The organism is Inquilinus sp. NPDC058860, assembly GCF_042743185.1.
Taxonomy (GTDB): domain Bacteria; phylum Pseudomonadota; class Alphaproteobacteria; order DSM-16000; family Inquilinaceae; genus Inquilinus.
Window position 1 is genome coordinate 1 of record NZ_JBHYMS010000047.1, and the last position, 54940, is coordinate 54940.

Below are 54940 nucleotides of genomic sequence, written 5' to 3' on the forward strand. Positions count from 1 at the left end.
ACCCCCTCCCCCTGGCCCCCTCCCGCGAGGGGAGGGGGGACTGATTGGGTCGGTTGTCCGAAAGAAGCGCCGTCACTTCTTCGGCAGCAGCTTGAGGCCCGGCGCCGGGGTCTCGTAGTCGTCGGAATCCTTGCCCTCGGCCGGGATCTCGATCCAGCGGTCGGCCCCGACCTCGCAGTCCTGCACCACCGGGAAGTACAGATGCTGGCCCGGCGTCAGCCCGGCGGTCAGGTAGCCGCGGAAGACGAACTCGTCATAGAACTCGTCCGGCAGCCGGCCGCCGCTCCACACCACCTCCTTCACGCCCTCGCTGGTGGGCGTGCCGTAATAGTCGTAGGAGGCGGCGTATTTGCCCTTCACCGTCTCCAGGGTCCAGCCGGGCTTCGGCATCGGCTTGACCGCGATCACCCCCTCCGGGATCTGGACGCGGATCCTGACGGTGGGCGAGCCCTCGCAGCCGTGCGGCACGCGCAGCACCGCCTTGTAGGTGGCGCCGACCGGCGCCTCCTGCGTCTCCAGCGTGACATGGGCGAAAGCCGGGGCGGACGCGGCCAGAAGGGCCACGGCGGGCAGGAAAGATTTCAGCATGGTCTATCTCCAGGTCGCCGGCTGGGCCGGCAATGGTTGAACGGGAAAAGGACTAGGTGCCGCTGATCAGGCGGCGTAATGCGGCCAGCCGCTCCGGCTCGGGCGTGCCGTAGGCGATGGTGTCGGTGAACCGGCCCTCGGCATCCATCAGATAGACCATGGCCGAATGGTCCATGGTGTAGTCGCCGTCGCCGGTCGGGACCTTGCGCCAATAGACCCGGTAGGATTTGGCCACGGCCGCGATCTCGTCCGGGCTGCCGGTCAGGCCGGTGATCCGGCGGTCGAAGGACTGCAGGTACTCCCGCAGCATCTCCGGCCGGTCGCGCTCCGGATCGACGGTCACGAACAGCAGGCGCAGCCGGCCGGCGTCGGGGCCCAGGGCCTCGAGCGCCTGCGACATCTCCCACAGCGTGGTCGGGCAGATCTCCGGGCAGTGGGTGAAGCCGAAGAACACGGCGAAGGGCCGGCCCTTCAGGTCGGCGTCGCTCAGCGTCGCCCCGGTCTGGTCGGTCAGCCGGAACGGGCCGCCCGGCAGCGCGCCGGACACCACCGGCCGGGTTGTTGGGTCCTTGGAATAGACCAGCAGGAAGCCGGCGCCTCCCACCAGGATGGCGGCGACGGCCAGCAGCACCGGCACCAGGATGCGGGGGCGCATCTCAATGCCCCGCCCCGGTCGAGCCGATGGCCTGGACGTCGAAGGTGACGGCGATCGTGCCGGCCTTCTCGAAGGTCATGGTGCCGGCGAAGCTCTCGCCCGCCTTCAGCGGCCGCTTCAGCTCCAGCAGCATCAGGTGGTAGCCGCCGGGCGCCAGGGCGGCGGTGCCGTTGGCTGGCACGGGCACGCCGCCCTCCACCGGCCGCATGGTCATGACGCCGTCCTTGACGCCCATCTCGTGGATCTCGACGCGGCCGGCGACCTCGGCCGTGACCGAGACCAGCCGGTCCGGCTCCGACCCGTCGTTGCGGATCTCGGCATAGCCGCCGCCGACCTTCGCGGCCGGCGGCGTGGCCCGGGCCCAGGGGTGGACCACCTCGATCGGGCCGGACTTGAACTCGTGCGCGGCGGCCGGGCCGAAAGCCAGCAGGGCCAGGGCGGCGGTGAGGGCGGCGCGGCGCAAACGCGCCATCGCGGACAGGGACATGGGATCTGCTCCAGGCTGGCCGGGCGGCGCATCCTTGGCGCCGGGCTCCGGCCGTGAACCGACTTGGGCCCGCCGGCGGCGGGCCCGGCTGGATCAGGCCTGGGCGGGGGGCGCTCGTGGATTGGCCGGCGACCGCTGCGGCGCGGCCGCGACCGGGGCCGGGGGCAGGGGCGCGGGCTCGGTCCGGCTGGCCAGATGCGGCACCAGCAGCACCGCGACGAAGGCCGGCACCGGCGCGCCGCTGAACATGCTGCAGCCGGTGGTGCAGCAGTCGGGCAGATGCGGATGGCCGGCCGGCAGGTCCGGACGGACGGGCCCGGAGCCGTCATCCGTGCGGCAGAGGGCGGAGAGCGGGTCGAACGCCGCCGGCGCGGCGCTGGCGCCGATGGCGAGGCCGCCGAGGATGGCCTGGACGAACAGCAGATAGGCCGCGCCGAGCGCGACCCATGATGCCCGTCTCCGTGCCGACCTCATGCGCACGTGCCAGTGCTCCCCCTTCATCCCGGCCGGGATATCACGGCCGCGGCCGGGCGCAAACCCGGCCGGTCTGCGACATGGTGCCCGCGATCAGCCCCTGAAGCCACGGGCCAGCGCGTCGGCGTTGCGGGCCAGGAGGCCGAGATCGGTGCCGACCGCGACGAAGCGGTAGCCCCAGTCGAGATAGCGCCGGGCCTCGGCCTCGACCGAGGTGAGGATGCCGGCCGGCTTGCCGATCGCGGTCAGGCGCCGCACCGCGTCCTCGATGGCGGCCTGGACCTCCGGGTGCTGGGAATTGCCGATATGGCCCAGCGAGGCCGACAGGTCGGACGGACCGATGAACACGCCGTCGACGCCGTCGACCGAGGCGATCTCCTCGATCCGCGCCAGCGCCTCGCCGGTCTCGACCTGCACCAGCACGCAGATCTCGGCATCGGCCGTCCTCAGGTAGTCCGTCACCCGGCCGTAATGGCTGCCGCGGCCACTGGTGGTGATGCCGCGGATGCCGGCCGGCGGGTAGCGGCAAGCGGCCACGGCGCGGCGCGCCTCCTCGGCCGTCTGGACGAAGGGGATCAGCAGCGCCTGGGCGCCGATGTCGAGGATGCGCTTGATCAGCACCGGGTCGTTCCAGGCCGGCCGCACGATGCCCGTGGCCGTGCCGCGTGAAGCGGCCTGGAGCTGGCCCAGCAGGCCCGGCAGGTCGTTCGGCGAATGCTCGGTGTCGAACAGGATCCAGTCGAAGCCGCTGTCGGCGACGATCTCGGCGACGATGTTGCTGCACAGGCTGCTCCACAGCCCGATCTGGGTCTGCCCCGCGGCCAGCGCCGCCTTGAACCGGTTGCGGTCGAGTTCCATCCGTCGTCCTTCCGTCTTCTTCTCTCAGTCCGGCCGCCGCGCCTCGCAGCGGCGAATGGCCGAGATGTCGCCCCGGATCTCCGCCCGGCCCTGCGCCGCCAGCTGGCGCAGCCGCCAGAAGCAGAAGGCGTCGGTGGCGAAGAAACCGGTGATCGTGCCCATCGGCTGGCCGGTCACGCGCGCCGCCGGCCGCCAGTCGGGGCCGAGCGCCGCCAGGATCTCCTGGTCATGCGCATCGATCGGGTGGGTGGTGATGGCGCCGTCCCGGTGGTGGCGCAGGCCGCCGCTGTCGGCGCGCAGCCGCTCCCACTCCGCGGCCAGCCGGGTCCGCCGCTCGGGCGCGACCGGCCGGGCCGTGGCGGCGGCGCGCGGGATGTCCTGGGGCGGCAGCATCGCCACCGCCGTCATGTCGCGGCGCCCGGCCCCGGGCAGCAGCTCGGGGCCGACCGCCACCTCCTCGACCGGCGTCGCGGCGTCGCGCAGCGCCCACAGCGCCCGGCGCAGCATCAGCTGCTCGGCGGCGCCGGTGCCGTGCCAGATCACGATCCTCTCCGCCGCGTCCGGCAGGTGCCGCAGCGCCGCCGCCTCGGCTGCCAGCTGCTCGACCAGCGCCCCGCCGGTCTCGATCGCCGTGCGGTCCTTCTCGGCCAGCAGCGCGTGCCAGAAGGCGGCGCGGGCGTCCGGCCGGTCCTCGTCGACATCGCCGAGCGGCCCGACCGCAAGGTCGTCGCGCAGGATCAGCACCGCCGAATCGGGCAGGCCTTCGCGGATCACTCCGGCGGCGCTGTCGCCGCAGCACAGATGAAGCAGGGGAACAGTCATCGCGACTCCCTCCGGGTCGGGACTATAGCAACCCGATCGCGGCGGGACAGCGCGATGCTACGACGTGACGCTTTCTGCCTCGCCCGCCGGCTCCGCGGCCGTGGGCGGCGTGCGCAGCAGCGTCGCGCCCAGCAGGGCCGCCAGGGCGGCGAAGCAGGCCCCGGCCAGGAAGGCGGCCTGATAGCCGCCGACCAGTGCGGCCGGCGCCTCGGCGCCGCCGGCCAGCAGCCCGCCGGTGCGCGACGCCGCCAGGCTGGCCAGGATCGCCAGGCCCAGCGCCCCGCCCATCATGAAGGCGGTGTTGACCATGCCGGAGGCGAGGCCGGAGTCGGTCGGCGCCACCTCGCTCATCGCCGCCAGCAGCACCGGGTTCAGCGCCATGCCGCAGCCGAGGCCGAGCAGCAGCATGCCCGGCAGCACATGCAGGGCGAAGCGGCCCTCCACCGGGGCCCAGGCGAACAGCGCCAGCCCGGCGGCCGCCAGCAGCAGCCCGATCACGATCGGCAGGCGGATGCCGAAGCGCATCACCAGCTTCGCCGACAGGCCGAGCGAGAAGGCCGCCATGATCAGGTTGGCCGGCAGGAAGGCCAGGCCGACCTCCATCGGGCCGTAGCCCAGCACCTGCTGCATGTAGAGGGCGGACAGGAAGAACCAGGCGAACATGGCGGCGGCCCACAGGACGCCGACGACATTGGCCACGGCCAGGCTGCGCAGCCGGAACAGGCCGAGCGGCATCAAGGGCGCCGCCACCCGGCTCTCGATCGCCAGGAACGCCGCCAGCAGCGCCACGGCGCCGCCGAGCAGGCCGAGCGTGCGGGCCGAGGTCCAGCCGGTCTCGTTGCCGTTGACGATGGCGTAGACCGCCAGCATCAGCGCCGCGGTCACGGTGACCGCGCCGGCGATATCGAGCCGCCCGTCCGCCGCCTCGTTGCGGGTCGCCGACAACAGCACCAGCGACAGGGCGAAGACGGCGATGCCGATCGGCAGGTTGATCAGGAAGATCCAGTGCCAGCTCAGCGCCCCGGTCAGGAGGCCGCCCAGCAGCACGCCGACGCTGCCGCCGCCGGCGGCGACGAAGCCGTAGACGCCCATCGCCTTGGCCCGGTCGCCCGGCTCGGTGAACAGGTCCATGATCAGCGACAGGGCGACGGCGGAGACGACGGCGCCGCCCAGCCCCTGCACCGCCCGGGCGGCGACCAGGAAGGCCTGGCCCGTCGCCAGGCCGCAGGCCAGCGACGCCAGGGTGAACACGGCCAGGCCGACCAGGAACAGCCGGCGGTGGCCGAACAGGTCGCCCAGCCGGCCGCCCAGCAGCAGGAAGCCGCCGAAGGTCAGCATGTAGCCGTTCACCACCCAGGCCAGGGTCGAATCGTTGAAGCCGAGATCCGCCTTGATCGAGGGCAGCGCCACGTTCACGACGGTCGAATCCAGCACGATCATCAGCACGCCCAGGCACAGCACGCCCAGCGCCAGCCAGCGCCCGTTCCGGGGCGCCACCGCGCGGGAATCGGCAGGGTGGTCCGTCATGGCGTTCTCCCCTGATGCTGTGCCGTGCGGTCGGCCGGCCTCGACGGGCGCAACCGCCACGGCCGGGCCCCGGATCGGCGGCCACGTTTCTTAACTCATGGGTTGAGTATCATGCTGGGGTCGGCCGAGGCAAGCCCCGGCCCAGAGCCATTCGGCGTCAGCTCAGGCCCTCGTGCCGCAGCGCCAGCTGCACCGCAGGCCTCGCCTCCACCCGGTCGAAATAGGCCGGCAGCGGGTCCGGCAGCGGCAGGTTCAGCGCCTTGGCCCAGCGCAGCATGACGTAGAGATAGGCGTCGGCGACGCTCATCTCCCGGCCGAACAGATAGTCGCCGTCCAGCCGCTCGGCGAGATAGGCGAAGCGCTGCGCCGCCACCTCGTCGACGATCTGCTTCTCCTGGTCGCCGGTCGGGAAGATCGACCGGATCAGCAGCTTGTGCAGCTCGGCGCCGATGAAGCTCAGCATCTCGGCCAGCCGGACCCGTCCCAGCTCGCCGCCCGGCGCCAGCTGCGGGGCGCGCTCGGCCACCCAGGTCAGGATGGCGGCGTTCTCGGTCAGCACCGTGCCGTCGTCCAGCACCAGCGCCGGGATGTAGCCTTTGGGATTGACCTTGGTGAAGTCGTCGCCCGATTCGGTCCGGCGGGTCGGGATGTCGACGCGGATCCGCTCGAACTCCAGCCCGGCCTCGTGCAGGGCGATGTGGTCGGCCAGGCTGCAGGCGCCGGGGGCGAGGTACAGTTTCATCGCAGATCCTCCTCAATGGGCCGCCCGGCGCCGCAGCAGGGCATCGAGCTTCTCCAGCAGGGAGCGCCAGCCGCCCTCGCGGATCTCCGGCTGGTCGCCGCCGTCCAGGAAAGCCGCCTGCTCGGTGAAGATCAGCCGGGTGCCGGCGCCGTCCGGCAGCAGCTCGACCGTGCTCAGCGAGGCCGAGATCCGGGTGTCGCCGCGGTCGATCGTGTAGCTGAACACGATGCGGCGGTCCGGCACGATGTCGGCGTAGCGGGTCTCGTTGCGATAGAGCGGGTCGCCGGCCGGGCCGAAGCGGCTGGTCTCGATGCCGCCGATGCGGAAGTCGAATCGCGGCTCGGCCAGCTCCCAGCCCTCGCCGGGCGCGCCCCAGGCCAGGCGGGCGGCAGGGTCGGCCCAGGCCGCGAACACCCGGGCCGGCGGCGCGTCGTAGCGGCGATCGATGGTGAAGCCGCCGTGCTGCACGGATCGTTCGCTCATGGCGTTTCCTCCCGGCCCAGCCTTATGACTCAGCCTTGTTGCTTAAGCGATGGCTTCAGTATCATGGCGGAGGCGGGCGAGGCAAGGCGACTGCCGGCGGTTTTGACCTGGACGGCAGCGGCGCGGTAGAAGCAGCCCCTTCCGGTTCCCCATCACAACACCTCCGGTCGTTCGATGATCTCCATCAGCCAGCGCATCGCCGACGAGCTCTCCGTGCGCGAGGCCCAGGTCGCGGCCACGGTCGAGCTGCTCGACGGCGGCGCGACCGTCCCCTTCGTCGCCCGCTACCGCAAGGAGGCGACAGGCGGGCTGGACGACGCCCAGCTGCGCACGCTGGACGAGCGGCTGCGCTATCTGCGCGAGCTGGAGGAGCGGCGAAAGACGATCCTCGACAGCATCGCCGAGCAGGGCAAGCTGGACGACGCGCTGCGCGCCCAGATCGAGGCGGCCGAGACCAAGGCCCGGCTCGAGGACATCTACCTGCCCTACAAGCCGAAGCGCCGGACCAAGGCGATGATCGCCCGCGAGGCCGGGCTGGAGCCGCTGGCCGATGCGCTGCTGTCCGATCCCGGCCGCGACCCGCAGGAGGCGGCCGCCGCCTTCGTCGACGCCGAGAAGGGCGTGGCCGACGCGGCCGCGGCGCTGGACGGCGCCCGGTCGATCCTGGTCGAGCGCTTCGGCGAGGATGCCGACCTGATCGGCGCCCTGCGCGAGGAGGCGTGGACCCGCGGCCGGCTGCTGTCCAAGGTGCGCGAGGGCAAGGAGCAGGCGGGCGCCAAGTTCTCCGACTATTTCGACTATGCCGAGAAGCTGACCAGGCTGCCCTCGCACCGCATCCTGGCCCTGTTCCGGGGCGAGAAGGAGGAGGTGCTGTCGCTGACGCTCGAGCCGGAGGAGGTGCCCGACTCGGCGGACCGCAAGGCCCCGGGCCTGTACGAGCAGCGCATCGCCCGCCGCTTCGGCATCGCCGACCAGGGCCGGCCGGGCGATGCCTGGCTGGTCGAGACGGTGCGCTGGGCCTGGCGCACCAAGATCCTGGTCCATCTCGACATCGACCTCCGGCTGCGCCTGTGGCAGGCGGCGGAGGAGGAGGCGGTGAAGGTCTTCGCCGGCAACCTGCGCGACCTGCTGCTGGCGGCGCCGGCCGGCACCCGCGCCACCATGGGCCTCGACCCCGGCTTCCGAACCGGGGTGAAGGTCGCGGTGGTCGACGCCACCGGCAAGGTCGTCGCCACCACTGCGATCTTCCCGCACGAGCCGCAGAAGCGCTGGGACGACTCGATCGCCACCCTGGCCGAGCTCGCCAAGGCCCATGCGGTGGACCTGGTCGCCATCGGCAACGGCACGGCGTCGCGCGAGACCGACAAGCTGGCCGCCGAGCTGATGAAGCGGCATCCGGAGCTGACGCTGACCAAGGCGGTGGTGTCGGAGGCCGGGGCCTCGGTCTACTCCGCCTCCGCCTTCGCCTCGCAGGAGCTGCCGGAGCTCGACGTGTCGCTGCGCGGCGCGGTGTCGATCGCCCGCCGGCTGCAGGACCCGCTGGCCGAGCTGGTGAAGATCGACCCGAAGTCGATCGGCGTCGGCCAGTACCAGCACGACCTCAGCGAGACCAAGCTGTCGCGCTCGCTCGACGCCGTGGTCGAGGATTGCGTGAACGCGGTCGGGGTCGACCTCAACACCGCCTCGGCGCCGCTCCTGGCCCGGGTTTCCGGCGTCGGCGAGGGGCTGGCCCAGAACATCGTGCAGCACCGCGACGCCAACGGCCCGTTCCGGGTCCGCGCAGCCTTGAAGGACGTGCCGCGGCTCGGGCCCAAGGCGTTCGAGCAATGCGCCGGCTTCCTGCGCATCCCGAACGGCGACGACCCGCTCGACGCCTCGGGCGTGCACCCCGAGGCCTATCCGGTGGTGCGCCGGATCATCGAGGCCACGGGCGGCGAGATCAAGGCGCTGATCGGCGACAGCGCCACCCTGCGCGGGCTGGAGCCGGAGCGCTTCACCGACGACAGCTTCGGCGTGCCGACGGTGACCGACATCCTGCGCGAGCTGGAGAAGCCGGGCCGCGACCCGCGCCCGGCCTTCAAGACCGCCAGCTTCAAGGACGGCGTCGAGAAGCTGACCGACCTGCAGCCCGGCATGGTGCTGGAGGGCGTGGTCACCAACGTCGCGGCCTTCGGCGCCTTCGTCGACATCGGCGTGCACCAGGACGGGCTGGTGCACATCTCGGCGATGTCGAAGACCTTCGTGAAGGACCCGCGCACGGTGGCCAAGCCGGGCGACGTGGTGAAGGTCAAGGTGCTGGAGGTCGACGTGCAGCGCAAGCGCATCGGCCTGACCATGCGGCTCGACGACGACGGCCAGTCCCGCCCGCCGCGCCGCGAGAACGGCGCCCCGGGCGGGCGGCACGACGGGCGGCCGCGGCAGGATCGGCCCGGACAGCCGGAGCAGGGCCGTGGCGGCCAGGGGCGCGGAGGGCCGGGCCGCGACGGTCAGGGCCAGCCGCGCCGCGGCCGTCCGGACCAGGATTCCGGATCGCAGCGCCCGGCCCAGCCGAAGCCGCAGCAGCCGCAGAAGCCCCGCGCGCCGGCGCCGGAGCCGGACGGCGCCATGGCCGAGGCCCTGCGCCGCGCCGGCCTGGTGACCAGCAAGCGCAGCTAGCCCGTTCGGCGGATCCTGCTGATCATCGGCGGAATATTCGCCGTATTCTCCTGAGGCCCCAGGATATCCGGGGCGTTTCGCCGCGGCACGGGCCTTGCTCGTCCCCCGTCACACGGCCTTCGCCGTGAAGGGGGACGACCATGAGATCCATTGCCGCAATGCTGGCCGCCGCCGCTGTCGCGCTGGTCGCAACCGATGCCGGCGCCGCCGGCCTGACGCTGATCGACATACCGGCCCGCGGCGACATGCCGGCCCTGACGGGCGGGGTCTGGTATCCCTGCGCCGCCGCCCCGGCGGAGATCGGCTTCGGCCCGCTCAGCGTGACGGCGGTGCGGGACTGCCCCGTCACCGGCAGCGGCCACCCGCTCGTGGTGATGTCGCACGGCGTCGGCGGCTGGTTCGGGGGCCATCACGACACCGCCGAGGCGCTGGCCGATGCCGGCTTCATCGTCGCCGCGATCAACCACCCGCTGGACAGCGGCCAGTCGAAGATCCGGCGCCCGGGAGACATCGTCGCCATGATCGAGCGGCCGCAGGACATCAGGCGGCTCGTCGACCACATGCTCACCGACTGGCCAGAGTCGGGGCGCATCGATCCGGAGCGGATCGGCGCCTTCGGCTTCTCCAGGGGCGGCTATACGGTGCTGGCGGCCATCGGCGGGACCCCGGATTTCCGGATGGTCCTCTCGAACTGCCCGACCTATCCCGGCAATCGCTGGTGCGAGCAGATCCGCGACGGCTCCGCCCTGGCCGAACCGCCCGCCCGCGACGCCCGGATCAAGGCCGCCGTGATCGCCGACCCGGCGCTCGGCTTCACCTTCACCCCGGCCGGTCTGGCGGATGTGGCGGTCCCGGTCCAGCTCTGGGCGTCCGAGCATGGCGGCGACGGCGTGCTGCCCCGCGATGCCGCGGCGGTCGACCGGGGCCTGCCGACGAAGCCGGACTACCGGGTGGTTCCCGGGTCCGGCCATTTCGCCTTCCTCGCGCCGTGCGGCACAGCACTCGCCAAGGCGGTCGCCGACTTCGGCGAGCCGGAGGTCTGCGCCGATGCGGACGGCTTCGACCGCGTGGCGTTCCACCGGCAGTTCAACGCGGCCGTTCTCGCGTTCTTCGACCGCCGGCTTCTGCGGACGAAGACGCCCTGACCCGCCGATGGGCGGGCGCCTGCGGCACCCGGCCCGGCGTCAGCAGGCCTCCCGCAGCCGCAGCCGCGGGGCGACCCGCGGCGAAGGCAGCCCGCACCCGTCCTCCGGCGGCCCGGCCGCGGCGGGCTTCGCCGTCGCGGCCTCCTGCTCCGCGGCGAACGCCTCCAACTCCGCCGCCACCGACGGCGACAGATGGCGGAACCGCCCGCCCAGCCTGATCTGCATCAGATGGCCGACCAGCGGGAACCCGGTCATGAGGGACATGACGGCCTCCTTTGAATCGATTTTTTGAATCGATTCATAATCGCGCCAGCAGCCGCCGGCGTCAAGGAGTTTTTGAATCGGTTCAAAATCGGGGCTAGGGTGGCGGCATGCCCGAGGACGCGCCGCCACTCAAGCCCAAGGCCCGCCTGCGCGACATCGCCGCCGCGGCGGGCGTGGCGCAGGGCACCGTCTCCAATGTCTTCAACCATCCCGAGCGGGTCAGCGACGCGATCCGCGACAAGGTGATGACGGCGGCCGGGGCGCTCGGCTACCAGGGGCCGGACCCGCTGGCCCGGATGCTGCGCACCGGCCACATCGGCACCGTCGCCGTGATGATCCCGGAAGGCCTCGGCTACGCCTTCGGCGATCCGGCGGCGCTGGCCCTGATCCAGGGCGTCGCCGCGGTGTGCGACGAGACCGGGCGCGGCATCTCGGTCTATGCCGCCTCGGATGTGGAGGCGGCGCGCCGGGCCCTGGCCTCGGCCGCGGTCGACGGCTTCATCATGTACTGCATGGAGGAGGAGCCGGGCGTCCTCGACATCATCAAGAGCCGCGGTCTGCCGGTGGTGACGGTCGACCAGCCGCTGGTCGAGGGCTGCCGCACCGTCACCGTCGCCGACCGGACCGGCGCGGAAGCGTCGGCCCGGCACCTGCTCGAACTCGGCCACCGCCGGGTCGGCGTGCTGTCGATGGAGCTGATGCCGGATTCGCGGGAGGGCGCGGTGTCGCTGCGCCGCATCCGCGACTCGATCTACGACGCCTGCCAGCAGCGGCTCTACGGCTATCTCGACGTGCTGGCCGGGGCCGGCGTCCCGGCCGGGCAGGTGGCGATCGAGGAATGCCTGTTCGAGGCCGAGTCGATCGAGCGCAGCATGCCGCGGCTGATGCGGCGCCAGCCGGGGCTGACCGCGATCCTCGCCACCTGCGACCGGCTGGCGCTGTGGGCCATGGACTGGCTGGCGCGGCAGGGGCTGTCGGTGCCGGGCGACGTCTCGGTGATCGGCTTCGACGACATCGCCGCGGCCGCCAACTCCCGGCCGCCGCTGACCACCATCCGCCAGCCGCTGGTCGAGAAGGGGCGGGCGGCGGCGGAGCTGCTGATCGACCCGCGCGGCCGCCAGGAGATCCATTTCGGCACCGAGCTGGTGCTGCGCGCCTCGACCGGGCCGGCGAAGGGCTGATCCGCAGGTTTCGGCGCTGTGCTATGCCCCGACCAGGGCCGGCAGCGCCGCCAGCGTGTCGACCTCGCGGTCCGGCGCGCCGGGCAGGCGCTCCCGCGGCTGCCGGCTGCGGTTGCACCAGACCACCTGCATGCCGAAGGCCGAGGCGCCGTAAGCGTCCCAGCCGTTCGACGACTGGAAGGCGATCGCCCGCGCCGGCAGGCCGAAGGCGTCGAGCGCCAGCTGATAGACGCTCGCATGCGGCTTGTAGGCGCCGGCCTGCTCCACCGACAGCAGCGCGTCGAACTGCCCTTGCAGCCCGGCCCCGGCGACCAAGGCGTCGAGCATCCGCGGCGTGCCGTTGGACAGGATCGCGGTCTTCAGCCCGGCGGCGCGCAGCCTTCGCAATACCTCCGGCACCTCCGGATAGGGATCCAGAGTCAGGTACAGCTGCATCAGCCGGTCCCGCAGACCGGGCCGGCCGATCGCCAGCGCCTCCAGCGCGAAGTCCAGCGCGTCGCCGGTCACCTGCCAGAAATCGGCGTGGCGGCCCTGCACCGCCCGCAGCCAGGTGTAGGCCAGCTGCTTCTCGCGCCACAACGCCGCCAGCGGGCCGGCCTTGTCGCCCAAAAGGTCGGCGCTGCGCCGGGCGGCGGAGGCGGTGTCGAACAGCGTGCCATAGGCGTCGAAGACGCAGGCCTTCACCCCGGTCAGCGGTGTCATGGCTCGTCCCCCTTTGTCGGCAACGGACGGGCCATCATAGCGCTACACCGCGTTCGGCAGCGGCCGGCCGGCGAAGAAGTTGTCCAGGCTCTCGATCGTCATCCGGCACATCTCGCGATGCGCGGCCTCGGTCAGGCTGGCGATGTGCGGCGTCAGCACCACGCTCTCCAGCCGCTTCAGCGCCTCCGGCACCTCGGGCTCGTGCTCGAACCCGTCGAGGCCGGCGCCGGCGATGGTCCCGGCCTCCAGCGCCGCGATCAGCGCCGGTTCGTCCAGCACCTCGCCGCGGGCGATGTTGATCACATGGCCCCGCGGCCCCAGCGCCTCCAGCACCGGCTGGTTGACGATGCCGCGGGTGCTCTCGTCCGAGCGGCAGGAGACGACCAGGATGTCCGCCCACTCGGCCAGCGACGCCAGGCTGTCATGCCAGGCCCAGGGCACGCCCGGCTTCGGCCGGCGGTTGTGGTAGGCCACCTCCATGTCGAAGGCGGCGGCGCGGCGCGCCACCTTCTCGCCGATCGCGCCGAGGCCGAGGATGCCGACCCGGCGGCCGCCCAGGCCGGTTGAGATCAGCTCCGCCGGCGCGGCGGCGCGGGTCCAGCGCCCGGCGCGGAGATAGCGGTCGCCCTCGCCCAGCCGGCGCACGCTGGCCAGCAGCAGGGCCAGCGCCATGTCGGCGACGCAGGCGGCGTTGGCGCCGGTGTTGCTGGTGACGGCGACGCCCCGTTCCCGCGCGGCCGCCACGTCGATCCGCTCATAGCCCGAGCCGTAGCAGGCGATGATGCCGAGGTTCGGCAGCCGCTCGATCAGCGCCCGGTCGATGCCGATCACGCCGATGGTGACCACGCCGCGGATGCGGTCGGCCTGGGGCAGCGGGCCGGCGGCGGCGCTCGCCCGCGAATGCTCGACCAGGTCGAAGCGCTCGCGCATCGGGCGAAGCGACGCCTCTGGCATGCCGGGGTGGAGATGCAGGACGGTTTCGGACACGGGCGGGATTCCATCGCCGGGGGATCGGCCCCGTCCTAGCACGGGAGTCCGCGGCGGGCATCAGGGTCTTGCGCCCGGCGGCGCCGCGGGGCAGCGTGGGACATCCCGTCGGAGGCTTGTCGATGCTGGCCCGACTGCTTGCCCTGGTGCTGATCATGATCGCGACCCCCGCCGCGGCCCGGCCGCTCGACTGGTCCGCCGTGCCGCTGCCGAAGCTGGAAGGCGGCGCCTTCGCCCCGGACGCCTTCGCCGGCAAGGTGGTGCTGGTGGTCAACACCGCCTCCTTCTGCGGCTACACCAGGCAGTATGCCGGCCTGCAGGAGCTGTGGGCCCGGCACCGCGACGGCGGCTTCGTGCTGCTCGGCGTGCCGTCGAACGATTTCGGCGCGCAGGAGCCGGGCTCGGAAGGCCAGATCAAGGAGTTCTGCGAGACCACCTTCGGCATCGATTTCCCGATGCTGGCCAAGCAGCCGGTGGTCGGCGCCGACGCCCATCCGCTGTACCGCTGGGCGGCGCAGCAGGATGCTGCCGCGGCGGTGCCGAAATGGAACTTCCACAAGCTCCTGATCGGCCGCGACGGCACCCTGCTGGCCGCCTTCCCCAGCGCCGCCGAGCCGACCGGGCCGGAGGTGACGAAGGCGGTCGACGCGGCGCTGGCCCGCTAACCCTCCGTCCCCAGCCGTTCCAGCAGCGTCGCCAGCGACGGGCGCAGGCGGCGCAGCTCGGCGCGGTGGATGGCGGACAGGCCGGCCAGCACCGCCTCGGCCCGGTCGGTCAGCGCGACCAGGGCGCGGCGTCGGTCCGCCGGGTCCGCCTCGCGCCGCACCAGCCCCAGCGCCTCCAGCCGGTCGACCAGCCCGACCGTGCTGTGATGTCGCTGCACCAGCTGCTCCGCCAGCTCGCCGATCGTCACCCGGTCGCGACCCACAAAACCCTTGATCGCCAGCAGCGCCTGGTGCTGCTGCGGCGTCAGCCCGGCCGACTTCGCCGCCTCGCCGCTGAAGTCCAGGAAGCGCCGCAGCGCATGGCGGAATGCCGCCAGCGCCTCGTAATCCGCCTTGCTCAAGGCCTGGGTCATCGCGCCGCGCATCCTCGCTCTTGAAAATATATCGTACTGCGATATTTATCCGGCGTCCGGGCTCGAAGACCGGATGTCCCTTGATCCTCCGGAACCCGGCCCGATGTCGAGACCCGCAGACCCGGCGGCGCCTGCGCCCGCTGCCCTTCCCACCCGCTCCGCCAGGCTCGGCGACTTCACCTTCGACCGCGGCGCCCTCAGGCTGATCGCCATGGCGCCGGTGGTCGGCACGGCGGGAACCGCCGCCGCCTGGGCGCTGCTGCAGCTGATCGCGCTGGTCACCAACCTCGCCTATTTCGGCCGGCTGTCGACCGCCGCGGTCGATCTCGGCCGGTCGCCCTGGGGCCTCGCCGCGGCGCTGGTGCCGCCGGTCGGCTGCCTGATCATCGGCCTGATGGCGCGCTACGGGTCGGAGAAGATCCGCGGCCACGGCATTCCGGAGGCGATCGAGGCGATCCTGATCGGCAGCAGCCGGATCCAGCCCAAGGTGGCGGTGCTGAAGCCGTTGTCCTCCGCCGTCTCGATCGGCACCGGCGGCCCGTTCGGCGCCGAAGGCCCGATCATCATGACCGGGGGCGCGCTGGGGTCGCTGTTCGCCCAGCTGTTCCACCTGACGGCGGCGGAGCGGAAGACCCTGCTGGTCGCCGGCGCCGCCGCCGGCATGACCGCGATCTTCGGCACGCCCGTGGCCGCGGTGCTGCTGGCGGTCGAGCTGCTGCTGTTCGAATGGAAGCCGCGCAGCCTGATCCCGGTCGCCACCGCCGCCATCGTCGCCGCGGCCTGGCGCCCGCTGGCGTTCGAGGCCGGGCCGCTCTTCGCCTTCAGCGGCATGGTCGACCTCTCCGGCCCGGCGCTCCTCGCGGTGATCGGGGTCGGCATCGCCGCCGGCTTCGGCTCCGGCCTCCTCACCGCGCTGGTCTACGGCTTCGAGGATCTGTTCGAGCGGCTGCCGATCCACTGGATGTGGTGGCCGGTGTTGGGCGGCGTCGCCATCGGCCTCGGCGGGCTGATCGAGCCCGCGGCGCTCGGCGTCGGCTACGACTCGATCCGCGCCCTGCTGGCCGGCCACCTGCCGCCGGGCGACGTGCTGCGCCTGCTGGTGGTGAAGGCGCTGATCTGGTCGGTCGCGCTCGGCTCCGGCACCTCGGGCGGCGTGCTGGCGCCGCTGCTGATCATGGGCGGGGCGCTCGGCGCGCTCGAGGGCACGGTGCTGCCCGGCGGCAGCGGCGTCTGGGCCCTGCTCGGCATGGCGGCGATGATGGGCGGCACCATGCGCTCGCCGCTGACCGCCGCCGTGTTCGCGGTCGAGCTGACCGGCGACCTGGCGCTGCTGCCGGCGCTGCTGGCCGCCTGCATCGCCGCCTACGCCGTCACCGTGCTGCTGCTGAAGCGGTCGATCCTGACCGAGAAGATCGCCCGGCGCGGCCACCACATCCTGCGCGAATACATCGTCGATCCGTTCGAGCTGACCCGCGTCGGCGACGTCATGGTGGCGCGGGTCGACACCCTGCCGGCGGCGATGCCGGTCGACGACGCCGTCGCCTTCTTCACCGACGAGAGCGGCCCCCGGCACAAGAGCTACCCGGTGGTCGACGAGGCCGGCCGCCCGGTCGGCATGGTGGCGCGGGCCGACGTGCTGCGCTGGACCGTCTCCGGCTGGCCGCGCGGCACCAGCCTGGCCGACGCCGTCTCGGGCGGGCCTTTGGTGCTCGGCCACCCGGACGAGATGGTCGGCCTGCTGGCGGACCGGATGGCGGAGGCGGATGCCGGCCGCGTGCCCGTCACCCGGCGCGAGGATGGCGCGCTGGTCGGCATCGTCGCCCGCAAGGACCTGCTGCGGGTGCGGGCGAAGCTGCGGCGGGAGGAGATCGAACGGTCCCGGCTGCTGCGCCCGGGCCAGCGGTAGGGCTACCTCGACAATGCCTCTCCCGCGTGGCGGGAGAGGCAATCACAGCGCGAATGGGATGGCGGTAAACTACTCCGCCGCGGCCCGGCGGCCGGCGCGGTCGGCGGCGTAGCGGCGCACGGCCTGGCCGAAGGCCTGGAACAGCGCGGTCGAATCCGGGTTCTCCCGGAACCGCCACTCCGGGTGCCACTGCGTCGCCAAGCCGAAATAGGGAGCGGCCTCGATCCGCACCGCCTCGATCTGGCCGTCCGGCGCCGTCGCCTCGACCCTCAGGCCGGCGCCCAGCCGGTCGACGCCCTGGGCGTGGATGGTGTTGACGGTGGTCTCGGCCCTGCCGAACAGCGCCGCCAGCGCCCCGCCCTCGGCCAGCGCCACCGGATGGGCCGGGCCGTATTGCAGCTCGACCGGCTTGCTCTCGTCGGCGCGGTGGTCGGCGCGGCCGGGCACGCGCTCGACATGCTGGTGGAGGGTGCCACCGCAGACCACGTTCAGCTCCTGCAGTCCGCGGCAGATCGCCAGCAGCGGGAGGCCGCGCTCGACCGCCCGGCGGATCAGCGGCAGGGTGGTGGCGTCGCGGTCCGGGTCGTGCAGCGTGCCGGCCTCGCTGGCCTCGCCGCCATAGTGAAGCGGCTCGACATTGGACAGGCTGCCGGTGACCAGCAGGCCGTCCACCCGGTCCAGCACCGCGTCGACATCGTGCCAGCCGCCCAGCGCCGGGATCAGGAAGGGCAGGCAGTCCGCCCCCTCCGACACTGCGCGGATGTACTTGTCGCCGACGACGTGGAACGGGTGGGCCCCGAGCGGCTTGACGCAGGCGGGGATGCCGACGACGGGACGGGATGCGGACATGGGCAGGCTCCTGGACCGGTGCATCATATTTCGCCGCGCCGGCCGGCTTCGACCAGCCCCGCGGGGGCGGGAATGGCCCTGCGGCGGGCGCATGGCTCGGCCCACGCCCCGCATGCGCCCCGCGTGCCGCAACAAGGCCTTGTTTGCCCTCTTCCGGCTCACCGCAATCCGTGGTTATAAGCGAGTCGGAAAGCGAAAGCGGGGGGCCTCATGTTCCTGGTTCCGACCTATGTCGCGCCCAGCGCGATCCACGGCCTGGGTGTGTTCGCCGCGGCGCCGATCGCCGAGGGCACGCCGATCTGGCGGTTCGAGCCGGCGGTCGACAGGGTGGTGCCGGAGGAGGAGGTGGCTGCGCTGCCCGAAGTGCCGCGCCGCTTCTTCGAGACCTACGCCTATCTGTCGCCCGATATCCCGGGCGGCTATGTGCTGAACGGCGACGACGCCCGCTTCCTGAACCATGACGACGACCCGAACACCGACAATTCCGGGCCGGTGACCCTGGCCGCCCGCGACATCGCGGCGGGCGAGGAGATCACCTGCGACTACCTCGTCTGCTGCCTGGAGGAGCGGGACGGCCCGCTGGCGCGCCGGCTGGAACCGGCGGAGTCGTGAGCGCGGATCTCGTCTTGCGGCCGATCCGTGAAGGCGACCTCGATGCGGTGCGCAAGCTGCAGGCCGAGTCCTTCTCGGCCCTGGCCGGCGACATCCACGGCCCGGCGCAGATCGCGGCGCATGTGGCCCTGATCATGGCGCCGGACTATGCCGGGGAGCTCCTGTCCAACAACATCCTGGTGGCCGAGGCGCCGGATGGCGCCCTGGTCGCCACCGCTGGCTGGTGCCGGGTGCCGGACGACGATGCCGTGGCCCGGCTGCGCAAGGTCTTCGTCGCCCCGGACCGGGCCGGCCGGGGCCTCGGCCGCCGCATGGTCGAGGCGGCGGAGGACGCGGCACGTGCCGCCGGCTTCCGCCGCTTCCGGGTGCGCGCCAACGCCAATGCCGAGGCGTTCTACGCCAGGCTCGGCTACCGCCCGGTCCGGCGCGAGGAAATGCCGACGGCCGGCGGCGTCGCCCTGCCGACCGTGATCATGGTCAAGGGCTGACCGTCGGGTCGAGACGAGGATCGGCCGGGCGCCGCGTGACCGAGCGGAGATCTGCGCTGTCGGCTTCGTCCCGATAGCTGACACTCTGCGGCCTTCCGCTCTCCTCCGGACCGGACGTTCCTCTTCGCCCCAGCAAGCCCGGAGCCCGGACCTTCGGTGATCGGGCGGGTCAGTTTGTCGATCGGCCTGGGATCCCGACGCAATTCGCGTAGATCGACATCGAATCAATCTCGCCTATAGTCAGCATAGAGCTTTTCCTCAATGATCGTGGACCCTGAGGCAATATTGATCCGTCTCTTGATTGCTGCTCGCTCGTCATTCAATACGTAGACGCTTCGGGCGAGCCGAACGAACTCTGCTCCGAAGTCTTGCTTTCGCTCAAGTTCACGAAGTTCGTCCTCGACATTCCATAATGCCTGATTTACCCGGAGCAAGGAATTCGCCGATTCCGTCAAATCGCTGTTGCTTGTCAATCCCAGGCGAACGAGCGTCTGCTTCAAGAGGCTATGCTCGAGCTCGATGTTCCTCCGGGCCGATTCCGACCGGGCGTGGCGAAGCTTGATTTCGAGGATCGTGATCTTATCGAACACCTCTCCTATCGAGACCGGGATAACGACGTGCTCGTCAAGCATTTGGAAACCCCAGCTGGTCCCTTTCCGTACACGGGGGAGAGCGTAGCCCGACCGGAGGCGCAGGGCCTACAAAAATGGTCCGAATGAGCCTCTGTGGGGCAACGGATGGTCCGGCGATCGCGATCGGCCAGGTATGGGGTTCGGTCTCGTCACCGATCTCCGCCACTTGCCCGGCCGCCATGTCACAGATCAGCCTGAGCCGACGCCCGTCCGCCGGGCTGTAACCTTGAGCGAGCGACCTGGCTCGGTCAGCCGCGGTTGTCAAACCGGTGTTCTGCGGGCAAGTTCAGTCGCGCCGCATGGCGCGCGCCTTGGGGGGAGGGGGATTTGGAACTGCTCGCGGACGAGATCAGTCTGCCGGAGGGGACAGTCAGGATTGGGCTTTTCCCGGGTTCGTTCAATCCTCCGCATGCCGGCCACGTCAATCTTGCTGCCCGCTCGAAATCCTTGGCGGGAATCGATCGCGTTTTATTCTATGTCAACTCTTTCAACGATGCGAAGAGGAACCAACTTGTTTCAATCGTTCACCGGAGATCGATGCTCAGGCTGATGATCGATCCGTCGTACATGTCGATCATTCCTGAAGAGTTCTATCAGGAGGCGCCCGAGGACGCCTGGATTTCGGGTGCCTATTCGTTCTCCCCGCTCGTCGAACGCCTTCGGAGGCATTGGCCGCCGAATCATGAGCTTTGGATGCTCAGGGGCGCCGATTATTTCACCAGATCCGACGGTCATGCAGCGACCTATCCGCGAGAACTCTGGCATTTGCCGCACGTTGTGGGCACTCGTGGCCTGAATCCCGACGATCTCGACCTGACCATGCTCAGCCAGAGCATCTGTGTCGAAACCCTCATGCTGAGTTCATCCGCTCTGCGTGGGCAATTCGACCGCAGAAACAGTGCTTGCGACGGCATCGATCCCCGCCTCCTGGCTTACGCCGATCGGCACCTTCTCTACCGGGAACGGGTGACTCCGGCCTGAGCGGATGCCGAGCCGCCCACAGGGCGGCTCGGCATCCTGCAGAGTTCAGGCGGGTCGTCGCACCCCGACCTTCACCTTCTCGAGGCAAGGCTCCTGGGCACAGCCTGATCGTCGTCAGGAGTGCCAGACCCAAAATTGTAGGCCTGTTTCACTTCAAAGACATCATGATTTGGCATGATTGGCTTGCTAAGCTTTCGGCTCGGTGTCTGATCGTTGGTCGGATTTCAGCCGTAAGGCGAGACAGAAATGAACATTACAGGCAGTGCCGAGGGCAGATTTCGGCCGTGTCGTGCCTCCTTGGCGTTCAGGCAGGAAGCGTCTGAGACATGAATCGAGGATGGTCGGATGCAGGCGATCGATCTACGCGCGATGATCCTGGAAAAGCTGATCGCGCACATGTCCTCTGCGAAACGACTCGCGATCGCGGGGGCCGGATGCACCGGGAAGTCGACCTTCGCGTCGGAACTGGCGGACCGCCTCCGCCGTGAAGGGATCGATGCTACGGTCTTCGAACTGGACAGCTACTTCATGCCGCGTGCAGAACGCGCTCGTGCAGGATTGTCAGCTTACCATCCGAGCGCATTTGGCCTCGCGCAGGCGAGACGCGACATCGATCTCCTGCTCGAGGGGCACGACGTGCCCATTCGCACCTACGACAAGGTTACCGGAACGTCCCACGATGCTGGCGTCCTGAGGCTGGGGGATTGCCTGATCATCGAGGGAGCGATGGCGCTGCACGACACATTGCTCGGCACCACTCCCCTTTGCATGTTCCTCGATGCTTCACGACAAACACTGTTCGAGAACCGCCGGCGACGGGAGGAGGGCCTCGGCTTCGGTTACGAGGAGATCGTGCGGAAGTTCATTGGTCTTGAGGCCGACTACGCGAAGCACATCGCGCCACAGGGCCGGCATGCACACCTTTGCGTTGAAATTGACGAGCAATACCGTTTCAAGAAGCTCGAGGCCCGATCCTCGTGAGCGCTCGTGTCCTTGAGGCCCCTCAGCGCCCGTGCCCTGCCCGTTCGCCCACGCTCTGAAGCATCTCTTCCCGCACGGCTCCAAACACCGTCTCGGGCGTAATGCTGTCGAGACAAGCCAAACCTTTTCCACATTCCTCGACGAGCTCGATTCCACAGCCGGAGCACGGGACGCGATGGACGACGATCCGGCCCACGCCGTCCTGCCCCCACTCGCCCCAATTGATGGGCCCTCCGTGGATGCTCACCACCGGGGTACCGCGAAAGGCCGCCAGATGTTTCGGACCTGAATCGTTCCCTACGAACAGCGTGCACACGGACAGGAGAGTGTCGAGAACGGCAAACGGAAGCCGGTGCTCGATAAGATGGACACCATCATGCGCCAGGCGTCTGCGACCGGCGTCGTCGAAATCCGCTGGATCGTCCGCGATCACAAGCACGCGCGACCCTGTCCGCTCCACAATCATCTGTGCCAGTGCAACGAAATGCGGGATCGGCCATTTGCGGCTTCGCGTCCTTCCTCCCGTGTGAACCACAATGAAAGGTGTCCCGCGCACGATGCCGAACTGCTGCAAGACGCTCCAGTCCGATTCGCGCTGGGGTTGCTGGACGGCCGTGTGCCGGGCGAGCGACGCCAGGCCGTCGATCAGCATGGTGCAGACCGCTTGTTGCGGCAGCCGGTAGCGGCCGGTACCGACGTCGCGGGACCTCACGTCCATTCCGAAATCGAGCCAAGGGAACTCCTGGGGCCAGAAGCCCACCGTGAACCGGGCCTGCGCGAGACGCAGGAGCGGTCGTGACATGTGCCCGAAACAGAGATCGATGGCGATGTCGAAGCCACGCGAACCGAGTTGCCGCCGAAGTTCGGCCTGCCTGGCCAGCGTGACGTGCCGCTTCGCCACGCTCTGTTCATAGGGGAAGTCGAGTGTGAAGATCTCGGCGAAGATACCCAATTCCTGGACGACGGAGACATAGTTGGGCGACACGAGACACGAGAGCTCTGCTTCAGGGAAGCAGTCTCTCAGGCGCAGCATCGCCGGGAGCGATGTGATCAGGTCTCCGAGTTGATCCACGCGCATTACGAGAATTCGGCGTGGTGGCTCCAACAGCTGTCGCGCGCCCTTGAATACGGCGCTCGGCTGGCGGGAGATGCGTTCCTCGAGAGAGCCCGGACGATTGTCCCCGGACAGGTCCACCGTGGCTGTGGATGCCAAGGCTTCCCTCGAAGGCGGCGAGGGATCCACCCAGACTTTCTGCTCGTAAGTTCGGTACCCTCCTCCGGCCTCCTCGAAATAGAGTTGGAGTTCATGCAGACCTTCCGAAACCTCAGAGAGATCAATCCAGCAATTGAACATTGAGTGCCGAAGCTGGTTGCGTGGCGAACCGCTCTGCAGCATCACACCGGTCGTCGTGCCCACCGTTCGCCCATCGATCCGGGCCCTCAAGCGCACGATCGGTTCGCGAAACGCGGTCCGGACCCGAACGAAGTCGTGGCGCCGAAGCAATGGGCGGGTTTCGCCCAGGCCGGGTCCCCGTTTCGTCTGCCAGCCGACCTGGATCAGATCAATCCCCTCGCGAGCCTCTCCGCTCTGCTGGGGCAGGAACTCTGTCGCAATCTCCGGTGCAAGATCGACGACTCTCACCCCGTCCTCGACGAAGGACATGCCGATACGATCGCCCTGCTCCTGTGCGGGCATCTGAAGCCGGTAGGCCTGCCGCTCACTCGCCAGACGCATGAAGGCTGCGTCGCCGCGGTATCTGGCCAGAATTGCCTCGATCGGCTCGAGTTCGGGCAGGACCGCAATCAGTTCGCGTTTGATGAATTCGTTGTCGGGCTGTTCGCTCAAGCAGGCTTCAAGAAGGCGGGCCGCGGTGACGAAATCCGCACATGTTTTTGCGACCAGTGCCTTTTCGATCCGTGCGGCACAGCTCGCCCCGCCCTCATCCAGATGGCGCTCCAGCAGTGCGAGGGCATGGTGTGCTTCCCCGGCCTGCTTGAGCCGGGTCGCGATCTCGACGACGTCGGCATCCGCATAGGCCATTTGCCGTTCTACCAGCGCCACTGCGGTCGAAAAGAAGTGGCGCCGCAAGGCTTCCTCGAAGAGGCTTCGCACGTCCTCGAGGGAGAGGTCGGGGGCCGTGATCGTCAGGACGCGCGTCAGCACGCGATCGTGCTTCTCTGCCGGTTCCCGGAAGCCCGCCAACATCGCTGTCATCTCATCGAAGAGCGCTGCCGGCGAACCTTGTGTGGAGAGACGCTCGGCCACCGCATTGCGGCCCGACGAAAGAAAGGCCGTGATCAGCGTCGGTGCAGCGCGGGATCCCAGATAGGCATCCTCGATCTGAGCGAGCCAGAGGGCTGTTCGATCGTGCAAGATCCGGGTGGCGTGAAGACGATAGGATCTCGCAGTGCATGTCACGGCGAAGGCGACGTTGCTCAGGATCGGGCGAATGTGAAGCCGGAGATCCCGGATCGAGTCGACGAGACCCGACGGATCACGGCCGTCGTAGTGGCTGAACGCCTCGTAGACTTTTGTGATCGCGGCGACCAATGTCGACAGGGTCGCGTCCGCTTCCTCGCCGTCGAACGCGTTCGGACGTGGTTCGGACACGGGAAGAAATTTGGTGCAGGTCGGCCTGCCTTCACCGTCGTCTCCCGGCTCTGCCAAGGCGGCGGCGATGAGACGATGCACGCGATCGCGAGCATCTGAAGGACAGCAGCCCTGTAGAGTTCGCTCTGCATGTTGCATCGCCAAGATGTGATCCGGCGACCAGAGGCTGGTTTTGATAGCGATTGCGATCTCATCCGACCGCTTTTGCTGGCCGGTAGACGAAAGATACGCGAGTTCGTAAAAGCCCCTGGCCAGGGTCGTCTCGCCAAGAGCAAGTGATAGCTCTGCTAACCTACGAGTTGTCGGTGAAGTAATCTCGAACTCGAAATCTGCCATAAGCAAATCTCGAAATCCTTCAGAGGGCAATGGCCGTTCTGAGGTCGGCGCTTCCTTTGAAAACCGTACGGTGGCGAGCCAGGAAGGGCCGAAGGATTCACATTCTCGGGCGGCGTCCTTGTCTCCAAGCGCCTTGGCGCGTTCGAATGCGGCTTTGGCTGCCCTGAAATTTCCCGTAACCTTGAACAGGTGCCCGATCTGAAGTTCAGCGTCGCGCCCGAATTCCGTGCCCAGCACCGAGCGGAATGCTTCATATGCCTTTCCGTAGTGACCGCTTTCTTTTGCGCAGTTGCCTATTTGAATTCTGATATCGTGCCGGTCCGGATAATTTTCTGCAAAGCTCTCGAAAAGCTCGGCGGCATCTCGCCAGAGCCCGGAATCGCGTGCCGCCTCCGCAGCGAGAATATTTGCCCGATCGCCCCTCGAGAGTCGTTCTCTTGAGGCGCCGGCGCGAAACCTCCTGAGTGTCCCTGTAATCGGGAAAAGGCCGAGGATCTGCATCGTCAGTGACCCGAGATAACAGCCGATCGCACCGACAAGGTATCGGACCGGCATATGGTAGGCCGGTCTGCGGACATCAGACCTTCAAACCGAGACACGACTGTCACAGACCAAACAGCCAAACCTGTGCCATGCAGCACATCGCTCTGCTCACGTCCCTCGACAGCCATATCTCGGCCCTCCGAATCGAAACGTTCGTCAGGGGATCATGCCTCAGCCGGAACCCCGGGTGACGACCGAATTCTATGCGCGTGAACGAAATCAGATTCCGAAGTGACAACTACGCCAAGCACGAGACCTCGAAATCATAATGCCAGATCGGGACGAGGGGGACGATTCCACGCGCAGCCAGGTGCTGTCGGAGACAGTCGAGGCCTATGGCCCGGCCGGGCAGGCGTTGGATCCGTGCGCAACTGCTTCGGGCGGAGCGCAGCTGGGAGGCGCCATCGCGAGGCTCAACGGCCGGGCCGGAACGCTGGGCTCGCGCGGCCGTCGCCACTGAATCTGCGAAACGATGGCTGGACGAACCGCAGATCTCTCGGGCCAGGAGCGGTCGCGAAGCGCAATTCGCGTCGCGATGCCGCGGGCTGGCTTGAGACGCCGGTGCGGCGGCCGCTTGTGGGCGCCGGAGCCCGCGCAACGCGGCCGGAGAGCGGCGTCCGTATAGGGCGCCGTAGCCGAGAGGTGCAGGCTGACATTCGCCAACGACTGGGCCACTGTTGCCTGGTCCGGCCGACCGAACTTGCAGGAGCGTCCCATGCCCAAGCTGAGCCCGTCATTCAGCGGAGCCCTCAGGACGTTCTCCTTCTGGCGCCCTTCAGCCGGGCAGCGCTGACGGGAGCACTTGTGCTTTCAGCCTTCAGGATAAACCAGCAGCCAGCGGTTGGGCTCGCGAGCGACGAACTCGCTCTCGATATGCCTCAGCACGTTCCGCTGCCCCGCGAATGGGACCATCCCCGAGGCTTCGGCAAACGATACCCACCGCGCTTCACTGTGCTCGGCGTTCAGTCGGACTTCGGCTTCCTGCCGTGCAAAGCCTACGAACACCGGCAGGAGGCTGATAGCGTCGCGATCGGCCTCGTAGAACTGCTCGCAGATGTCGGCCGAATAGAGTTGCTCCAGAGCTAGGCCCGTTTCCTCCTCGACCTCGCGCAATGCAGCCTGCCAGGCCGTCTCACCCGGCTCGATAGCGCCGGTCACCTGGAACCACTCTCCCGCAAGGGAACGAGTCCGCCGGAGAAGCAGCACGTCACGTCTCAAGCCGTTGGGCCTCAAGACCACGACCGAAACGGCGAAGCTTCTGATCGGGATTTCCTGCATTGTGCCCCCGGATCTGAACCAGTGACGCAGACTGCTTGATCTCGTCCGTGTCAGCAACCGGCCCGCACCCCCGTGGTGTCCGCTTCGGAGATCCCGGTCCGACGTCTCCAATTGGCGCGATCGACGACAGCGATGGGCGGGAAACAGACTCTCGGCAGCGGCGCCGACAGCGTGCCCAGACGGACTATGCGGGCGGCAAATCGAGGCCGTTCGGTAGTGAAATCCAGATGACAGTTTGCGCCTCTGCGGAATGGCGTGACAGATGGCCCTTGCCGTGTGTGTCCTCCACCAGCACGAAGCTGCCCGCCTGGACGTGGCGCACCTCTCCGTCGCTCGTCTCGTATTCAACCGAACCATCCAGCCTGACCGTAAGCACCGGCTCTGGGACCGTATGCCAAGCAACCTCGCGCATGCCCGCCGGGATGCGGGTGAGGCGGACGCGGGACGCCTGATAACTGGCCGAAACCTCGAACGGCACGGCATCGGGGTGCACCGACCTCTTCGTCGTCGGCAATTCGACTTCGTCGAAATGCGACTCGCCATCCGGGTGGCATAGATGCGCAGGCACTTCATTGCGCTGACTCCTTCTGGTTCGGCATGCCGAAACGAAGCATGCCTACCATGAAGAAAGCGGGGTAACGCCACGGGTCTGGTGCGAGAGTCCGGCGTGGGCGGAATGCGGTCGTACGCAGGGCCACCTAAAACGGCTCATGTGCGCCAGGAGCGAACATCGGGTGTGCGTGCTAAACCCTCGCCGCCACTCCGAGCAGTCAACTCAACCGCTGGCGACGATTTCCTAGTACAGCCGCTCGCGATTGCTCTTGTCTATGAACGCCTGCATCTCGTCGACTGTCTCCGCGAGACTTGCGTGTGCTATCAACGTCTCCGCAAACGTCGGCAGGTCACCGGTGTCCGGCCAAGCCTCCGGCTCCCACAATCCTGAACGAATCATGCATTTCGGGCAGTGGGAGAGCACATATTCCACTTCGACAACGAGTACGTGATCCGGCAGCTTGCCCTTGATGACCATAGCTTCGCGAAGCTCAAGGTCGCGAACGATGATCGCCTTGCCGCTGATCCGGAGAGTATAGGTGATCCCAGGGATCACGAAGATCAGCCCGACATTCGGATTGTCCAGGACGTTGCGGAAGGTATCGAACCGGCGGTTGCCCAACCGGTCGGGGATGGCGAGGGTCCTGTCGTCCAGAACTTTGACGAATCCCGCGGGATCGCCCTTTGGCGAGACATCGAGCATGCCCTGCGGTCCGGCTGATGCCACAAAGACGAAGGGCGCGTGGGCGATGAAGCGGCGGCTATGGTCGTCGATGACACGCACGACCTTATCGACCGAGCGCTTCGGAGGATAACCGACCACCGTGCGGAGCTCCTCCTCGCTGGTGACGACATCGCGGAAACGATCCCGGAGATTCGTCCTGTCGCTTGGCATGAGATCCCTGGCGCTGTTGCCGACGGCCAGAGACGTAGTGTTCTGGTTTTGCCGTGAGCTGTCAATTCAACGCCAACGACGGCTCTGCACCACCTTTGGCTGACAGCCGACCCGAATTCGACGTCGACGGGCGCATAAGAGCAGCATTGACGGTTGTAACCGTTCCCCTGTTCAGTTTGTCAACCATCATCCCCGACAGACTGCGTCCGGCGCTCTGGCCAAGCGCAACCGGCAGGTCGGGAAGACAGAGCAGCCGTTCCGCCATTCCAGCCCGAACTTCGGCAAAGGGTCGCGTCCGGTCATGTCCGCTTCGTAGAGCCGGCTGCGATGGCCGGTTCCAGGCGCGCTCTGAGGTCCGGGCTGACCAAGAAGGGCCGGGTACTGCGGGTTCGAGTGAATGTCCAGTGTCGGGACGCCGACGCGATGACCGCATAAGTGCGCCAGCAGAATTCATTCATGGATCGACAAGCAGATCCGAAATGTCCCGTGCTGATTTGGCAGCAGTGGTTGCACCAATCCCCATCGGGGCGGCAGCGGTGAGGCTGACTTTTGCGATCGAGGTTCGCCCTGCTGGCAGAGTGACCGCAAAGGCTCGAACCCGTCCGGTTGGGTGAAGGCCGCTTCGGAGACATTGGCGCAATGGCGGCTTATGGCCGGGCGATCGGGATCGATCTGCCGGACGGGACCAGCATCCGGGGAAGAGGCGGGTCGCGTTGACGCAATGTCTATTGCCTTAACCCGCGCATCTCGTTCATGATATGTTCTATGGACACAGGCGCGGACTCCGATCTCGACATCCAGGCCTACTGCCGCAGCCTCGCGCTGCAGCAGGTCCGGATGCTCACGCGCCTGGCCGAGATCGCCATGCAGCTGGCCGAGGCCGAAGGGACCCGCGCCATTGAAGCGCAGGCCGAGGCCGCCCGGCCCGAGGCCGGCGAGGCCGCGGTGCAGGCGGCCAGGGCCGAGGCGCAGGAGGCCGGGATGGCCTTCGGCCGCTTCTCCCGTTCGGTGCAGCGCTCGCTCGATCTTCGCAGCCGCGCCGCCGGCGACCTCTGCGCCCGCGACAAGGCCGACCGGAAGGCCCGCCGCGCCCGCCAGCGCAACCACGTCACCGAGGCCCTGTTCGCCCTGATCTGGGATGCCGCCGGGCCGACCGGGGATCTCGAGCAGGCCGAATTCCGCATCACCGACATGCGTGACCAGCTCGACGAGCTCTACGGCGACGCGGAGGACCGGGTCGAGGACCGGCCGGTCGGGTCGGTCATCGCCGGCCTGGCCTGCGGCCTCGGCCTGTCCGAGCAATGGCGCCGCCAGGCCACCGACTGGTCGGACCTGTCCTATCCGCCGCCGCCGGCCGGCACCCCGGCCGGGACCCGCCAGCGGCGCCGGGCCCGGGTGCAGGAGCTGATGCAGCACACGCTCGACGGTATCGCCGCCGACCGGGTCCCCGCCCTCCAGGCCGGGCTGGAGGCTCGGCTCAAGGAGCCCGACGTCGAGGCGCTGATCGACGCCGAGCCCCCGGTCCGGGCGGCCAAACGCCTCTGCGCCTCCCTCGGCATCGACTTCGACGACGCCTGCCAGGAGCCGGAAAAACCCGACACCGGGTGACCGGCCGGGGTGCCGGTCGCCGTCACCGCAGCCGGACCAGGCCGGCCTCGGTCGGCCGGAAGCCGCAGGCGTCGAGATAGAAGCCGCGGAGATGCGGGTCGAAATCGACATGCAGCCATTCGCAGCCGGCGGCGCGGGCTTGCGCCACGGCCTCCGCGACCAGCCGCGTCGCGTGTCCCTGCCGCTGCAGCGACGGCGTCACTGCCGTGTCCAGCAGGAAGGCGTGCACGCCGCCGTCCCAGGCGACGTTGACGAAGCCGGCCAGGCGCCCGGCCCGGCGCAGGCACACCCATCCCAGGCTGTGCCGGTTGACCTGGCCCCACCAGTCGTCGTCGAGCACCGGGTGCTCGAAGCACTCGGCATGTAGGGCGTTCAGCTCGTCATTGCCGAAGGCCCCGCGCCATTCCAGCGTCGGCCATTCCGGTGTCGGGTCCGCCACCGCTCAGCGGTTTCCCTTGCCGCGCGGCACGATGAACAGCTTGTTGTCCAGCTGTACCCCCGGCTGGATGCCGGTCAGGTCGACCTGGGTGACGTTGCCCTGCTGGTCCACCGACACCCAGCTCTGCAGCATCATCGGATTGGCGGTGAAGTTCAGGGTCAGGGCGCCGTCCTCCGGCTTGTCGGTCTGCACCAGCTGGACGCTCAGCAGGTTGCTGCCGCGGCTGACCTTGGTGACCGTGACGTCGCCCGACAGCCGGACATTCGCCCGGGTGATGAAGTCGGCGATGGTCGAGCCCAGCGGCACGTCCTTCCGCTGTCGCAGATCGGCGTCGTAATAGGTCAGCCAGGTGCCGTCGGCGATGTACATGTAGGCGATCGGCGGTTCGTATTCGAGCCGCATCTTGCCCGGTCGCTTCAGGTAGAAATGGCCGCGGTACAGGTCGGTGTTGTTGGTGGTCTGGACGAAGTCCGCCTGCACCGTGGTCAGGCTGCCCAGATACTGCTCCACCCGCTGCAGGTCGGCCCGGTCCTGGGCGGTCAGCTGGGCCGGCTGGACCGCGGCCGCGGCCGGCCCGGCGGCGATGAGCAGCGCGGCCAGGGCCGCGGCGATGAAACGGAAGATGGTCATGGTCGTCCGGATACACGGGGTCTGTGTTCCAAGTAGGGCACCCGGCCCCGGATATCCAGGGCGGCGACTTGCCGCCGCCAGCTTCAGTCTTTCAACACGTCGCTGGCTGCCGCCTGCTCGGCCAGCGTGGCGGCGTCGTCCGGCAGCAGCCAGCCGGCGGCGACTTGGCCGGCCGCGGCTGCCTTTACCCGCGCCACGAAGCCGGCATGGTCGCGATAGCGCTCCTGCAGCGACGGGCGCGGGTCGTGGGCGGCGATGCGCTCCGCCCTGGTCCGGGCGAAGGGGATGAAGCCGCCGAGGAAGGAGCAGCCGCCGCCGGCGCCGTAGCCCTGGGCCAGCACGTTCCAGCCGGTATAGGTGCCGAGCGGCACCAGCGCCTGGACCGACGGCACGCCCGCGACCTCGTTGCCGTCGGCGTCGACCCGCACGACCTTCGACGGCAGCGCCTGCCGGATCCGCGGCGGCAGGAAGTCGGGCACGCCGCTCAGGTCCTGATAGCGGAAGCCGCGGCCGACATCGTAGTCGAGGAAGACGTTGAGCCTGCCGTCCGGCCGCGGCGCGCGCGGGATCGCGGGCCAGCCCATCGCCCGCGATGTCGGATCGACCAGCTCGCCCGCCGCCAGGGTCGGATAGCGGCTGGCCGGCGGCTCCCTGTTCGACCGGACCCAGTCGACCAACGCCTTGCGCAGCGCCCGCAGGGTCATGGCCGACGGGTTCGGGTTGCCGGGCATCACGCAGGCGGGCGAGCCGGGGAAGGCGGGGTCGCCGGCGGTCGAGAAGCCGCCGATCGCCGACCCGCCATGGGTCACGCCGGGGAAGTAGTAGCGCCGCACACCGGCCGGCAGCGCCAGGTCGCGGCGCGCGTCGGTGCCGACCAGGTTCGGCGACATCCGCAGGCCCCACAGCTCCGCCGCGCCGAAGGTCTCGACGATCTTCGGACAGGTGCCGGTCGCCTGGCAGCGGTCGAGCAGGCTCGAGGGGCCGCGCCGGCGGGCCCGGTCGTCGTACTGCGCCCACCACAGCGTGCCCTCGCTGCCCAGCTCGTACAGGGTGGCGGCGCCGCCGGGCACGCCGAAGCGGATGTTCATCGGCAGCTGGCGCGCGGCGATGTTCGGGTTCAGGCCGTCGAACACGATCCGGCCCTGCTCGTCGGCGTTGAAGCCGAGATTGAGGAAGCTCTTCAGGAAGTTGCCGGATTGCGAGGTTCCGGTCGCCACCGTCCAGCGCACCAGCCCGGCCGCCGGGTTGGGCGTGCCGGCCGAATCGGCCGTGCCATGGCGCAGGAAGGCGGTCAGGTCGCGGGTGGCGGCGAAGCCGATGCCCAGCACCTTCGGGTCCTTGCCGGTATAGGCCAAACCATAGGCGAAGCGCGGGTCGAAGCCGCCGCGCAGGCAGATCCAGCCGGGGTCGGGCGTGCCCGGGAAGGGGCTGTCGGCGCAGTTGCCGAAGGCCCAGTCGCGCGGCGGGACCGGGATCGCCGGGCGGTCGTCGGCCGATTGCCGGAACAGCCGCGCCCGGCGGGTGTCCAGCGTCGCCGGGATCGGCCCGGGACCGGTGCGGGAGAAGCCGACCAGGATCGGCAGGCTGCGGCTGCCGGCCTTCATGTTGGTGAAGCGGGCGAAGGCCGGCCCGGTCAGGCCGCTCGCGACCGGCACCTCCGCGGTCTGCAGCCCGTCCGTGGCCGGGATGTCGCCCTGCCAGCCGCTGACCACGCGGATGTGCCCCTCCGGGTCGGCGGCGACATCGCCGTTGCCGCGGTTGGGCACGTCGTAGACCAGCACGCCGCTGGCCTGCTTCGGATCGGTCGGCAGGGCGATGGCGAAGGTGGCGGAATACTCGACCTTGCCGCGGGAATTGCGCGGCGCCTGGCGCAGGTCGGTGATGATGGCGTTGGCCGGGTCGGCCGGGTCCAGCTCGCCGCGGAAGCGGCCGCGCAGGATCTCATAGGCCGGGGCGCCGGGCTGCGCCGGGGCCGCTTCCCGCCGCTCCACCGTGAGGGTGGTGAGGCGGGCCTGTGCCGGATCGGGCAGGCCAAGGGCAAGGACCGACAGCGCCGCGGCGCGGATGATGCAACCCCTCATGCGTCTTCCCCCGTTGTCGTGTTGGTTCGGCCGGCGGCGCCGGATCAGTCGTCCAGCTCCAGGTCCAGCAGGGCCGAGGACAGCGACTTGCCGTGGCTGTCCAGGGCCAGCGAGGTGGTGACGCCGCTGCCCAGCACGCCGCGCCCGACGAAATGCAGCGCCGCAAGGCCCGGCAGCTCGAAACGGGCGAAGCGGCCGGACGCGGCGCCGCAGAGATGCGCCTCCACCCGCTCTGCCGTCACCGCGCGGCGCAGCCGGTCGTAGTCGGCCGGGTCGCGGGCGATCACGCTCAGCGTGGTGGTGTCGCCCTTGTCGCCGGCGCGGGCATGGGCGAGCGTCCCCAGGCGGACCATCATGCCTCCAGGATCTCGATCGCGGGGCTGACGGCCCGGCGGTCGATCAGGGTCGAGACGATGCCCACGACCGGGCGCAGGGCGCTGCGCACGCCCCCCCCCGCCGCCGGGCCGTTGGTGTAGAGGCTCTCGATCTCGCGCGCGGCGTCGGCCGCGGCCTCGGCCGTGGCGGCGCGGGCGCACAGCCGCAGCCGGACCTCTGAGGGCTCTCCCCCGCGCAGCCGGCCCGGCAGCAGCGAATCGACGCCGACCAGGTCCAGCCGCAGATCGGTGATGTCGCTGCGGCGGGCCAGGCGCTCGCGCACGATCTCGGCGGCGCGCCGGCCGCGCTCGACCGCGCCGCTGCCGCCATAGGAGATGCCGGCCTCGGCCTCCCAGCCCGCCTCATAGGCGACGCTGACCTTCAGCGTCTCCGGCCGCGCCTTCCCGCGCGCCCCGGCGACGGCGACGCGGTCGGCACCTTGTTCCGTCACCGACACGCCGGTGACGTCCAGCACCACGTCCGGGGTGACATAGGCGCCGGGGTCGGTGACCTCGTACAGCAGCTGCTCGGTGACGGTGGCGCGGCTGACCCGGCCGCCGGTGCCCGGCAGCTTGGTCACGGTGATGCCGCCCGCCGCCGACACCTCGGCGATCGGGAAGCCCAGATCGGCCAGGCCGGGCGTATCGCTGCCGTCGGCATCGGCGAAATAGCCGCCGGTGACTTGGCCCGCGCATTCCATCAGGTGGCCGGCCAGGGTGGCGGTGGCGATGCGGCCGGCATCGTCCAGCGCCCAGCCGAAGCGCCAGGCCAAGGGCGCCACGAACAGCGACGGGTCGGCGACCCGGCCGGTGATCACCAGCTGCGCCCCGGCCTCCAGCGCCGGCAGCATGGCGTCGGCGCCGAGATAGGCGTTGGCGGCGATCAGCGGGCCGTGCGCGGCCAGCGGCCTTCCGTCCTCGAGCGCCGGGGCGGCAGGGTCGATGCGGTCCAGCACGTCGTCGCCGGTCACCACCGCGATCCGCATCGTCACGCCCAGCTCGCGGCACAGCGCGGCGGCGCGGCGGCCGGCGCCCGCCGGGTCGGCGGCGCCCATATTGGTCAGCACCCGGATGCCCTGGGCGGCGACGCCCGGCAGAACGGGGCGCAGCCGGCGCTCCAGCAGCGGGTCGAAGCCGGCCTCGGGATCGGCCCGGCGGCGGCGATGGGCCAGCGCGATGGTGCGCTCGGCCAGGCATTCGAACACCAGCGCGTCCAGCCGGCCCTGCGCCACCAGCTCCGCCGCCGGCTCCAGCCGGTCGCCAGCGAACCCGGCGCCGGCCCCGATCCGCATCACCCTCGGCATTCAGATGGCTCCCGTGGCCCAGGCGACGGCCGTCATGACGAGGGTCGAGGCGAAGGCCCATTTGAAGATGAAGCGCTGATGGGCGCCCAACTGCACCCCGGTCAGCCCGACCAGGATGAAGGTCGAGGCAGTCAGCGGGCTCAGCGGGAAGCCGGTGGTCATCTGGCCCAGGATCGCGGCCCGGCCGATCGCCAGCGGGTCCTGGCCCAGGGCGCCCGCGGTGCCGGCGAAGACCGGCAGGATGCCGTAGTAGTAGGCGTCCGGCGTGAAGACGAGGCTCAGCGGCATGCCGGTCACCGCCACGATCTGCGACAGGTACGGCGCCAGACCCTGGGGCACGATGGCCACCAGCGCCTCGGCCATGGCGCCGATCATCTTGGTGCCGCCCAGGATGCCGGTGAAGATGCCGGCGGCGAAGATCATCGCGGTGACGGTGACGACGCTGTCGGCGTGCTTCACCAGCCGCTCGCGCTGCTGCTCCCAGCGCGGGTAGTTGACCAGGAGCGCGATGGCGAAGGCGGTGATGAACAGCACCGGCAGCGGCCACAGCCCGGCCAGCAGCGCCACGATCAGGGCGATGGTCAGGGCGGCGTTGAACCAGGCCAGGTGCGGCCGCCGCGCCGCGCGCTCGGCCTCGGTCGGCTCGACCAGCGCCACCGCGTCGACGCCGTCGGTGACGCCCAGGCGCTTGCGCTCGCCGCGGCCGATCAGCCAGGCGGCGACGAACACCCAGATGAGGCCGGCGACCATGGCCGGGATCACCGGGTTGAACAGGGCCGCGGCGTCGGTCTTCAGCACCGCCATCGCCCGCGCCGTCGGACCGCCCCAGGGCAGCAGGTTCATGGTGCCGGCGGCGAGACAGATGATGCCGGGCAGCACCAGCGGGTTCATGCCGAGCCGGCGATGCACGGGCAGGAGGGCCGTGACCGTGATCAGGAAGGTGGTGGCGCCGTCGCCGTCCAGCGCCACCAGCATGGTCAGCAGCGCCGTGATCAGGCACAGCCGCACCGGGTCGCCCTGCACCAGGGACAGCAGGAATCTGATCGGCCGGTCGAAGATGCCGGTGTCGAGCATCAGCCCGAAATACAGCACCGCGAACATGATCATGATGCCGACCGGCGCGACCTTGACGATGCCGTCCAGCATCATCGGGCCGAGGCCGGCGCCGAAGCCGCCGAGCAGGCCGCCGGCCAGCGGCACCAGCACCAGCGCGACCAGCACCGAGACGCGGCCGCTGAGGATCAGCGCCAGGAACACCGCGATGGTCAGGAAACCCAAAGCCGCCAGCATCCGCGTCCTCCCCTTTGCGGGCGGCCGTCCTTCCGTCGGCGGCCGCTCGGCGTCAGGACGCCACGGCGGGTGGTGGAACCGGAAGTGAATTTGTGTCATCGATTGATGCATGAAGCGCATCAACCTGTCGCTGTTCGAGATCGAGGTGTTCCTGCAGGTCGACCGGCTGCGCAGCTTTCGTGGGGCGGCGGAGGCGCTGGGCATGTCGCAACCCGCGGTCAGCCGGGCGGTGGCGCGGGCCGAGGCGCGGCTGGGCGTCCGCCTGTTCGACCGCAACACCCGGACGGTCGAGCCGACGCCGCAGGGACGGGAGTTCGCCGCCATCGCCGGCCGGCTGATCGGCGACCTGCGCAGCTCGCTCGACGATCTCGGCGACTATTTCCGCTCGGCCCGCGGCCGGGTCGCCGTGGCCGGGCTGCCCTCGGTCACGGCCGGGCTGCTGCCGCCGGTGATCGATCGGTTCCGCCGCAGCCATCCGGGTGTGTCGGTCGGCGTCATCGACACGCTGCTCGACGGCGTGGTCGGCGCGGTGCTGAGCGGCGAGGCCGATCTCGGCATCGCCGGCCGGCCGGCGCCCGACGGCAAGGTGGACTTCACCCGCATCCTGTCGGATCGCTTCGTCGCCATCCTGCGCCAGGACCACCCGCTGGCGCGGTCCGGCGCCGTGACCTGGGCCGATCTGGCGGGCCATCCCTTCGTCGCCATGTCGCGGATCACCAGCGTCCGCCCCCTGACCGACCGCGGCTTCGCCCAGGCCGGGGTGGCGGTGGAGCCCGAGTTCGAGGTGTCGCATCTCGCCACTGCCGGTGCGCTGGTGGCGGCCGGGCTGGGGGTGACGGCGCTGCCGGTGCTGACCCTGCCGGTGCTGGCCCATCCGGCCCTGACCACGCGGCTGCTGCAGGGGCCGGAGGTGACCCGCGACATCGGGGTGCTGACCCGGGCGGGCCGGACGCTGTCGCCCGCGGCCGCCGCCTTCCGCGACACGGTCATTGCATCCGGCACCGACCCCACGGCCCGGGCATGAAAAAGGCCCGGCCGCTGGGTGCGGCCGGGCCTATTTTCCGCAAGGCAACGCCTGCCGGGACTACTCGGCCGGCGCCGTTCCGTCCGACGGCACGGTCTGGTCCATCGACGGAGCCTGCTCCATCGAGGGAGCCTGATCCATCATCCCCGGCTGCATCGGCTGGGCGGGCGCCATCTGGCCGGGCACAGCCTGGCCGGGCAGGACCTGCTGCGGCGTGGCCCCTGCGCTCAGCTGCTGCTGGTTGAGCTGGCGGGTCTGCTCCTGCTCCGCCGCGTTCTGCGCGCTCCTGCTGCCGCGGTGACGGCGGGGGACCTGGGTCTGCTCCTCGGTGTTCGAGGACTGCATCCGATGGTGGGTGCCCTGGGTCGGCTCTGACGGCATGTTCGCTGCGGGAGCCTCGACCGACGGCGCCGTCCCGGGCACCGCCGGCTCGGTCCCGGTCTGGGCCAGGGCGGGCGCGGCGGCCAGCGCCGACACGGCGAGGGCGGTAAAGACAAAACTCCTGCGCATGAAGGTCTCCATCGAGGGATGCCTGAAGATCGGGGCCGGCGGCACAGACGGCCGTGGCACGCGAACCGATCCATTCCCTAACGACGGGACCGGCGATACCGATCCGAGGAAAATGCCTTCATGAACGATATTTCATGTTTCCGAGGCATCATCTGACAGCCCGTAAACGAATCCTGGCGACAGACGAAAAAGAGGCCCGGTCGCCTGAGCGACCGGGCCTCGCGGACCGCGACCCTCGCCTCGGAAGGGGGGGTGGGGGAGAGGGTCTGTTGCGGTCCGAACCGGGTTACTTCGCCTTGCTCAGCTGCTCCTCGTTCAGCTTGCGGGTCTGGTCCTGTTCGCTGCTGGCGCTGCGATGCGTCGCCGCCTTGTGATGGACCCGGGCGGTGTGGTGGGTCTTCATCTTGTGCGGCGCGGTGGCGGCCGGTGCCGTCGCGGCGGGCTGGGTCTGCGCCATGGCCAGGGCGGGGGCGACGGCCAGGGCGGGCACCGCGAGAACGGCGAACAGAAGGCTCCTGCGCATTGACGATCTCCATCGAGGGGACAACGAAGATCGGAGGAGAGGCGGGGCGGGAGGCCACGTCTTGGCTCCGACGAACCCACCCTACGTCGCCGGAGCTAACGCCCTTGTGGGCGGAAGATGAAATCGGCTTAACGATCGGGGCCGAGCGAGGCGGCGGAGGTTCTATGCCGGCGGCCCGGAATTTTGACCCGTCATGGTGAGGGACTGAAGCTGTCCCGCCCCTATCAATGGTTGCCGGCCAGCACTTCGCGCTTGCCGACATGGTTGGCGGGGCTGACCACGCCCTCCTGCTCCATCCGCTCGATCAGCCGCGCCGCGCGGTTGTAGCCGATCTGCAGGTGGCGCTGGATGAAGCTGGTCGACGCCTTGCGCTCGCGCGCCACCAGCGCCACCGCCTGGTCGTACAGGTCGTCGCCCGATCCGCCTTCGCCGTCGAGGCCGAGCGAATCGAAGCCGCCGCCGTCCTCCTGGTCCTCCAGCACCGAGTCGTTGTAGGCCGGCTCGCCCTGGGCCTTGAGATGGCGCACCGTCTCCTCGACCTCGCCGTCGGAGACGAAGGGGCCGTGCACGCGGGTGATGCGGCCGCCGCCGGCCATGTACAGCATGTCGCCCTGGCCCAGCAGCTGCTCCGCCCCGCCCTCGCCCAGGATGGTGCGGCTGTCGATCTTGGAGGTGACCTGGAAGCTGATTCGGGTCGGGAAGTTGGCCTTGATCGTGCCGGTGATGACGTCGACCGAGGGGCGCTGCGTCGCCATGATCAGGTGGATGCCGGCGGCGCGGGCCATCTGCGCCAGGCGCTGGATCAGGGCTTCGATGTCCTTGCCCGCCACCAGCATCAGGTCGGCCATCTCGTCGACGATGATGACGATGTAGGGCAGCTCGGTCAGGTCGATCGGCTGGTCCTCGAAGATCGGCTTGCCGGTGTCGGGGTCGAAGCCGGTCTGCACCCGGCGGGTCAGCACCTCGCCCTTGGCCTTGGCCTCGCGCAGCCGCTGGTTGTAGCCCTCGATGTTGCGGACGCCGACCTTGGACATGGACCGGTAGCGGTCCTCCATCTCGCGCACCGCCCATTTGAGCGCCACCACCGACTTCTTCGGGTCGGTGACGACCGGCGCCAGCAGATGCGGGATGCCCTCGTAGATCGAGAGTTCCAGCATCTTCGGGTCGACCATGATGAAGCGCACCTTGTCCGGCGGCAGCCGGAACAGGAGCGACAGGATCATGGTGTTGATGGCGACCGACTTGCCCGAGCCGGTGGTGCCGGCCACCAGCAGGTGCGGCATGCGGGCCAGGTCGGCGATGATCGGGCCGCCGCCGATGTCCTTGCCCAGCACCAGGCCGAGCTTCGACCCCGCCTTGTCCATCTGGTCGGAGCCGAGCAGCTCGCGCAGCAGCACCATCTCGCGCTTCTGGTTCGGCAGCTCGATGCCGATGACGTTGCGGCCCGGCACGACGGCGACGCGGACCGACACGGCACTCATCGACCGGGCGATGTCGTCGGCCAGGCCGATGACCCGGCTGGACTTGGTGCCGGGTGCCGGCTCCAGCTCGTACAGCGTGACGACCGGGCCGGGATTGACCTTCACGATCGAGCCGCGGACGCCGAAATCGCTCAGCACCTGCTCCAGCGCCGCGGCATTCTGCTCCAGCACCCGCGGGTCGGCCACCGCCGGGCGCTTGGTCGGATCCGGCAGGGTCAGGAGGTCGAGCGGCGGCAGCTCGTAGGCCTCGGGCGGCGCCAGCTCGAAGCTGGTCTGGCGCGGCGGCGGTGCCGTTGGGCGGCGCGGCGCCGGCTCGATCGCCGCGGGGGCCACGCGCTGCGGCGGGCCGGCGGGGCGGCGGGGCGGCTCTTCGACCGGGCGCAGCGAGGGCAGGTCGATCAGGTCGTCGTCCTCGTCCTCGGGCAGGACGTCGTCGGGCTCGGTGCGGCCGCCGCCGATGATGAGCGGCGGGCGCGCCGGCGCGCGCTCCTCGTCCTCCCCGGCCTCCGGATCGGCGATCCGCGGCCCGGGCGGGTTGGCGCGGGCGAAGCGCGGCCGCGCGGCCGGGCCGGCCCCGGGCATGGCGAAGGCGGCCGGGGCCTCGGGCGCGGGCTCGCGCCGCATCATGCTGGAGGCGACGGTGCCGGCGCCGTGCAGCGTGCGCAGGCCCAGCCACTGAAGCACCCGACCCAGCGCGCGCAGCAGGGATCCGGTGACCGACGCACCGGCGCGGGCGCCGGCGCCGGTCACGGCCCCGACGCGGTGCCATTCGGTCGAGGACAGGCCGAGCGCGACCAGCACCAGCAAGAGGCCGACGGCGCCGGTGGCCAGCGCCAGCCAGAAGGTGGCGACCGGTCCGGCCGAGAGGATCACGGTATCGGAGATCCGCCGCAGGATCATCGAGCCGACGGCGCCCCCCAGCGAGCCGCGCTCGGCCCAGCCCTCGATCGCCGGCAGCGGCGACAGGCCGGCGGCCAGGAACAGCACGCCGAACAGGAGGCTGGTGACCCGCCACCAAACCCGGTCCAGCGGCTGGTGCCGCATCAGCCGCCAGGCCCAGAACAGCGGCAGCACGGCCAGCAGGAAGGCGCCGATGCCGAGCGTCTGGATCAAGAGGTCGGCGACATGCGCGCCGGGGCGGCCCAGCAGGTTGGCGGCGGGCCCGGCCTTGGCGGTGTTCCAGGACGGGTCGGTCGGCTCGTAGCTGACCAGCGCGACCAGCAGACCGCAGCCGAACACGGCGATGCCGAGGCCGCTCAGCTCGCGCACCCGGTTGCGCAGGAACTCCTGCACCACCGGGGGCAGGAAGGAGCGCTTGCTCGAGGCACCGCGCCCGGAGCTGCGCGTCACCGCGGTTCGGCGGGAGGAGGTTCCGGCCATCGTCATTCTGCCGCCTCGGCTCGGGACAGGACCTCGCCGAGCCGGGTCAGGGCGTGCCCGACCGTCTCGGCGTCGTGGACCACGGCGACGCGCAGCCAGCGCCGGCCGATCTCCGGCCGGTCCAGGCGCGTGATGTAGCCTCCGGGCAGGGTGCGGATCGCGGCCTCGGCCCACAGCCGGCGGGCGGCGGCCTCGCCGTCGCCGACATCGAGCCACAGGAAGAAGCCGCCCTCCGGCCGGCGGAAGCCGAAGCGCCCGCCCAGCGCGGCCTCGGCGGCATCGAACTTGGCCCGGTACAGCGCCCGGTTCTCGACGACATGCGCGTCATCGGCCCACAGCGCGGCGGAAGCGGCCTGGATCGGCAGCGGCATGCCGGCGGCGGAATGGCTGCGCAGCCGCAGGAAGGCCGCGACCAGCGCCGGGTCGCCGGCGACGAAGCCCGATCGCAGCCCGGCCGCGTTCGACCGCTTCGACAGCGAATGGAACACCAGGAGGTTGTCGAGCGACCCGCCGTCCCGGCCGGCCGCGACCTCCAGCACGCCGACGGGCGGGGCGCGGTCGTAGATCTCGGCGTAGCACTCATCGGCCGCCAGGATGAAGCCATGCGCCCGGGCCAGGCCGATGGCGCGGTCGAGATAGGCCCGGCTGGCGACCGCACCCTGCGGGTTGGTCGGGTTGCACAGGTACAAGAGCTTCAGCCGCGCCAGCAGCGCCGTGTCGGCCTCCAGCGCGTCGAGATCGGGCAGGAAGCCGGTGGCGGGACCTGCCGGCAGGAACACTGGCTCGGCCCCGGCCATCACCGCGGCGCCCTCATAGGGGGCGTAGAACGGGTCGGGCAAGGCCACCGCCGGCACCTGGTTGGCGCCGGGCCTGTGGTCGACCGCCAGCTCGGCGACCAGGAACAAGGCCTCGCGGGTGCCGGACAACGGCAGGATATGGGCCGGGTCGACCAGCCCGTCGGGCAGGCGGAAGCGGCGCTGCAGCCAGCCGGCGCAGGCCTCGCGAAAGGCCGGGGTGCCGGCCACCGGCGGGTACCGGTTCCAGCTGTCGGCATTGGCCGCCAGGATCTCGGCCAGGAAGGCCGGCGGCTGGTGCTGCGGCTCGCCGACCGACATGGCCAGCGGCGCCACCCCCTCCGGGGGCGTGACCCCGGACAACAGCGCCGCCAGCCGCGCGAACGGATAGTCCGCCAGCCGTTCCAATGCCTCGTTGAGTCGGCCGCCCCGCATGCTCTCTTGCAACACCCTATTCCGCGTCGGGCCGGCTACCGCCGGCCTCATCCCTCGCTTCCGGCGGCCGGTGCCGCCGCGAAACAGCTCTTAGATTCCAATCACTTTATCCCGTCTTCTGACCTCTCCTGTCAAATCCGGCGTCGCCCGCCGGCCGGTCCGGCGCGCTTTTCCGGCCACGGTGTGGCCCGCCCGGCACGGTCGGAGAACGCCCGGACGAATCACGAACGAATCGGGATCGATGGGCGACGCGAAATTGCCGGATTACAGGCCGAACGGGATCGACAGCGACATCAGGCTGCCGGCGCCGCCGGACGAGCCCCAGGTGCCGCCGGCAGCGACTCCGACGCCCCGCCGTTCGGCGCATCCGGCGGCCAGGACCAGGAGGGACAGGAGAAGAATCCGGACCATACCGGAATCCTACCACGAAACCGCGACCGAACACCCGCTGATGTGACACGCCGCCACTGGACAGCGCGGCACCGCGCTCCGATGCTGCGCGCCATGAATGACACCTCCTTGCGCACCCAGGTCGCGGTGGTCGGCGGCGGCCTCGCCGGGGCGACCATGGCGGCCGCCCTCGGCCAGGCCGGGATCGACACCGTGATCCTGGACCAGGAGCCGGCGGCGGCCCGCACCCTGCCGGACTTCGACGGCCGCACCACCGCGCTCTCCTACGGCTCGCGCCGGATCGTCGCCTCGGCCGGGCTGTGGGATGCGGTGGCGGGCCAGGCCGAGCCGATCCTCGACATCCGCATCGCCGACGGCCGCGCCCCGGTGTTCCTGCATTTCGACTACCAGGAGATGGCCGGCGAGTCGGACGGCGCCCCCTTCGGCCACATCGTCGAGAACCGCCTGCTGCGGCTGGCGCAGTTCGAGCGGCTGGACGCCCTGCCGGCGGTGCGCCACATCGCCCCGGCCAAGGTGGTGGCCGTCGAGACCGGCACCGGCCACGCCGCGGTGACCCTGGCCGACGGCCGCGTGGTGCGGGCCGACCTGGTGATCGGCGCCGACGGCCGCGCTTCCTTCACCCGCCAGCAGCTGGGCATCCCGGCGCGCAGCTTCGCCTACCGGCAGAAGGCGGTGGTCTGCGTCATGGCTCATGCCGAGCCGCATGAGGGCGTTGCGGTCGAGCATTTCCTGCCGGCCGGCCCCTTCGCCGTGCTGCCGATGCGGGACGATGCCGAGGGCAACCACCGCTCCTCGATCGTCTGGACCGAGCATCCGGACACCGCCGACGACCTGGTGCATCGGCCGGCCGCCGCCTTCGACGCGGCGCTGCAGGCCACGGTCGGCGACTGGCTGGGGCCGGTGCGAACCCTGGGCAAGCGTTTCACCTATCCGCTCGGCGTCGTGCATGCCCGGCGCTACGGCGCCCGCCGGGCGGCGCTGATCGGCGAGGCGGCGCATGGCATCCACCCGATCGCCGGCCAGGGCCTCAACCTCGGCCTGCGCGACATCGCGGTTCTGACCGAGCTGCTGGTCGAGCGCAGCCGGCTCGGCCTCGACCTCGGCGATCCCACGATGCTGCAGCGCTACGAGCGGCTGCGGCGGCCGGACAATGTCGCCATGATCCTGGCGACGGACGGGCTCAACCGGCTGTTCTCGACCGACCTGGCCCCGGTGCAGCTCGCCCGCGACCTCGGCCTCGCCGCCGTCGGCCGCCTGCCGCCGGTGAAGCGCTTCTTCATGCGCCAGGCGATGGGGCTGGGCAGCCGGGCGCGATGACGTCGTAGGTCGGGTTCGCGAATGCGAACCCGACAATTGGTTCCGGCCGCGGGATGTTGGGTTCGCGGACGCGAACCCAACCTACGGCCGAACGAGAGGATAGCTCTCCAGGATCTCATACACCGCGCCCTCGCGGCCGACATGGCTCTGGTACAGGTGGAAGGCATCGACCGGGAAGGGCTCGGCGCGGAACGGCGCATGCTCCAGCAGCCAGCGTTCGATCCGCTCGGCCGGCGCCTGGCGCAGCCGGGCCAGGGTGACGTGCGGGGCATAGCTGCGGTCGTCCGGCGGCTGGCCGGCGGCGACCAGGGCACGGTCGATCTTGGCGTGCAGGAAGTGCAGCGCCGGCTCCGCCGCCACCCCGGCCCACAGGGTCGAGGCCGTGCGCCTGGTGCCGAACCGGCCGACCCCGTCCAGCGCCAGGCTGAAGCCGGGCGCGGCCAGGGCGTGCAGCGCCTGGTCGATTTCCTCCGCCTCCAGCGCGTCGACCTCGCCGATGAAGCGCAGGGTCAGGTGGAAATCGGCCGGGTTGGTCCAGCGCGCCCCGGGCACGCCGCCCTGCAGCAGCGACAGGCGGGGCCGCAGCGCGGCGGGGATGGCGATGGCGATGAACAGACGGAGCATGGCGTTCCTCGGCTCAACCGAGGGCAAAGCCGGCGCGGTACCGCGCCGGACTGGTGGCGAGGCGACGGCGGAAATGATGGCGCAGCGTGTCGGCCGAGCCGAAGCCGCATTCGGTGGCGATGCGCTCGACCGGCAGGGCGGTGGTCTCAAGCAGCTCGCGGGCCAGGGCCAGGCGCTCGCCGACCAGCCATTCGGCCGGGGTGGTGCCGGTGGCCTCGCGGAAGCGGCGCAGGAAGGTGCGCAGGCTCATCCCCGCCTGGTCGGCGAGCCGCTCCAGCGGCAGCTCCTCGGCCAGGTGTCGCCTCGCCCAGTCGAACAAGGCGGCCAGGCGCGGCCGCTCCTCGACCTGCACCGGCCGGTCGACATACTGGGCCTGGCCGCCCTCGCGATGCGGCGGCACCACCAGGCGCCGCGCCACCTGGTTGGCGATCCGCGCGCCCCAGTCGCGCCGCACGATGTGCAGGCACAGGTCGAGGCCGGCGGCGCTGCCGGCGGAGGTCAGCACCTGGCCTTCGTCGACATACAGCACGTCCGGCACCACCTGGAGGTTCGGATACCGCGCGGCCAGCGCCTCGGCATAGCGCCAATGGGTGGTGGCGCGGCGGCCGGCCAGAACGCCCGCGGCCGCCAGCACGAAGACGCCGGAGCAGATCGAGACCAGCCGGGCGCCGCGGGCATGGGCCCGGCGCAGCGCGGCCAGCAGCGTCTCGGGCGGGGTCTCGCGGAAGTCGCGCCAGCCGGGGACGACGATGGTGCCGGCCTCCTCCAGCGCCTCCAGCCCGGCTTCGGCCTGGACCTGGACGCCGCCGATGGCGCGCAACGGCCCGGTCTCGGCGGCGCAGACGGCGAAGCGATACCAGTCGGGGAACTCCGGTCGCGGCAGGCCGAACACCTCGACCGCGACGCCGAACTCGAAGGTGCACAGCCCGTCATAGGCGAGCACGGCGACGGTGCGGTTCGGGGGCGGGCGGGTCATAGGCGATGGGAACGCCATCGCGGCCGGAGCGTCAAGGACGCGCGTCCTCGACGCTCCGGCCTGCGCTCAGATGTGGATCGGCCGGCCGTCGACCGCGAGGGCGGCTTCCTTGACCACCTCGTTCAGGGTCGGGTGGGCGTGGCAGGTGCGGGCGATGTCCTCGGCCGAGGCGCCGAACTCCATCGCCAGCACGCATTCGGCGATGATGGTGCCGGCCTCGGCGCCGATGATGTGCACGCCCAGCACCCGGTCGGTCTTGGCGTCGGCCAGGATCTTGACGAAGCCGTCGGTGGCATTCATCGCACGCGCCCGGCCATTGGCCAGGAACGGGAACTTGCCGGCCTTGTAGGCCACGCCGGCCTGCTTCAGCTCCTCCTCGCTGCGGCCGACCGAGGCCACTTCGGGCCAAGTGTAGACCACGCTCGGGATCGCGTCGTAGTTCACATGGCCCGCCTGGCCGGCCAGAATCTCGGCCACGGCCACGCCCTCGTCCTCGGCCTTGTGCGCCAGCATCGCGCCGGCGATGACGTCGCCGATGGCGTAGATGCCCTCGACATTGGTGCGGAAGTGCTTGTCGGTCCTGATCCGGCCGCGCTCGTCCAGCTCCACGCCGGCGGCGTCGAGGCCCAGTCCGTCGGTGTAGGGACGGCGGCCGATCGACAGCAGCACGTAATCGGCCTCGATCGTCTCCGCGTCGCCTCCCTTGGCCGGCTCGACCGTCAGGGTCACGCTCTTGTCGGTCTTCTGCGCGGCGGTGACCTTGGAGCTCAGCTTGAACGCCATGCCCTGCTTGGCCAGGATGCGCTGCATCTGCTTCGACACTTCGCCGTCATTGGTCGGCAGGATACGGTCGAGGAACTCCACCACCGTCACCTTGGCGCCGAGGCGGGCCCAGACCGAGCCGAGCTCGAGCCCGATGACGCCGCCGCCGATCACCACCAAGTGCTTCGGCACCTCCGGCAGCGACAGCGCGCCGGTCGAGGTGACGATCCGCGTCTCGTCGACCTCGACGCCCTTCAGCGGGGTCGAGTCGGAGCCGGTGGCGATGATGAAGTTCTTGGCGGCGTAGGTCTTGCCCTCGACCTCGATCCGGTCCTTGGCGGTGAAGCGGGCGTGGCCGAGCAGCCGGTCGATCTTGTTCTTCTTGAACAGGAAGTCGATGCCGTCGGTGTTGGCCTTCACCACCTTGTCCTTGTGGCCCATCATGCCCGGCAGGTCGAGTTCGACACCCGAGACCTTGATGCCGAAGGCGGCCAAGGCGTGCCCGGCCTCCTCGAACTTCTCGGACGCGTGCAGCAGCGCCTTGGACGGGATGCAGCCGATGTTCAGGCAGGTGCCGCCGAGCGTCGGCATCTTCTCGACGCAGGCGGTCTTGAGCCCCAGCTGGGCGGCCCGGATGGCGGCGACATAGCCGCCGGGGCCGGAGCCGATCACGATCAGGTCATAGGTGGCTGCGGGTTCGGTCATCGCTCGCACTCAGCTTGCCGGAAGGTGGCCGCAACCTGCATGAGCAGGCGCCGCGCCGCAACTGCGTCGAGCGGGCAGCTGCCATCGCCCGGCCGGCGCCGGGTCACTCCGGCCGGCCGAGATTCTCGTCGAGGGCGGCGGCCAGGTCCCGGATCTGGCGATTGAGGGCGTCGAGCTGCGGCAGGGTCAGGCCGGAACGCTGCAGCAGCGCCTCGCCCAGGCACTGGCTGCGGGCGAAGAGCTTGCGGCCCGCCTCGGTCAGCCGGACCTGGACCTCGCGCTCATTGTCCGGGCTGCGTTGGCGCGTGACCAGCCCCGCCGCCTCCATCCGCTTCACCAGCGGCGTGATCGTGCTCGATTCGAGGGCAAGGCGCGCTGCGATGGCGCCGATGGTCCGGCCGTCCTCCTCGCCCAGCACGTTGAGCACGAGGTACTGCGGGTAGGTGATGCCCATCTCGTCCAGCATCGGCTTGTAGGTCCGGTTGATGGACATGTTGGTGCGGTACAGCGTGAAGCAGATCTGCTCGTCCAGCGCGAGCGGGTGGTCCTTCGGCAGGGGCATGCGGCGCCCTCCTGTTCCTGATGCGCGATCACATTTATCACGAAAAATGATATCGCGATAAAAAATTCACTGGACGCAGGCCGGGCGATCGGATATCTCAGATGTTATCGCGATAATAATTATTGCGATATCAACGGAGCCGCAGATGGATCACAGCGAGCACGGGACGGACGGAATTTCGCGCCGGCTCGTCCTGGCGGCGGGGGTTGGACTCGCCGCCGCGGCGGCCCTGCCGCATCCTTCCCTGGCGCAGACCGGCGCCGCGCCTTCACGCCCAACATCGGGAGACAGCACCATGAGCAGCGGACTGTTCACCACCAAGGACGGGACCAGCATCTTCTACAAGGACTGGGGCCCGCGCGACGCGCAGCCGATCGTGTTCCACCATGGCTGGCCGCTCAGCAGCGACGACTGGGATGCCCAGATGCTGTACTTCCTGGGCCAGGGCTACCGCGTGATCGCCCATGACCGGCGCGGCCATGGCCGGTCCAGCCAGACCGACATCGGCAACGAGATGGACACCTACGCCTCCGACGTGGCGCAGCTGGCGGCGCATCTCGACCTGAAGGGTGCCGTCCATGTCGGCCATTCGACCGGCGGCGGCGAGGTGGCCCGCTACGTCGCCCGGCATGGCGGCAACGGCCGGGTGGCCAAGGCGGTGCTGGTCGGCGCCGTGCCCCCGGTGATGGTGAAGTCGGAGAAGAACCCCGGCGGCCTGCCGATCGAGGTGTTCGACGGCTTCCGCAAGGCCCTGGCGGACAACCGGGCGCAGTTCTACCGCGACGTGCCCGAGGGCCCGTTCTACGGCTTCAACCGCCCGGGCGCGAAGGTCTATCCGAGCGTGATCGACAATTGGTGGCGCCAGGGCATGATCGGCGGCGCCAAGGCCCATTACGACTGCATCAAGGCGTTCTCGGAGACCGACTTCACCGAGGATTTGAAGTCGATCGAGGTGCCGACGCTGGTGATGCATGGCGACGACGACCAGATCGTGCCGTTCGCCGATTCGGCGCCGCTCTCGGCCAAGCTGCTGAAGCAGGGCACGCTGAAGGTCTACAAGGGCTTCCCGCACGGCATGTTGACCACCCATGCCGACGTGCTGAACCCGGACCTGCTGGCCTTTATCAAGGGTTGAGAATGGGTACGGGCGGCGGGATCACCGACCGCCGCCCGTTTCGAACCCGTCGAGGAGCCTATCGACGACTCAGTGCGAGCCGCTGCCGGACTGCCGGCCGCGCATGTAGTGCCGCTCCGGGTGGTAGCGCGGCTTGAACAGATGCTCGATCCAGTCCCGGATCCGGGTCCACATGCGTCGCGGGCCTCCTTCAGCCCTGGTTCAGTGCGGCGCGGACGGCGGCGAGGCCGTCCTGTCCGCCGCGGGTGGTCACGCCGGCCAGCCAGCCGGACAGAAGATCGGGGTGAGCCTTCAGATACCGCGCGGCGGCCGTCTTGCCGTCCGCCCCCTCGTCCAGGATCGTCCCCATGATCTGGTTTTCCATGTCGACCGTGAATGTCAGCTGTGACAGCAGCCGGGCGAGATTGGGGCAATTCTTCGACAAGTCTCGTCTCGTCACGGTGTAGACGGTGGCGCGGCCGAAATTCGGGCCGAAATAGGCGTCGCCGCCGCTGAGATAGGTGATCGGGAATTTCGCGTTCATCGGGTGCGGCTCCCAGGCCAGGAACGCGATCCATTCCTTGCGCCGCGCCGCCCGGTCCACCTGGCTCAGCATGCCCTGCTCGCTCGATTCGACCAGGGTCCAGCCGTCCAGGCCGAAATCCCTGGTGTCGATCATCTTCTGGATGTTCTGGTTCGCCGGCGCCCCGGGCTCGATGCCGTAGATTTTTTTGTCAAACTTGTCGGCGTGCTTGGCGAGGTCGGCGAAATCCTTCACCCCGGCCTCGGCGACATAGGCCGGGACCGCGAGGGTGAAGCGGATGCCGTCGAGATTCGGGCGGATCACCTCGATCGCCTTCTCGGCCGTCAGCGGTTCGATGAACCGACTCTGCGCCGGCATCCAGTTGCCGAGGAAGACGTCGATCTGGCTGTTCTTCAGGCTTTCGAAGGTCACCGGCGGGGCCAGGGTCTCCACCTTCTGGGTGTAGCCCAGCGGCTCCAGGAGGGTGCCGAGCACGCCGTTGGTCGAGGTGATGTCGGTCCAGCCCGGATCCGACATGCGCACGGTGGCGCAAGCATCGGGATCGGCCGCTGCGGCGGGGGCCGTGGCCAGCAGCAGCCCGGTCAGGGCAAGGGCGATGAGGCGCGCCATGGTTCAGTCTCCCTGTTGTTGTCGTCCTTGTCGGCGTCGTGGCCGCGCGCGACGCGCGGGAACCGGGCGGCGGCTTCCAGGTCGTCGAGATCCATATGGTTGCGGATGTATTGCCGGGTGGCGTCCTGCCGCGGCTGCCAATCCCAGCCATGCAGGGCGCCCCGGCGCAGCGCCGCATCCACGAAGCGGCGCCGCCGCTGGCTTTCCAGCACCTGTTCGCGCAGCCACGGCAGGTCCCAGCGCGCCGCCACCTCCGCCCGGAAGGCGGCGACGCGGGCAGCCTCGGCCGGGTCGGCGGCGCGGTTCACCCGCTCGCCTGGATCGGCGGCGAGGTCGAAGAGCTGGTCGGGATCGGCCGGGCTGTGGATGAATTTCCAGCCGCCGCGGCGGATCATCACGATCGGCGCCACCGCGCCCTCGGCCAGGTATTCGCCCAGGACCAGGTCGTGGCCGCCGGTGCCCGCCAGATGCGGCAGCAGGCTGCACCCGTCCAGCGGCGTCGGATGCAGGGGCGCGCCTTCGGGTGTGGCGAGATCGACCAGGGTCGGCAGCAGGTCGGCGGAGGACACGGCGGCGCCGACCCGGCGGGGCGCGAAGCGGCCGGGGGCGTGCACCATCAGCGGGATGCGGCAGCCGCCCTCCAGGAAGCTCATCTTGTACCAGAGGCCGCGCTCGCCCAGGAACTCGCCGTGGTCGGACAGCAGGATGGTGACCGTGTCCTCGGCCAGGCCGGCGCGGCGCAGCGCCTCCATCACCCGGCCGAACTGCTCGTCGACATAGGCGATGGCGCCGTAATAGGCGCGCCGGGCCCGGCGGGTCTGCTCAGGCGTGACCGGGGTGCGATCCAGCTCGCACACCGCGCGCAGCCGGCGCGAATGCGGGTCGTCGGCCGGCGCATCCTCGGGCAGCGGGATGTCCTCGTCGCGATGCTGGTTCCAGTACCGCTCCGGCACCGCGAAGGGGTCGTGCGGATGGGTCAGCGACACGGTCATGCAGAAGGGCTGGTTATTGCCGCTCCGCGCCAGGTCGTACAGGCGGCGCTCGGCCGCGAACACCACCTCGTCGTCGAAATCCAGCTGGTTGGTGCGGATGCAGGGGCCGGCATCGATCACCGACGACATGTTGTGGTACCAGCTCGGCCGCGCCTCCGGCCGGTCCCAGTCCGGGGTCCAGCCGAAATCCGCCGGGTAGATGTCGGTGGTCAGCCGCTCCTCGAAGCCGTGCAACTGGTCGGGGCCGCAGAAATGCATCTTGCCGGACAGGATGGTGCGGTAGCCGAGCGCCCGCAGCGCATGGGCGAAGGTCGGGATGTCGGAGGGGAACTCGGCGGCGTTGTCATAGGCGCCGATCGCCGAGGGCAGCCGGCCGGACATGAACACAGCGCGGGAGGGGCCGCACAGCGGGCTGTTGCAATAGGCGGCGTCGAACACCACCCCGTCCCGCGCCAGCGCCGCCATCACCGGCGCCTGCACCACCGCGTTGCCATAGGCCGGCAGGGCGAAGGGGGTGAGCTGGTCCGCCATCAGGATCAGGATGTTCGGTCGCCGCGCCTCTGTCCCCACGATCCGCTTCTCCATTGCTCATGTAACGACGGGTGCCGTGCCCCGGTTCAACCGACAGGGTGGGGTGCGACCGAAAGGATCGTGAAGACCGCGGCCGTTCATGGAGATATTATCTCCGCTTATGGCAACCCGTCGCCGCGACCTGCCGCCGATGCCGGCGCTCCTGGCCTTCGAGGCCGCTGGGCGGCTGTCGAATTTCAGTTCCGCGGCGCGCGAGCTCGGGGCCACCCAGCCGGCCGTCTCCCATCAGATCGCCGCATTGGAAGCAAGATTGGGCGCGGCCCTGTTCCGGCGGCTGCACCGCGGCGTGGCCCTGACCGCCGACGGCGAGCGGCTGCTGCAGGTGGTGACCCGGTCGCTCGACGCCATCGCCGACACGGCGGCGGAGATCCGCCAGGCGCGCGACCCCGGCGGGCTGACCGTGGCCACCGATTTCGGCTTCGCGACCTACTGGCTGCTGCCGCGGCTGGAGCGGCTGCGGGCGGCGCTGGGCGGGGTCGAGATCCGCATCCTGGCCAGCCAGGACGTGCTCGACCCGCGCGACCGCGCCGTCGACGCGGTGATCGCCTTCGGGTCTGGGCGTTGGCCCGGCTGCACCGTCGACCGGCTGTTCCCGGAGAGCGTGGTGCCGATCTGCAGCCCCGGGATGCTGGCTCGGCTGCCGCGCCTCGCGGCGCCGGCCGACCTGCTGGGCCAGCCGCTGCTGCATCTCGACAGCCCGGATCCCGCGCGCTGGCTCGACTGGGCCGGCTGGTTCCGCGGCCAGGGGGTGGACGGCGCGCCGCGCGGCCGGTCGCTGCGCTTCAACAACTACCCGCTGGTGCTGCAGGCGGCGCTGGCCGGGCAGGGGGTGGCGCTGGGCTGGCGGCCGCTGGTCGACGACCTGCTGGCCGCGGGGCAACTCGTCGCCTGCCTGCCGGCGCCGTACCGCACCCAGCGCGGCTATTTCCTGGCCCAGCCCCTGGCCGACCGCCCGGACCCGCTGCGCGCCGCCTTCCGCGACTGGCTGGTGGCCGAGGCCGCGGGGCGCCGGCTCGGCTAGGCGGGGTTCTGCTCGCGGAACCGGCGCCAGCCCTCGGCGCGCAGATCGCAGGCCGGGCATTCGCCGCAGCCGCGACCCCAGTCGTGCGACCGGCTGCGGTCGCCGCGATAGCAGCTGTGGGTCTCGTCGCGGATCAGTTCGATCAGCGCCTCGCCGCCCAGCGCCGCGGCCAGGCGCCAGGTCTCGGCCTTGTCGATCCACATCAGCGGCGTGTGCAGCACGAAGCGGCTCTCCATGCCCAGGTTCAGCGCCAGCTGCATCGCCTTCATGGTGTCGTCGCGGCAGTCCGGATAGCCGGAATAGTCGGTCTCGCAGACCCCGGCGACCAGGTGGCGCAGGCCGCGGCGATAGGCCAGGGCGGCGGCGAAGGTCATGAACACCAGGTTGCGGCCGGGGACGAAGGTGTTGGGCAGGCCGTTGTCCTGCATCGCGATCTCGACGTCGCGGGTCAGCGCCGTGTCGCTGACCTGGCCGAGCACGCCGAGGTCCAGCATGTGGTCGTCGCCCAGCCGCCCGGCCCAGGCCGGGAAGCGGCCGCGCATCGCGTCCAGGATGCCGGGCCGGACGTCGAGCTCGACCCGGTGCCGCTGGCCGTAATCGAAGCCGACGGTCTCGACCCGCCCGAAGCGCTCCAGCGCCCAGGCCAGGCAGGTGGCCGAATCCTGCCCGCCGGAGAACAGCACCAGCGCGCCTTCGGTCTCAGCGGCCATCGTATTCCGCCCAGCAGTTCGGGGTCTCGTAGACGGCGACGGCGGCCAGCAGCGGCAGGGCCGGCCGCACCCGGTCCCAGATCCAGGTCGCGATGTGCTCGGCCGTCGGGTTCTCCAGCCCCTCGATCTCGTTCAGGCAGTAATGGTCCAGCCGGGCCAGGATCGGCGCGAAGGCGGCCTCGACGTCGAAGAAGTCGACGACGAAGCCGGTCTCGGGGTCGACCGGGCCCTCCAGCCGCAGCTCGACCCGATAGGAATGGCCGTGCATCCGGTGGCAGCGATGCGTCGCCGGGACATTGGGCAGACGGTGCGCCGCCTCGAAGGTGAAGGCCTGGGTGATCCTCATGGAATCCCGATCAGCTTGTGGGTCTGCAGGCTCAGCCGCCATTGCGGGTGGGACAGGCAATAGGCGACCGCCGCCTCGGTGTTGGCGACCCGGTCCGGCCCGTCCATCGGCTGCAGCCAGAAATGGGTGAAGTCGAGATCCGCCACCGCCTCGGGCGGCAGATCGGGCTGCGGGTAGACCAGCTTCAGCTCGCCGCCGCGGCGCGCGGCCAAAGGCGCGCCGGCCTTGGGGCTGACGCAGACCCAGTCCAGCTCCGCCGGCGGATCGATCGTGCCATTGGTCTCGACCGCGGCGCTGAAGCCGCGGGCATGGATCGCGTCCAGCAGGGCACGGTCCAGCTGCAGCAGCGGCTCGCCGCCGGTGAAGACGACGAAGCGGTCCGCGTCCGGCCCGTCCCAGCAGGTCTCGATCGCCGCAGCCAGCGCCTCGGCCGTGCCGAAGCGGCCGCCGCCCGGCCCGTCGGTGCCCAGGAAGTCGGTGTCGCAGAAGCGGCACACCGCCTCGGCGCGGTCCTGCTCGCGGCCGGTCCACAGGTTGCAGCCGACGAAGCGGCAGAACACCGAGGCGCGCCCGGCATGGCGGCCCTCGCCCTGCAGGGTCTTGAAGATCTCTTTGACGACGTAGCCCATCACGCTGGTCCAGCGCGGCTCCCGGTGGCCCCATGGGCGGGGCCGTTGCCGCGCGGCGCGGTTTTAGCCGGTTTCGCCGCGCGGGTCAGGTGCGAATTGCCGCGGGTGGGGCATTGCCTCGGCCCTCGACCAGGGCGGCATGGCGCTCTGCTGGCGCCGAAAGGCTGAGGGCAGAGTCACCATCTCCGGATCAGGATCGGTAACCGATTAGAATGACTAATAAATATACTTCAACGTGAATGAAAGCGATTCCGAAAGACAGATATGATCAATTCTGATGGAATTTTCCGATAAAGGAATCTTTTATTTTTTGAATCAAGGGGTTGCGAGGGTCGCCATATCGGGTTATGCGATATTTCGTCTGCATTGCTTCGAATGCAGATCTTGTTGAAAGGGATATAGGAGATCCACGATATGGCATTCGATCTTCTTGGCGGTTTGCTTGGCGCCGTGGGGCAGCTTCTGGGCGGCGACAGCGGCAATCCGGTCGATGGTCTGGGCGATGGCCTGGGAGTCGGCATCGACAAGGGAACGGAGGCCGGGAACAACGGCCTCCTGGGCGTTGTCGGCGGGGCGGCCGGCGGCATTGTCGGCTTGCTGATCGGTGCGGCCGACAATCTCGGGGACTCGCTCGACAAGATCCCGGTGCTCGGCGAAGTGCTCGGTAGTGTGCTGCATCTCGGGAGCGATCTCGTCGACGGGCTGGCCGTCGCCGCGGTCGCGATCGCGGATGGCGCCCTGAGCCTCGGCGATACCCTCGACCTCGGCCCGATCAGCCAGGTGCTGAACGGCGACACCGGGGGGCTGGTCGGCGGCCTCGGGACCGGCCTGCAACTCGGGGTGGAATACGGGGCCGAGGTCAGCGGGGCCGGCTTGGCCGGGAGTGTCGGCGGGATCGTCGGCGGCCTCCTCGGCTTCGCCAACGGCACTCTCGAAAACATCGGCGTCGACCTGGGACTGGGTGGCGACGACCTGCCGTTGCAGGGCGACTACCTGCTGTAAGCCGGGCGCCTGAAACGCATCGAGGCCCGCGCCGGGCGCGGGCCTCGATTCCGATGGTCGGCCGAACCCGGCCGTTCAGCTGCTGGTCAGCTTCGACAGGTCGAGCGGCAGCGAGCGCAGGCGCTGGCCGGTGGCGGCGAAGACCGCGTTGCCGATCGCCGGCGCCAGCCCGGGCACGCCCGGCTCGCCGATGCCGGTCGGCGCCTCGGCCGACGGCACGATGTGCACCTCGACCTTCGGCATCTCCGACATCCGGGTCGGCTCATAGGTGTCGAAATTGGCCTGCTCCACCTCGCCGTCCTTGAGCGTGATCCTGTTGCGCAGGACGACGGAGAGAGCGAAGCCGACCGACCCCTCGACCTGGGCCCGGATCACGTCGGGGTTGACGGCGATGCCGCAATCGACCGCCGCCACCACCCGGTCCACCTTCAGCGTGCCGCCCTCGACCGAGACCTCGGCGACGGTGGCGACATAACTGCCGAAGGACTGGTGCACGGCGACGCCGCGGCCCTTGCCGGCCGGCAGGGGCTGGCCCCAGCCCGCCTTCTCCGCCACCAGCGCCAGCACGCCGGCGTGGCGCGGTTGGTCCTTCAGCAGCGCGGTGCGGAAGGCGACCGGGTCCTGGCCGGCGGCATGGGCCAGCTCGTCGACCACGGTCTCGACCGCATGGGCGGTGTGGGTGTGCCCGACCGAGCGCCACCACAGCACCGGCACGCCCTCCTTGGCATTGTGCACCGTCGCGGTCAGGTCCGGCACCGCATAGGCGGTGTCCGAGGCGCCCTCGATGCTGGTGGCGTCGATGCCGTCCTTCACCGCGAAGGCCTCGAAGGAGGTGCCGAT

55 protein-coding genes (1 of these 55 cut by a window edge) are annotated in these 54940 nt (G+C 70.0%); 15 read left to right on the forward strand and 40 right to left on the reverse strand.

Annotation, left to right across the window (positions count from 1 at the left end; genetic code table 11):
• Nucleotides 1–72: 72 nt before the first annotated feature.
• From ACFW16_RS26245 to ACFW16_RS26285, 9 genes are all read right to left on the reverse strand, one after another.
• Nucleotides 73–588, reverse strand: coding sequence for a YcnI family protein (locus ACFW16_RS26245; protein WP_380310652.1), 516 nt, complete (start codon nucleotides 586–588; stop codon nucleotides 73–75).
• Between the two features lie 52 nt (nucleotides 589–640).
• Nucleotides 641–1243, reverse strand: coding sequence for an SCO family protein (locus ACFW16_RS26250; protein ID WP_380310654.1), 603 nt, complete (start codon nucleotides 1241–1243; stop codon nucleotides 641–643).
• Between the two features lies 1 nt (nucleotide 1244).
• Nucleotides 1245–1730 (reverse strand): copper chaperone PCu(A)C, encoded by a 486-nt coding sequence (locus ACFW16_RS26255; protein WP_380310656.1) that lies wholly within the window; start codon nucleotides 1728–1730, stop codon nucleotides 1245–1247.
• A gap of 93 nt (nucleotides 1731–1823) precedes the next feature.
• Nucleotides 1824–2210: a hypothetical protein gene (locus tag ACFW16_RS26260; protein WP_380310658.1), complete on the reverse strand. Its 387-nt coding sequence runs from the start codon at nucleotides 2208–2210 to the stop codon at nucleotides 1824–1826.
• 87 nt (nucleotides 2211–2297) lie between these two features.
• A complete protein-coding gene (locus ACFW16_RS26265) occupies nucleotides 2298–3062 on the reverse strand; it encodes an HpcH/HpaI aldolase/citrate lyase family protein (protein WP_380310660.1) in 765 nt (254 codons plus the stop codon).
• 24 nt (nucleotides 3063–3086) lie between these two features.
• On the reverse strand, nucleotides 3087–3884 hold the full coding sequence (locus ACFW16_RS26270; protein WP_380310662.1) for a DUF1835 domain-containing protein: 798 nt from the start codon (nucleotides 3882–3884) through the stop codon (nucleotides 3087–3089).
• A gap of 57 nt (nucleotides 3885–3941) precedes the next feature.
• The gene (locus ACFW16_RS26275) at nucleotides 3942–5411 is read right to left on the reverse strand and encodes a DHA2 family efflux MFS transporter permease subunit (protein ID WP_380310664.1); all 1470 of its coding nucleotides are present in this window, start codon (nucleotides 5409–5411) and stop codon (nucleotides 3942–3944) included.
• A gap of 157 nt (nucleotides 5412–5568) precedes the next feature.
• A complete protein-coding gene (locus tag ACFW16_RS26280; protein ID WP_380310666.1) occupies nucleotides 5569–6153 on the reverse strand; it encodes a glutathione S-transferase N-terminal domain-containing protein in 585 nt (194 codons plus the stop codon).
• Between the two features lie 12 nt (nucleotides 6154–6165).
• On the reverse strand, nucleotides 6166–6636 hold the full coding sequence (locus ACFW16_RS26285) for an SRPBCC family protein (protein ID WP_380310668.1): 471 nt from the start codon (nucleotides 6634–6636) through the stop codon (nucleotides 6166–6168).
• 174 nt (nucleotides 6637–6810) lie between these two features.
• On the opposite strand from ACFW16_RS26285, the gene ACFW16_RS26290 reads away from it, so the two are divergent.
• Together ACFW16_RS26290 and ACFW16_RS26295 are read left to right on the forward strand one after the other, a co-directional pair.
• A complete protein-coding gene (locus ACFW16_RS26290; RefSeq protein ID WP_380310670.1) occupies nucleotides 6811–9291 on the forward strand; it encodes a Tex family protein in 2481 nt (826 codons plus the stop codon).
• Between the two features lie 140 nt (nucleotides 9292–9431).
• Complete coding sequence (locus ACFW16_RS26295) at nucleotides 9432–10436, forward strand: alpha/beta hydrolase family protein (protein WP_380310672.1); 1005 nt, start codon at nucleotides 9432–9434, stop codon at nucleotides 10434–10436.
• Nucleotides 10437–10475: 39 nt separating this feature from the next.
• Here ACFW16_RS26295 and ACFW16_RS26300 read toward each other — a convergent pair whose 3' ends face one another.
• Nucleotides 10476–10700 (reverse strand): hypothetical protein, encoded by a 225-nt coding sequence (locus tag ACFW16_RS26300; protein ID WP_380310674.1) that lies wholly within the window; start codon nucleotides 10698–10700, stop codon nucleotides 10476–10478.
• A 107-nt stretch (nucleotides 10701–10807) separates the two neighbouring features.
• Here ACFW16_RS26300 and ACFW16_RS26305 point away from each other — a divergent pair, with 107 nt between their 5' ends.
• A complete protein-coding gene (locus tag ACFW16_RS26305) occupies nucleotides 10808–11881 on the forward strand; it encodes a LacI family DNA-binding transcriptional regulator (RefSeq protein WP_380310676.1) in 1074 nt (357 codons plus the stop codon).
• Between the two features lie 21 nt (nucleotides 11882–11902).
• On the opposite strand, the gene ACFW16_RS26310 is transcribed toward ACFW16_RS26305, so the two are convergent.
• Nucleotides 11903–12583 carry a haloacid dehalogenase type II gene (locus ACFW16_RS26310; protein ID WP_380310679.1) on the reverse strand — a complete coding sequence of 227 codons (681 nt, stop codon included), beginning with the start codon at nucleotides 12581–12583 and terminating at the stop codon, nucleotides 11903–11905.
• Between the two features lie 42 nt (nucleotides 12584–12625).
• Complete coding sequence (locus ACFW16_RS26315) at nucleotides 12626–13570, reverse strand: 2-hydroxyacid dehydrogenase (RefSeq protein WP_380310681.1); 945 nt, start codon at nucleotides 13568–13570, stop codon at nucleotides 12626–12628.
• Between the two features lie 122 nt (nucleotides 13571–13692).
• Between ACFW16_RS26315 and ACFW16_RS26320 the strand changes: the two genes are divergently transcribed.
• The gene (locus tag ACFW16_RS26320) at nucleotides 13693–14235 is read left to right on the forward strand and encodes a glutathione peroxidase (RefSeq protein ID WP_380310683.1); all 543 of its coding nucleotides are present in this window, start codon (nucleotides 13693–13695) and stop codon (nucleotides 14233–14235) included.
• On the opposite strand, the gene ACFW16_RS26325 is transcribed toward ACFW16_RS26320, so the two are convergent.
• Nucleotides 14232–14648, reverse strand: coding sequence for a MarR family winged helix-turn-helix transcriptional regulator (locus tag ACFW16_RS26325; protein ID WP_380310685.1), 417 nt, complete (start codon nucleotides 14646–14648; stop codon nucleotides 14232–14234). The two genes, ACFW16_RS26320 and ACFW16_RS26325, sit on opposite strands and share 4 nt — an antisense overlap.
• 103 nt (nucleotides 14649–14751) lie before the next feature.
• Here ACFW16_RS26325 and ACFW16_RS26330 point away from each other — a divergent pair, with 103 nt between their 5' ends.
• Nucleotides 14752–16554, forward strand: a complete 1803-nt coding sequence (locus ACFW16_RS26330) for a chloride channel protein (protein ID WP_380310687.1) — start codon at nucleotides 14752–14754, stop codon at nucleotides 16552–16554.
• 69 nt (nucleotides 16555–16623) lie between these two features.
• On the opposite strand, the gene ACFW16_RS26335 is transcribed toward ACFW16_RS26330, so the two are convergent.
• On the reverse strand, nucleotides 16624–17403 hold the full coding sequence (locus tag ACFW16_RS26335) for a gamma-glutamyl-gamma-aminobutyrate hydrolase family protein (protein WP_380310689.1): 780 nt from the start codon (nucleotides 17401–17403) through the stop codon (nucleotides 16624–16626).
• Between the two features lie 210 nt (nucleotides 17404–17613).
• Here ACFW16_RS26335 and ACFW16_RS26340 point away from each other — a divergent pair, with 210 nt between their 5' ends.
• A complete protein-coding gene (locus tag ACFW16_RS26340) occupies nucleotides 17614–18015 on the forward strand; it encodes an SET domain-containing protein (protein ID WP_380310691.1) in 402 nt (133 codons plus the stop codon).
• A 14-nt stretch (nucleotides 18016–18029) separates the two neighbouring features.
• Nucleotides 18030–18503: a GNAT family N-acetyltransferase gene (locus tag ACFW16_RS26345; protein WP_380310693.1), complete on the forward strand. Its 474-nt coding sequence runs from the start codon at nucleotides 18030–18032 to the stop codon at nucleotides 18501–18503.
• Nucleotides 18504–18727: 224 nt separating this feature from the next.
• Here the strand turns inward: ACFW16_RS26345 and ACFW16_RS26350 are convergent, their stop codons facing one another.
• On the reverse strand, nucleotides 18728–19135 hold the full coding sequence (locus ACFW16_RS26350; protein WP_380310695.1) for a DUF6165 family protein: 408 nt from the start codon (nucleotides 19133–19135) through the stop codon (nucleotides 18728–18730).
• A gap of 327 nt (nucleotides 19136–19462) precedes the next feature.
• On the opposite strand from ACFW16_RS26350, the gene ACFW16_RS26355 reads away from it, so the two are divergent.
• Nucleotides 19463–20116, forward strand: a complete 654-nt coding sequence (locus tag ACFW16_RS26355) for an adenylyltransferase/cytidyltransferase family protein (RefSeq protein WP_380310697.1) — start codon at nucleotides 19463–19465, stop codon at nucleotides 20114–20116.
• A 345-nt stretch (nucleotides 20117–20461) separates the two neighbouring features.
• Complete coding sequence (locus tag ACFW16_RS26360) at nucleotides 20462–21097, forward strand: uridine kinase (RefSeq protein WP_380310699.1); 636 nt, start codon at nucleotides 20462–20464, stop codon at nucleotides 21095–21097.
• A 22-nt stretch (nucleotides 21098–21119) separates the two neighbouring features.
• Here the strand turns inward: ACFW16_RS26360 and ACFW16_RS26365 are convergent, their stop codons facing one another.
• The 4 genes from ACFW16_RS26365 to ACFW16_RS26380 all read right to left on the reverse strand — a co-directional run bounded on the left by ACFW16_RS26365 (nucleotide 21120) and on the right by ACFW16_RS26380 (nucleotide 27312).
• On the reverse strand, nucleotides 21120–24545 hold the full coding sequence (locus ACFW16_RS26365) for a glycosyltransferase family 9 protein (RefSeq protein WP_380310701.1): 3426 nt from the start codon (nucleotides 24543–24545) through the stop codon (nucleotides 21120–21122).
• A gap of 852 nt (nucleotides 24546–25397) precedes the next feature.
• Nucleotides 25398–25865, reverse strand: a complete 468-nt coding sequence (locus ACFW16_RS26370) for an NUDIX domain-containing protein (protein WP_380310703.1) — start codon at nucleotides 25863–25865, stop codon at nucleotides 25398–25400.
• 184 nt (nucleotides 25866–26049) lie between these two features.
• On the reverse strand, nucleotides 26050–26433 hold the full coding sequence (locus ACFW16_RS26375; RefSeq protein ID WP_380310705.1) for a hypothetical protein: 384 nt from the start codon (nucleotides 26431–26433) through the stop codon (nucleotides 26050–26052).
• Between the two features lie 228 nt (nucleotides 26434–26661).
• Nucleotides 26662–27312, reverse strand: a complete 651-nt coding sequence (locus tag ACFW16_RS26380; protein WP_380310707.1) for an MSMEG_1061 family FMN-dependent PPOX-type flavoprotein — start codon at nucleotides 27310–27312, stop codon at nucleotides 26662–26664.
• A 765-nt stretch (nucleotides 27313–28077) separates the two neighbouring features.
• Here ACFW16_RS26380 and ACFW16_RS26385 point away from each other — a divergent pair.
• Nucleotides 28078–28920, forward strand: coding sequence for a hypothetical protein (locus tag ACFW16_RS26385; protein WP_380310709.1), 843 nt, complete (start codon nucleotides 28078–28080; stop codon nucleotides 28918–28920).
• 22 nt (nucleotides 28921–28942) lie between these two features.
• Here the strand turns inward: ACFW16_RS26385 and ACFW16_RS26390 are convergent, their stop codons facing one another.
• From ACFW16_RS26390 to ACFW16_RS26415, 6 genes are all read right to left on the reverse strand, one after another.
• Nucleotides 28943–29359: a GNAT family N-acetyltransferase gene (locus tag ACFW16_RS26390; protein WP_380310711.1), complete on the reverse strand. Its 417-nt coding sequence runs from the start codon at nucleotides 29357–29359 to the stop codon at nucleotides 28943–28945.
• 3 nt (nucleotides 29360–29362) lie between these two features.
• Entirely contained in the window at nucleotides 29363–29989 is a 627-nt protein-coding gene (locus ACFW16_RS26395) for an outer membrane lipoprotein carrier protein LolA (RefSeq protein ID WP_380310713.1), read from the reverse strand.
• A gap of 83 nt (nucleotides 29990–30072) precedes the next feature.
• Nucleotides 30073–32070, reverse strand: coding sequence for an alpha/beta hydrolase domain-containing protein (locus tag ACFW16_RS26400; RefSeq protein WP_380310715.1), 1998 nt, complete (start codon nucleotides 32068–32070; stop codon nucleotides 30073–30075).
• Between the two features lie 44 nt (nucleotides 32071–32114).
• A complete protein-coding gene (locus ACFW16_RS26405; RefSeq protein ID WP_380310717.1) occupies nucleotides 32115–32423 on the reverse strand; it encodes a hypothetical protein in 309 nt (102 codons plus the stop codon).
• Nucleotides 32423–33748: an acyclic terpene utilization AtuA family protein gene (locus tag ACFW16_RS26410; RefSeq protein WP_380310719.1), complete on the reverse strand. Its 1326-nt coding sequence runs from the start codon at nucleotides 33746–33748 to the stop codon at nucleotides 32423–32425. Before ACFW16_RS26410 ends, ACFW16_RS26405 begins: the two co-directional genes overlap by 1 nt.
• Nucleotides 33749–35038: a CitMHS family transporter gene (locus ACFW16_RS26415; protein WP_380310720.1), complete on the reverse strand. Its 1290-nt coding sequence runs from the start codon at nucleotides 35036–35038 to the stop codon at nucleotides 33749–33751.
• A 109-nt stretch (nucleotides 35039–35147) separates the two neighbouring features.
• Between ACFW16_RS26415 and ACFW16_RS26420 the strand changes: the two genes are divergently transcribed.
• Nucleotides 35148–36062 carry a LysR family transcriptional regulator gene (locus tag ACFW16_RS26420; protein ID WP_380310722.1) on the forward strand — a complete coding sequence of 305 codons (915 nt, stop codon included), beginning with the start codon at nucleotides 35148–35150 and terminating at the stop codon, nucleotides 36060–36062.
• Between the two features lie 60 nt (nucleotides 36063–36122).
• Here the strand turns inward: ACFW16_RS26420 and ACFW16_RS26425 are convergent, their stop codons facing one another.
• The 5 genes from ACFW16_RS26425 to ACFW16_RS26445 form a co-directional block, all read right to left on the reverse strand.
• Nucleotides 36123–36572: a hypothetical protein gene (locus ACFW16_RS26425; protein WP_380310724.1), complete on the reverse strand. Its 450-nt coding sequence runs from the start codon at nucleotides 36570–36572 to the stop codon at nucleotides 36123–36125.
• Nucleotides 36573–36858: 286 nt separating this feature from the next.
• A complete protein-coding gene (locus tag ACFW16_RS26430) occupies nucleotides 36859–37095 on the reverse strand; it encodes a hypothetical protein (protein WP_380310726.1) in 237 nt (78 codons plus the stop codon).
• 224 nt (nucleotides 37096–37319) lie between these two features.
• Nucleotides 37320–39962: a DNA translocase FtsK gene (locus ACFW16_RS26435; RefSeq protein WP_380310728.1), complete on the reverse strand. Its 2643-nt coding sequence runs from the start codon at nucleotides 39960–39962 to the stop codon at nucleotides 37320–37322.
• Nucleotides 39959–41185 (reverse strand): aminotransferase class I/II-fold pyridoxal phosphate-dependent enzyme, encoded by a 1227-nt coding sequence (locus ACFW16_RS26440; RefSeq protein WP_380310730.1) that lies wholly within the window; start codon nucleotides 41183–41185, stop codon nucleotides 39959–39961. Before ACFW16_RS26440 ends, ACFW16_RS26435 begins: the two co-directional genes overlap by 4 nt.
• Before the next feature lie 264 nt (nucleotides 41186–41449).
• Complete coding sequence (locus ACFW16_RS26445; protein ID WP_380310732.1) at nucleotides 41450–41596, reverse strand: hypothetical protein; 147 nt, start codon at nucleotides 41594–41596, stop codon at nucleotides 41450–41452.
• Between the two features lie 93 nt (nucleotides 41597–41689).
• Between ACFW16_RS26445 and ACFW16_RS26450 the strand changes: the two genes are divergently transcribed.
• Nucleotides 41690–42913 (forward strand): UbiH/UbiF/VisC/COQ6 family ubiquinone biosynthesis hydroxylase, encoded by a 1224-nt coding sequence (locus tag ACFW16_RS26450; RefSeq protein WP_380310734.1) that lies wholly within the window; start codon nucleotides 41690–41692, stop codon nucleotides 42911–42913.
• 81 nt (nucleotides 42914–42994) lie between these two features.
• Here ACFW16_RS26450 and thpR read toward each other — a convergent pair whose 3' ends face one another.
• The 4 genes from thpR to ACFW16_RS26470 all read right to left on the reverse strand — a co-directional run bounded on the left by thpR (nucleotide 42995) and on the right by ACFW16_RS26470 (nucleotide 46542).
• The gene (gene thpR, locus ACFW16_RS26455; protein WP_380310736.1) at nucleotides 42995–43537 is read right to left on the reverse strand and encodes an RNA 2',3'-cyclic phosphodiesterase; all 543 of its coding nucleotides are present in this window, start codon (nucleotides 43535–43537) and stop codon (nucleotides 42995–42997) included.
• Nucleotides 43538–43550: 13 nt separating this feature from the next.
• Complete coding sequence (ftrA, locus tag ACFW16_RS26460; RefSeq protein ID WP_380310738.1) at nucleotides 43551–44513, reverse strand: transcriptional regulator FtrA; 963 nt, start codon at nucleotides 44511–44513, stop codon at nucleotides 43551–43553.
• Between the two features lie 66 nt (nucleotides 44514–44579).
• Nucleotides 44580–45980 carry a dihydrolipoyl dehydrogenase gene (lpdA, locus tag ACFW16_RS26465; protein ID WP_380310740.1) on the reverse strand — a complete coding sequence of 467 codons (1401 nt, stop codon included), beginning with the start codon at nucleotides 45978–45980 and terminating at the stop codon, nucleotides 44580–44582.
• A 103-nt stretch (nucleotides 45981–46083) separates the two neighbouring features.
• A complete protein-coding gene (locus ACFW16_RS26470; RefSeq protein WP_380310742.1) occupies nucleotides 46084–46542 on the reverse strand; it encodes a MarR family winged helix-turn-helix transcriptional regulator in 459 nt (152 codons plus the stop codon).
• 295 nt (nucleotides 46543–46837) lie between these two features.
• On the opposite strand from ACFW16_RS26470, the gene ACFW16_RS26475 reads away from it, so the two are divergent.
• Nucleotides 46838–47677 carry an alpha/beta fold hydrolase gene (locus ACFW16_RS26475; protein WP_380310743.1) on the forward strand — a complete coding sequence of 280 codons (840 nt, stop codon included), beginning with the start codon at nucleotides 46838–46840 and terminating at the stop codon, nucleotides 47675–47677.
• A gap of 190 nt (nucleotides 47678–47867) precedes the next feature.
• Here the strand turns inward: ACFW16_RS26475 and ACFW16_RS26480 are convergent, their stop codons facing one another.
• The gene (locus tag ACFW16_RS26480) at nucleotides 47868–48809 is read right to left on the reverse strand and encodes a choline ABC transporter substrate-binding protein (protein WP_380310745.1); all 942 of its coding nucleotides are present in this window, start codon (nucleotides 48807–48809) and stop codon (nucleotides 47868–47870) included.
• The gene (betC, locus tag ACFW16_RS26485) at nucleotides 48782–50371 is read right to left on the reverse strand and encodes a choline-sulfatase (RefSeq protein WP_380310747.1); all 1590 of its coding nucleotides are present in this window, start codon (nucleotides 50369–50371) and stop codon (nucleotides 48782–48784) included. Before betC ends, ACFW16_RS26480 begins: the two co-directional genes overlap by 28 nt.
• A gap of 121 nt (nucleotides 50372–50492) precedes the next feature.
• Here betC and ACFW16_RS26490 point away from each other — a divergent pair, with 121 nt between their 5' ends.
• Nucleotides 50493–51413: a choline sulfate utilization transcriptional regulator gene (locus ACFW16_RS26490; protein ID WP_380310748.1), complete on the forward strand. Its 921-nt coding sequence runs from the start codon at nucleotides 50493–50495 to the stop codon at nucleotides 51411–51413.
• Here ACFW16_RS26490 and queC read toward each other — a convergent pair.
• The 3 genes from queC to queE are packed head-to-tail and all read right to left on the reverse strand — an operon-like array spanning nucleotide 51410 to nucleotide 53098.
• Nucleotides 51410–52123 carry a 7-cyano-7-deazaguanine synthase QueC gene (queC, locus tag ACFW16_RS26495; protein ID WP_380310750.1) on the reverse strand — a complete coding sequence of 238 codons (714 nt, stop codon included), beginning with the start codon at nucleotides 52121–52123 and terminating at the stop codon, nucleotides 51410–51412. The two genes, ACFW16_RS26490 and queC, sit on opposite strands and share 4 nt — an antisense overlap.
• Complete coding sequence (gene queD / locus ACFW16_RS26500) at nucleotides 52113–52469, reverse strand: 6-carboxytetrahydropterin synthase QueD (protein WP_380310752.1); 357 nt, start codon at nucleotides 52467–52469, stop codon at nucleotides 52113–52115. Before queD ends, queC begins: the two co-directional genes overlap by 11 nt.
• Nucleotides 52466–53098: a 7-carboxy-7-deazaguanine synthase gene (gene queE / locus ACFW16_RS26505; protein ID WP_380310754.1), complete on the reverse strand. Its 633-nt coding sequence runs from the start codon at nucleotides 53096–53098 to the stop codon at nucleotides 52466–52468. The genes queD and queE overlap by 4 nt, the downstream gene beginning before the upstream one ends.
• Nucleotides 53099–53512: 414 nt before the next feature.
• Between queE and ACFW16_RS26510 the strand changes: the two genes are divergently transcribed.
• Nucleotides 53513–54100: a hypothetical protein gene (locus tag ACFW16_RS26510; RefSeq protein WP_380310756.1), complete on the forward strand. Its 588-nt coding sequence runs from the start codon at nucleotides 53513–53515 to the stop codon at nucleotides 54098–54100.
• Nucleotides 54101–54175: 75 nt separating this feature from the next.
• Here the strand turns inward: ACFW16_RS26510 and ACFW16_RS26515 are convergent, their stop codons facing one another.
• Nucleotides 54176–54940, reverse strand: the end of a protein-coding gene (locus ACFW16_RS26515) for a molybdopterin cofactor-binding domain-containing protein (RefSeq protein ID WP_380310758.1). Its footprint extends 1434 nt past the window's final position; the window shows 765 of its 2199 coding nt (coding positions 1435–2199); its start codon lies beyond the right edge, outside the window — the gene reads right to left on this strand; its stop codon occupies nucleotides 54176–54178.

Coding starts and splice junctions, on each gene's coding strand:
- ACFW16_RS26360 (WP_380310699.1), top strand. CDS start 20,462: ATGCAGGCGATCGATCTACGCGCGATGATCCTGGAAAAGCTGATCGCG.
- ACFW16_RS26250 (WP_380310654.1), bottom strand. CDS start 1,243: ATGCGCCCCCGCATCCTGGTGCCGGTGCTGCTGGCCGTCGCCGCCATC.
- thpR (WP_380310736.1), bottom strand. CDS start 43,537: ATGCTCCGTCTGTTCATCGCCATCGCCATCCCCGCCGCGCTGCGGCCC.
- ACFW16_RS26300 (WP_380310674.1), bottom strand. CDS start 10,700: ATGTCCCTCATGACCGGGTTCCCGCTGGTCGGCCATCTGATGCAGATC.
- ACFW16_RS26470 (WP_380310742.1), bottom strand. CDS start 46,542: ATGCCCCTGCCGAAGGACCACCCGCTCGCGCTGGACGAGCAGATCTGC.
- ACFW16_RS26295 (WP_380310672.1), top strand. CDS start 9,432: ATGAGATCCATTGCCGCAATGCTGGCCGCCGCCGCTGTCGCGCTGGTC.
- ACFW16_RS26420 (WP_380310722.1), top strand. CDS start 35,148: ATGAAGCGCATCAACCTGTCGCTGTTCGAGATCGAGGTGTTCCTGCAG.
- ACFW16_RS26445 (WP_380310732.1), bottom strand. CDS start 41,596: ATGGTCCGGATTCTTCTCCTGTCCCTCCTGGTCCTGGCCGCCGGATGC.
- ACFW16_RS26400 (WP_380310715.1), bottom strand. CDS start 32,070: ATGAGGGGTTGCATCATCCGCGCCGCGGCGCTGTCGGTCCTTGCCCTT.
- queC (WP_380310750.1), bottom strand. CDS start 52,123: ATGGCCGCTGAGACCGAAGGCGCGCTGGTGCTGTTCTCCGGCGGGCAG.
- ACFW16_RS26435 (WP_380310728.1), bottom strand. CDS start 39,962: ATGACGATGGCCGGAACCTCCTCCCGCCGAACCGCGGTGACGCGCAGC.
- ACFW16_RS26285 (WP_380310668.1), bottom strand. CDS start 6,636: ATGAGCGAACGATCCGTGCAGCACGGCGGCTTCACCATCGATCGCCGC.
- ACFW16_RS26305 (WP_380310676.1), top strand. CDS start 10,808: ATGCCCGAGGACGCGCCGCCACTCAAGCCCAAGGCCCGCCTGCGCGAC.
- ACFW16_RS26370 (WP_380310703.1), bottom strand. CDS start 25,865: ATGCAGGAAATCCCGATCAGAAGCTTCGCCGTTTCGGTCGTGGTCTTG.
- lpdA (WP_380310740.1), bottom strand. CDS start 45,980: ATGACCGAACCCGCAGCCACCTATGACCTGATCGTGATCGGCTCCGGC.
- queE (WP_380310754.1), bottom strand. CDS start 53,098: ATGGGCTACGTCGTCAAAGAGATCTTCAAGACCCTGCAGGGCGAGGGC.
- ACFW16_RS26365 (WP_380310701.1), bottom strand. CDS start 24,545: ATGCAGATCCTCGGCCTTTTCCCGATTACAGGGACACTCAGGAGGTTT.
- ACFW16_RS26330 (WP_380310687.1), top strand. CDS start 14,752: ATGTCGAGACCCGCAGACCCGGCGGCGCCTGCGCCCGCTGCCCTTCCC.
- ACFW16_RS26265 (WP_380310660.1), bottom strand. CDS start 3,062: ATGGAACTCGACCGCAACCGGTTCAAGGCGGCGCTGGCCGCGGGGCAG.
- ACFW16_RS26270 (WP_380310662.1), bottom strand. CDS start 3,884: ATGACTGTTCCCCTGCTTCATCTGTGCTGCGGCGACAGCGCCGCCGGA.
- ACFW16_RS26310 (WP_380310679.1), bottom strand. CDS start 12,583: ATGACACCGCTGACCGGGGTGAAGGCCTGCGTCTTCGACGCCTATGGC.
- ACFW16_RS26245 (WP_380310652.1), bottom strand. CDS start 588: ATGCTGAAATCTTTCCTGCCCGCCGTGGCCCTTCTGGCCGCGTCCGCC.
- ftrA (WP_380310738.1), bottom strand. CDS start 44,513: ATGACCCGCCCGCCCCCGAACCGCACCGTCGCCGTGCTCGCCTATGAC.
- ACFW16_RS26380 (WP_380310707.1), bottom strand. CDS start 27,312: ATGCCAAGCGACAGGACGAATCTCCGGGATCGTTTCCGCGATGTCGTC.
- queD (WP_380310752.1), bottom strand. CDS start 52,469: ATGAGGATCACCCAGGCCTTCACCTTCGAGGCGGCGCACCGTCTGCCC.
- ACFW16_RS26320 (WP_380310683.1), top strand. CDS start 13,693: ATGCTGGCCCGACTGCTTGCCCTGGTGCTGATCATGATCGCGACCCCC.
- ACFW16_RS26385 (WP_380310709.1), top strand. CDS start 28,078: ATGGACACAGGCGCGGACTCCGATCTCGACATCCAGGCCTACTGCCGC.
- ACFW16_RS26275 (WP_380310664.1), bottom strand. CDS start 5,411: ATGACGGACCACCCTGCCGATTCCCGCGCGGTGGCGCCCCGGAACGGG.
- ACFW16_RS26430 (WP_380310726.1), bottom strand. CDS start 37,095: ATGCGCAGGAGCCTTCTGTTCGCCGTTCTCGCGGTGCCCGCCCTGGCC.
- ACFW16_RS26475 (WP_380310743.1), top strand. CDS start 46,838: ATGAGCAGCGGACTGTTCACCACCAAGGACGGGACCAGCATCTTCTAC.
- ACFW16_RS26450 (WP_380310734.1), top strand. CDS start 41,690: ATGAATGACACCTCCTTGCGCACCCAGGTCGCGGTGGTCGGCGGCGGC.
- ACFW16_RS26425 (WP_380310724.1), bottom strand. CDS start 36,572: ATGCGCAGGAGTTTTGTCTTTACCGCCCTCGCCGTGTCGGCGCTGGCC.
- ACFW16_RS26340 (WP_380310691.1), top strand. CDS start 17,614: ATGTTCCTGGTTCCGACCTATGTCGCGCCCAGCGCGATCCACGGCCTG.
- ACFW16_RS26255 (WP_380310656.1), bottom strand. CDS start 1,730: ATGTCCCTGTCCGCGATGGCGCGTTTGCGCCGCGCCGCCCTCACCGCC.
- ACFW16_RS26405 (WP_380310717.1), bottom strand. CDS start 32,423: ATGGTCCGCCTGGGGACGCTCGCCCATGCCCGCGCCGGCGACAAGGGC.
- ACFW16_RS26350 (WP_380310695.1), bottom strand. CDS start 19,135: ATGCTTGACGAGCACGTCGTTATCCCGGTCTCGATAGGAGAGGTGTTC.
- ACFW16_RS26490 (WP_380310748.1), top strand. CDS start 50,493: ATGGCAACCCGTCGCCGCGACCTGCCGCCGATGCCGGCGCTCCTGGCC.
- ACFW16_RS26290 (WP_380310670.1), top strand. CDS start 6,811: ATGATCTCCATCAGCCAGCGCATCGCCGACGAGCTCTCCGTGCGCGAG.
- ACFW16_RS26415 (WP_380310720.1), bottom strand. CDS start 35,038: ATGCTGGCGGCTTTGGGTTTCCTGACCATCGCGGTGTTCCTGGCGCTG.
- ACFW16_RS26325 (WP_380310685.1), bottom strand. CDS start 14,648: ATGACCCAGGCCTTGAGCAAGGCGGATTACGAGGCGCTGGCGGCATTC.
- ACFW16_RS26280 (WP_380310666.1), bottom strand. CDS start 6,153: ATGAAACTGTACCTCGCCCCCGGCGCCTGCAGCCTGGCCGACCACATC.
- ACFW16_RS26410 (WP_380310719.1), bottom strand. CDS start 33,748: ATGCCGAGGGTGATGCGGATCGGGGCCGGCGCCGGGTTCGCTGGCGAC.
- ACFW16_RS26510 (WP_380310756.1), top strand. CDS start 53,513: ATGGCATTCGATCTTCTTGGCGGTTTGCTTGGCGCCGTGGGGCAGCTT.
- ACFW16_RS26440 (WP_380310730.1), bottom strand. CDS start 41,185: ATGCGGGGCGGCCGACTCAACGAGGCATTGGAACGGCTGGCGGACTAT.
- ACFW16_RS26395 (WP_380310713.1), bottom strand. CDS start 29,989: ATGACCATCTTCCGTTTCATCGCCGCGGCCCTGGCCGCGCTGCTCATC.
- ACFW16_RS26480 (WP_380310745.1), bottom strand. CDS start 48,809: ATGGCGCGCCTCATCGCCCTTGCCCTGACCGGGCTGCTGCTGGCCACG.
- ACFW16_RS26335 (WP_380310689.1), bottom strand. CDS start 17,403: ATGTCCGCATCCCGTCCCGTCGTCGGCATCCCCGCCTGCGTCAAGCCG.